Origin of the sequence: Clostridium sp. 1001271B_151109_B4 (assembly GCF_015670405.1) — a bacterium.
In the GTDB taxonomy this organism is placed as follows: domain Bacteria; phylum Bacillota; class Clostridia; order Clostridiales; family Clostridiaceae; genus Clostridium.
Genome location: NZ_JADPBQ010000003.1, coordinates 133118 through 190788, shown reverse-complemented (window position 1 = coordinate 190788; position 57671 = coordinate 133118). Strand labels below are relative to the sequence as shown.

At 27.7% G+C, this 57671-nt stretch carries 53 protein-coding genes, 1 pseudogene and 1 riboswitch (2 of these 55 running past the window's edge); of the genes and pseudogenes, 47 read left to right on the top strand and 7 right to left on the bottom strand.

Going from position 1 to position 57671, the window contains the following annotated elements; translation table 11 throughout:
- Positions 1–125: the beginning of a glycosyltransferase gene (locus tag I4V63_RS03635; protein ID WP_195999937.1), read on the bottom strand. 994 nt of this gene lie to the left of the window's left edge; the window shows 125 of its 1119 coding nt (coding positions 1–125); the start codon lies at positions 123–125; its stop codon lies off the left edge, out of view.
- Between the two features lie 140 nt (positions 126–265).
- Between I4V63_RS03635 and I4V63_RS03630 the strand changes: the two genes are divergently transcribed.
- The 26 genes from I4V63_RS03630 (at position 266) to I4V63_RS03505 (ending at position 29470) form a co-directional block, all read left to right on the top strand.
- Entirely contained in the window at positions 266–937 is a 672-nt protein-coding gene (locus tag I4V63_RS03630) for a response regulator transcription factor (RefSeq protein ID WP_195999936.1), read from the top strand.
- A complete protein-coding gene (locus I4V63_RS03625; protein WP_195999935.1) occupies positions 934–1944 on the top strand; it encodes a sensor histidine kinase in 1011 nt (336 codons plus the stop codon). The genes I4V63_RS03630 and I4V63_RS03625 overlap by 4 nt, the downstream gene beginning before the upstream one ends.
- A 22-nt stretch (positions 1945–1966) precedes the next feature.
- Complete coding sequence (locus I4V63_RS03620) at positions 1967–2521, top strand: GNAT family N-acetyltransferase (protein WP_195999934.1); 555 nt, start codon at positions 1967–1969, stop codon at positions 2519–2521.
- A 155-nt stretch (positions 2522–2676) separates the two neighbouring features.
- Positions 2677–3597, top strand: a complete 921-nt coding sequence (locus I4V63_RS03615) for an ABC transporter ATP-binding protein (RefSeq protein ID WP_195999933.1) — start codon at positions 2677–2679, stop codon at positions 3595–3597.
- Complete coding sequence (locus tag I4V63_RS03610; RefSeq protein ID WP_195999932.1) at positions 3597–4820, top strand: ABC transporter permease subunit; 1224 nt, start codon at positions 3597–3599, stop codon at positions 4818–4820. Before I4V63_RS03615 ends, I4V63_RS03610 begins: the two co-directional genes overlap by 1 nt.
- 243 nt (positions 4821–5063) lie before the next feature.
- Positions 5064–5834 carry an ABC transporter ATP-binding protein gene (locus I4V63_RS03605; protein WP_195999931.1) on the top strand — a complete coding sequence of 257 codons (771 nt, stop codon included), beginning with the start codon at positions 5064–5066 and terminating at the stop codon, positions 5832–5834.
- Positions 5824–7797 (top strand): FtsX-like permease family protein, encoded by a 1974-nt coding sequence (locus I4V63_RS03600; RefSeq protein ID WP_195999930.1) that lies wholly within the window; start codon positions 5824–5826, stop codon positions 7795–7797. Before I4V63_RS03605 ends, I4V63_RS03600 begins: the two co-directional genes overlap by 11 nt.
- 213 nt (positions 7798–8010) lie before the next feature.
- The gene (locus I4V63_RS03595; RefSeq protein ID WP_195999929.1) at positions 8011–8946 is read left to right on the top strand and encodes a sugar ABC transporter permease; all 936 of its coding nucleotides are present in this window, start codon (positions 8011–8013) and stop codon (positions 8944–8946) included.
- On the top strand, positions 8946–9770 hold the full coding sequence (locus I4V63_RS03590; protein WP_195999928.1) for a carbohydrate ABC transporter permease: 825 nt from the start codon (positions 8946–8948) through the stop codon (positions 9768–9770). Before I4V63_RS03595 ends, I4V63_RS03590 begins: the two co-directional genes overlap by 1 nt.
- 38 nt (positions 9771–9808) lie before the next feature.
- Positions 9809–11149, top strand: coding sequence for an ABC transporter substrate-binding protein (locus I4V63_RS03585; RefSeq protein WP_195999927.1), 1341 nt, complete (start codon positions 9809–9811; stop codon positions 11147–11149).
- A gap of 37 nt (positions 11150–11186) precedes the next feature.
- Positions 11187–11972: an HAD family hydrolase gene (locus I4V63_RS03580; RefSeq protein WP_195999926.1), complete on the top strand. Its 786-nt coding sequence runs from the start codon at positions 11187–11189 to the stop codon at positions 11970–11972.
- Between the two features lie 20 nt (positions 11973–11992).
- Entirely contained in the window at positions 11993–12715 is a 723-nt protein-coding gene (locus tag I4V63_RS03575) for a glycerophosphodiester phosphodiesterase (protein WP_195999925.1), read from the top strand.
- A gap of 214 nt (positions 12716–12929) precedes the next feature.
- The gene (locus tag I4V63_RS03570) at positions 12930–15011 is read left to right on the top strand and encodes a beta-galactosidase (RefSeq protein ID WP_195999924.1); all 2082 of its coding nucleotides are present in this window, start codon (positions 12930–12932) and stop codon (positions 15009–15011) included.
- Positions 15012–15223: 212 nt separating this feature from the next.
- Positions 15224–17797, top strand: coding sequence for an immunoglobulin-like domain-containing protein (locus tag I4V63_RS03565; RefSeq protein ID WP_195999923.1), 2574 nt, complete (start codon positions 15224–15226; stop codon positions 17795–17797).
- 306 nt (positions 17798–18103) lie between these two features.
- Positions 18104–18310: riboswitch (cobalamin riboswitch) on the top strand.
- Positions 18311–18704: 394 nt separating this feature from the next.
- Positions 18705–19547 (top strand): sirohydrochlorin cobaltochelatase, encoded by an 843-nt coding sequence (locus I4V63_RS03560; RefSeq protein ID WP_195999922.1) that lies wholly within the window; start codon positions 18705–18707, stop codon positions 19545–19547.
- A 13-nt stretch (positions 19548–19560) separates the two neighbouring features.
- Positions 19561–20844 (top strand): cobyrinate a,c-diamide synthase, encoded by a 1284-nt coding sequence (locus I4V63_RS03555; RefSeq protein ID WP_195999921.1) that lies wholly within the window; start codon positions 19561–19563, stop codon positions 20842–20844.
- Between the two features lie 27 nt (positions 20845–20871).
- Positions 20872–21495, top strand: a complete 624-nt coding sequence (locus I4V63_RS03550) for a precorrin-8X methylmutase (RefSeq protein WP_195999920.1) — start codon at positions 20872–20874, stop codon at positions 21493–21495.
- A gap of 9 nt (positions 21496–21504) precedes the next feature.
- Positions 21505–22611, top strand: a complete 1107-nt coding sequence (cbiD, locus tag I4V63_RS03545; protein ID WP_195999919.1) for a cobalt-precorrin-5B (C(1))-methyltransferase CbiD — start codon at positions 21505–21507, stop codon at positions 22609–22611.
- Between the two features lie 256 nt (positions 22612–22867).
- Complete coding sequence (gene cbiE, locus I4V63_RS03540; protein ID WP_195999918.1) at positions 22868–23497, top strand: precorrin-6y C5,15-methyltransferase (decarboxylating) subunit CbiE; 630 nt, start codon at positions 22868–22870, stop codon at positions 23495–23497.
- 14 nt (positions 23498–23511) lie between these two features.
- Positions 23512–24090 carry a precorrin-6Y C5,15-methyltransferase (decarboxylating) subunit CbiT gene (gene cbiT / locus I4V63_RS03535; protein ID WP_195999917.1) on the top strand — a complete coding sequence of 193 codons (579 nt, stop codon included), beginning with the start codon at positions 23512–23514 and terminating at the stop codon, positions 24088–24090.
- Between the two features lies 1 nt (position 24091).
- On the top strand, positions 24092–24760 hold the full coding sequence (locus I4V63_RS03530; protein WP_195999916.1) for a cobalt-factor II C(20)-methyltransferase: 669 nt from the start codon (positions 24092–24094) through the stop codon (positions 24758–24760).
- A gap of 6 nt (positions 24761–24766) precedes the next feature.
- On the top strand, positions 24767–25513 hold the full coding sequence (gene cobM / locus I4V63_RS03525; RefSeq protein ID WP_195999915.1) for a precorrin-4 C(11)-methyltransferase: 747 nt from the start codon (positions 24767–24769) through the stop codon (positions 25511–25513).
- Positions 25514–25515: 2 nt separating this feature from the next.
- Positions 25516–26568: a cobalt-precorrin 5A hydrolase gene (locus I4V63_RS03520; protein WP_195999914.1), complete on the top strand. Its 1053-nt coding sequence runs from the start codon at positions 25516–25518 to the stop codon at positions 26566–26568.
- Between the two features lie 10 nt (positions 26569–26578).
- On the top strand, positions 26579–27298 hold the full coding sequence (gene cobJ / locus I4V63_RS03515) for a precorrin-3B C(17)-methyltransferase (protein ID WP_195999913.1): 720 nt from the start codon (positions 26579–26581) through the stop codon (positions 27296–27298).
- 139 nt (positions 27299–27437) lie between these two features.
- The gene (locus tag I4V63_RS03510; protein WP_195999912.1) at positions 27438–28232 is read left to right on the top strand and encodes a cobalt-precorrin-6A reductase; all 795 of its coding nucleotides are present in this window, start codon (positions 27438–27440) and stop codon (positions 28230–28232) included.
- A 275-nt stretch (positions 28233–28507) separates the two neighbouring features.
- A complete protein-coding gene (locus I4V63_RS03505; RefSeq protein ID WP_243280438.1) occupies positions 28508–29470 on the top strand; it encodes an aromatic acid exporter family protein in 963 nt (320 codons plus the stop codon).
- A 99-nt stretch (positions 29471–29569) separates the two neighbouring features.
- Here the strand turns inward: I4V63_RS03505 and I4V63_RS03500 are convergent, their stop codons facing one another.
- Positions 29570–30331: a GerMN domain-containing protein gene (locus tag I4V63_RS03500; RefSeq protein WP_195999911.1), complete on the bottom strand. Its 762-nt coding sequence runs from the start codon at positions 30329–30331 to the stop codon at positions 29570–29572.
- Between the two features lie 127 nt (positions 30332–30458).
- Here I4V63_RS03500 and I4V63_RS03495 point away from each other — a divergent pair, with 127 nt between their 5' ends.
- Positions 30459–31649, top strand: a complete 1191-nt coding sequence (locus I4V63_RS03495) for an amidohydrolase (protein WP_195999910.1) — start codon at positions 30459–30461, stop codon at positions 31647–31649.
- A 14-nt stretch (positions 31650–31663) separates the two neighbouring features.
- Positions 31664–32494 carry a phosphatase PAP2 family protein gene (locus I4V63_RS03490; RefSeq protein WP_195999909.1) on the top strand — a complete coding sequence of 277 codons (831 nt, stop codon included), beginning with the start codon at positions 31664–31666 and terminating at the stop codon, positions 32492–32494.
- 46 nt (positions 32495–32540) lie between these two features.
- Here I4V63_RS03490 and I4V63_RS03485 read toward each other — a convergent pair whose 3' ends face one another.
- Together I4V63_RS03485 and I4V63_RS03480 are read right to left on the bottom strand one after the other, a co-directional pair.
- Complete coding sequence (locus tag I4V63_RS03485) at positions 32541–33260, bottom strand: hypothetical protein (RefSeq protein WP_195999908.1); 720 nt, start codon at positions 33258–33260, stop codon at positions 32541–32543.
- A gap of 130 nt (positions 33261–33390) precedes the next feature.
- Positions 33391–33549: a DUF1540 domain-containing protein gene (locus I4V63_RS03480; protein WP_195999907.1), complete on the bottom strand. Its 159-nt coding sequence runs from the start codon at positions 33547–33549 to the stop codon at positions 33391–33393.
- 350 nt (positions 33550–33899) lie between these two features.
- Between I4V63_RS03480 and I4V63_RS03475 the strand changes: the two genes are divergently transcribed.
- From I4V63_RS03475 to I4V63_RS03460, 4 genes are all read left to right on the top strand, one after another.
- Positions 33900–34340, top strand: a complete 441-nt coding sequence (locus tag I4V63_RS03475; RefSeq protein WP_195999906.1) for a MarR family transcriptional regulator — start codon at positions 33900–33902, stop codon at positions 34338–34340.
- Positions 34333–36063 carry an ABC transporter ATP-binding protein gene (locus I4V63_RS03470; protein ID WP_195999905.1) on the top strand — a complete coding sequence of 577 codons (1731 nt, stop codon included), beginning with the start codon at positions 34333–34335 and terminating at the stop codon, positions 36061–36063. The genes I4V63_RS03475 and I4V63_RS03470 overlap by 8 nt, the downstream gene beginning before the upstream one ends.
- Positions 36056–37876, top strand: coding sequence for an ABC transporter ATP-binding protein (locus I4V63_RS03465; RefSeq protein WP_195999904.1), 1821 nt, complete (start codon positions 36056–36058; stop codon positions 37874–37876). The genes I4V63_RS03470 and I4V63_RS03465 overlap by 8 nt, the downstream gene beginning before the upstream one ends.
- A gap of 240 nt (positions 37877–38116) precedes the next feature.
- Positions 38117–38326, top strand: a complete 210-nt coding sequence (locus I4V63_RS03460) for a DUF1450 domain-containing protein (RefSeq protein ID WP_195999903.1) — start codon at positions 38117–38119, stop codon at positions 38324–38326.
- A gap of 242 nt (positions 38327–38568) precedes the next feature.
- Here the strand turns inward: I4V63_RS03460 and I4V63_RS03455 are convergent, their stop codons facing one another.
- Complete coding sequence (locus tag I4V63_RS03455) at positions 38569–39537, bottom strand: alpha/beta hydrolase (protein WP_195999902.1); 969 nt, start codon at positions 39535–39537, stop codon at positions 38569–38571.
- Positions 39538–39658: 121 nt separating this feature from the next.
- Here I4V63_RS03455 and I4V63_RS03450 point away from each other — a divergent pair, with 121 nt between their 5' ends.
- Positions 39659–40327 carry a YARHG domain-containing protein gene (locus tag I4V63_RS03450; protein ID WP_195999901.1) on the top strand — a complete coding sequence of 223 codons (669 nt, stop codon included), beginning with the start codon at positions 39659–39661 and terminating at the stop codon, positions 40325–40327.
- 67 nt (positions 40328–40394) lie between these two features.
- Here the strand turns inward: I4V63_RS03450 and asnB are convergent, their stop codons facing one another.
- Complete coding sequence (asnB, locus tag I4V63_RS03445) at positions 40395–41981, bottom strand: asparagine synthase B (RefSeq protein WP_195999900.1); 1587 nt, start codon at positions 41979–41981, stop codon at positions 40395–40397.
- Between the two features lie 476 nt (positions 41982–42457).
- Between asnB and I4V63_RS03440 the strand changes: the two genes are divergently transcribed.
- The 11 genes and pseudogenes from I4V63_RS03440 (at position 42458) to I4V63_RS03395 (ending at position 53270) form a co-directional block, all read left to right on the top strand.
- Positions 42458–43933, top strand: a complete 1476-nt coding sequence (locus tag I4V63_RS03440) for a UDP-N-acetylmuramoyl-L-alanyl-D-glutamate--2,6-diaminopimelate ligase (protein WP_195999899.1) — start codon at positions 42458–42460, stop codon at positions 43931–43933.
- Positions 43934–44216: 283 nt separating this feature from the next.
- Positions 44217–46478, top strand: coding sequence for a glycogen/starch/alpha-glucan phosphorylase (locus I4V63_RS03435; RefSeq protein ID WP_195999898.1), 2262 nt, complete (start codon positions 44217–44219; stop codon positions 46476–46478).
- 207 nt (positions 46479–46685) lie between these two features.
- Positions 46686–47396 carry an MgtC/SapB family protein gene (locus I4V63_RS03430; protein ID WP_195999897.1) on the top strand — a complete coding sequence of 237 codons (711 nt, stop codon included), beginning with the start codon at positions 46686–46688 and terminating at the stop codon, positions 47394–47396.
- Positions 47397–47524: 128 nt separating this feature from the next.
- A pseudogene (locus tag I4V63_RS15910) lies at positions 47525–47611 on the top strand (IS200/IS605 family transposase); the annotation flags it as partial.
- Between the two features lie 105 nt (positions 47612–47716).
- The gene (locus tag I4V63_RS03425; protein WP_195999896.1) at positions 47717–47998 is read left to right on the top strand and encodes a hypothetical protein; all 282 of its coding nucleotides are present in this window, start codon (positions 47717–47719) and stop codon (positions 47996–47998) included.
- 39 nt (positions 47999–48037) lie between these two features.
- Complete coding sequence (locus I4V63_RS03420) at positions 48038–48748, top strand: protein kinase family protein (protein WP_195999895.1); 711 nt, start codon at positions 48038–48040, stop codon at positions 48746–48748.
- A gap of 82 nt (positions 48749–48830) precedes the next feature.
- The gene (locus tag I4V63_RS03415) at positions 48831–49394 is read left to right on the top strand and encodes a hypothetical protein (RefSeq protein ID WP_195999894.1); all 564 of its coding nucleotides are present in this window, start codon (positions 48831–48833) and stop codon (positions 49392–49394) included.
- Between the two features lie 205 nt (positions 49395–49599).
- A complete protein-coding gene (locus tag I4V63_RS03410; protein WP_195999893.1) occupies positions 49600–50514 on the top strand; it encodes a patatin-like phospholipase family protein in 915 nt (304 codons plus the stop codon).
- A 255-nt stretch (positions 50515–50769) separates the two neighbouring features.
- A complete protein-coding gene (locus I4V63_RS03405; RefSeq protein ID WP_243280437.1) occupies positions 50770–51225 on the top strand; it encodes a GatB/YqeY domain-containing protein in 456 nt (151 codons plus the stop codon).
- A gap of 123 nt (positions 51226–51348) precedes the next feature.
- The gene (locus I4V63_RS03400) at positions 51349–52470 is read left to right on the top strand and encodes a YibE/F family protein (protein ID WP_195999892.1); all 1122 of its coding nucleotides are present in this window, start codon (positions 51349–51351) and stop codon (positions 52468–52470) included.
- Complete coding sequence (locus I4V63_RS03395) at positions 52467–53270, top strand: YibE/F family protein (RefSeq protein ID WP_195999891.1); 804 nt, start codon at positions 52467–52469, stop codon at positions 53268–53270. The genes I4V63_RS03400 and I4V63_RS03395 overlap by 4 nt, the downstream gene beginning before the upstream one ends.
- A 204-nt stretch (positions 53271–53474) precedes the next feature.
- On the opposite strand, the gene I4V63_RS03390 is transcribed toward I4V63_RS03395, so the two are convergent.
- A complete protein-coding gene (locus tag I4V63_RS03390; protein WP_195999890.1) occupies positions 53475–53693 on the bottom strand; it encodes a hypothetical protein in 219 nt (72 codons plus the stop codon).
- Between the two features lie 392 nt (positions 53694–54085).
- On the opposite strand from I4V63_RS03390, the gene I4V63_RS03385 reads away from it, so the two are divergent.
- The 3 genes from I4V63_RS03385 to I4V63_RS03375 all read left to right on the top strand — a co-directional run.
- On the top strand, positions 54086–55849 hold the full coding sequence (locus I4V63_RS03385; RefSeq protein WP_195999973.1) for an aminopeptidase P family protein: 1764 nt from the start codon (positions 54086–54088) through the stop codon (positions 55847–55849).
- 425 nt (positions 55850–56274) lie between these two features.
- Positions 56275–57105 (top strand): ABC transporter permease, encoded by an 831-nt coding sequence (locus I4V63_RS03380; RefSeq protein ID WP_195999889.1) that lies wholly within the window; start codon positions 56275–56277, stop codon positions 57103–57105.
- Position 57106: 1 nt separating this feature from the next.
- Positions 57107–57671: the 5' portion of an ABC transporter permease gene (locus I4V63_RS03375; RefSeq protein ID WP_195999888.1), read on the top strand. 218 nt of this gene lie beyond the right edge of the window; the window shows 565 of its 783 coding nt (coding positions 1–565); it begins with the start codon at positions 57107–57109; the stop codon falls past the right edge of the window.

Sequence of the window (57671 nt, the reverse complement as noted above, 5' to 3'; positions counted from 1 at the left end):
CCTGCAAAGCTTAAGGTATCTATTTCTACAGTCTTAATATTTAAGTTATCAAGTGCATTACAAATTGCTTTTCCAGCAGAAGCATGTCCGGCACCTGTGTTTGTATACAAAATAAGTGCTTTCATAATAATTTCACCTCATCTTTAAATTAATATAAAACAAAAAAGTATAATAAATATTTTAACATATAAATTAATTTATAAGTATAATAATTGTGCTTTACAAGAAGTTATGGATATAATTATGAAAAGAGGTGGTTTTATCAATGAATAATAAAATTTTCATTATAGAAGATGAAGAAAAAATAAGGTTAGAGTTAAGTACATTTTTAAATAGATATGGTTATGAAACCAGTTATTCAACAGATTTTGAAAATATAGTTGATATTTCATTAAAGGAGGAGCCACATATAATATTGTTAGATATTAATTTACCCTATTATGATGGTTATTATATATGCAGAGAAATAAGAAGGAAATCTAATGTTCCAATAATAGTAGTTACAAGTAGAAATAGTGAAGTAGATGAGCTTATGAGTATGAATTTAGGAGCAGATGATTTTATAACTAAGCCATATAATACTCAAATTTTACTTGCTAGGATTTCATCAATTATTCGAAGAACATATCAAAATTTAGATAGTGAAGTTTTTGAATTTAACGGTTTAAAGTATAATATGTCTACTAGTGAAATGACATTTAATAATAAAAAGTGTGAACTAACAAAGAATGAAAGTAAAATTCTTTTTGCATTAATAAAAAATAAAGAAAAGATTGTTTCGAGAAATGAGTTAATGAAAGCTTTATGGCAGGATGATGAATTTGTTGATGATAATACTTTGACTGTTAATATTAATAGGTTAAGAAAAAAGTTAGAAGAAATAGGTGCTGTTGATTATCTTCAAACAAAGAGGGGACAGGGGTATATTTTAATATGAACTTTATAGAATATTTTAAAGATAAGATTATATTTATAATAATTAATATAATTGTTTTAATTATTACATCATATTTATTGTTTGGATTAAATGTATCCTACTATGCAATTCTTTTAATATGTACTTTGAATTTTTTAGCCAATATAGTATTTTTTATTTATGATTATATTAGAAAAAGCAAGTATTATGGAAGTTTATTAAAGAGATTAGATGAATTAGATAAGAAGTATTTTATTAGCGATATTACTAGTGAAGAAGATTTTTTAGAAGGTAAAATTTTATTTGAAATTATAGAGCAGGCAACAAAAGCAATGAAGGATGATATAAGTGAAGCTATTAGAAATAGCAAGGATTATAAAGAATATATAGAGCTTTGGGTACATGAAATAAAAACTCCTATATCAACTTGTAAATTACTTATTGAAAATAATGATAATGAAGTTACTGAAAGTATAGGAGAAGAAGTAACAAAGGTTGAGGATTATATAGAACAGGTCTTATTTTATGCAAGAAGCAATGCAGTAGAAAAAGATTATCTAATTAAGGAAATTAATTTAAAGGAATCTATTAATGCTGTAATTAGAAAAAATGCTAATACTTTAATTGCAAAACACGTTAAAATTGATATTAGTAATGTTGATAAAAAAGTATCATGTGATAGTAAATGGATAGAATTTATTTTAGGTCAAATAGTAAGTAATAGTATTAAATATATGGATAAGAAAGAAAGTATTTTAAAAATATATAGTGAAAATATAGAGAATGATGTTCTTTTAAAAATATGTGATAATGGAATTGGAATGGATGAAAAGTCTGTAATTAAAGCTTTTGAAAAAGGGTATACAGGTGAAAATGGTAGAAGATTTGGAAAATCTACTGGTATGGGATTGTATTTGTGCAAAAAGCTTTGTGAAAAGTTAGGACTAGGTATAAATATTAAATCAAAGGAAAATGAAGGAACAGAGGTAACTATATTATTTCCTATAAATGATATGATGAAATTTTAGTGTTAAAAGGGAGAGTAAGTTTATGAAGAGTATTGAAACAGAAAGATTAATATTAAGAAAATGGTGCAAAGATGATTATTTAGATATGTATGACTATGGTAGTGATGACAGAGTGGGGCCTAATGCAGGGTGGCCTGTACATAAAACTATAGAAGATAGTAAAGAAATAGTTGATATGTTTATAGATGGTGATGAAGAATACGCAGTGGTTTTAAAAAGTGAAAATAAAGTTATCGGTGGAGTAGGGTTACATTATAAAAAGATTGATAAAAATATGCAAGGTGGAAATGTACGTGAAATAGGATATGTTTTAAATCCTAAATATTGGGGAAATGAATATATTCCTGAAGCTGTTAAAGCGTTAATAAAATATGGATTTGAAGAATTAAATTTAGATTTAATTTGGTGTGGTCATTTTGATTATAATTTTAAATCTAAAAGAGTAATTGAAAAATGTGGATTTAATTTTAAGTTTGAAAAGATAAGGCAACTACCGTTATTAGATAATAAAGTAGTTAATGAATTATATTATAATATTTTAAAAGAAGAGTATTTTGATAAAATAAAATTAATGTAGAAAAAATGTTTTTATATCTATGCCTCAGGGGAAATTATGTGTATTTTACCTGAGGTATATTTTATTTAAGGAATTATTAAGAAAATTTAAACTATATAGTAAGATTTTATAGATATAATACAAGAAGTGATGAAAATAGTGTAGGAGGAAGATACATGAATGTTTTAGAGGTAAATGATTTAAGAAAGTCATTAGGAAAAAGAGAAATTATAAAAGGTGTAAGCTTTAATATAAAGGCTGGAGAAATATTTGGATTTTTAGGACCTAATGGTGCAGGTAAAACTACTACTATAAGAATGTTAGTTGGATTAATTAAGCCAACATCAGGGGAAATAAAGATTTGTGGGCATGATTTAAGAAAGGATACAAGCAATGCTTTAAGTGAAGTTGGAGCAGTGGTTGAAAATCCAGAGTTATACAAGTATTTATCAGGTAGAGAAAATCTTATGCAAATTGCAAGAATAAGAAAGGTATCTAAAGAAGATGTAGAAGAAACTATAAAACTTGTTGGCCTTGAGGGAAGAATTGATGATAAAGTAAGAAAATACTCTTTAGGAATGAAGCAAAGATTAGGACTAGCAGCGTCTCTGTTATCAAAACCAAAGCTATTAATTTTAGATGAGCCTACCAATGGTTTGGATCCATCTGGAATATTAGATTTTAGAGAAGTTGTACAAAAGGCAGCTAAGGAAAGAGGAATGGCTGTATTTGTATCATCTCACATACTATCAGAAGTTCAAAATCTTTGTGATAAAGTTGCATTTATTAATGATGGAGTAATTAAGGCGGTTGAAGAAATAAATTCAGATACACACTCTATGGATACTGAAAAAGATATAGTTTGCCTTGTTTCTAATGATGATAAGAAAGTAATTGAAAGTGAAATTAAAAAATTAACTTATGTTTCATCATGTAAAATTAATGATAAGGGATTACAAATAATATTAGAATATAACTCAACACCTAAGCTAGTTAAGCACTTAGCATGTAATAATTTTAATATTGAAGAAATCTATAAGGAAAGAAAAGGCTTAGAGCAAAGATATATGGAATTAGTTGAGGGAGGAATAAGATAATGTTATTTACTTTAATAAAAAATGAATTAATAAAGCTTATGAAAAGGTCTAAGACTTGGATAGTATTTGCGCTTTTTGCAGCTTTCATAGCAGTAACTATATTTGCTCAATATAGAAGCGATAAGAATATGAGAGTATGGAGTTCGCCAGAGAAACAACTAGAAATGGCTCAAGAGAATTTAAACTATTATAAAGAAGAACTTGAGCTGAATAAGGACTCTGATGTTAATCCAGAATATATAACATACTTACAAGAATCTATAGAAAATTCAAAGGCTCAAATAGAAACTTATAAAGATATAATAAAAAATGGATTAGATGAAAAGGCATGGAAGCTTCAATTAGATCAAATGATTGAGGATAGTAAGCAAGTTATAGAAAGTTATAAAAAGTACGATGATGAGTGGTCAAAAAGATATTTAATGGAAGAGCAAGATAATTTAGAAATGTATAATTATCTTAGGGATAATAATATTGAGCCACTTTATGGATGGGAATATGAGGCTTATAACTATATGACTTTACTTATGCAATTTTTAGGAATGGCACTTTTACTTTGTGGTATAGCTGTATTTATGAGTGATATAGTTTCAGGAGAATGTACTCCAGCTACATTAAAATTCTTGCTTGTACAACCGGTAACAAGAGGGAAGGTGCTTTTATCTAAATTTATATCAGTAACAATAACAGTTCTCGCTATGATTTTAGGGGGAGAACTTATAGGATTTGCTTTTGTAAATTTAACTAGTAAATTAGGTGGAGCTAGCTATCCAGTTAATTTAGGAGCTCAATATAATAAGGTTATAAATTCTGAAGGTATAGCTCAATTAGTTAAAGTTGTAGGATCAGGGCACATGGGAACTAATGGAGAATTGTTTGTTAAAGCTATGCTATTCCAAGGATTATTTATTATAGCAGCTTGTTCAGTAGTATTTTTAATTTCAACTTTAATTAAGAGTAGTATGATAACTATGGCATTATCAGTAGTTGTTACGGTATTTTTAAGTATAGGAAGTCAAGGAATAGATTCACTTAAAGATATTGCTCATTTAATATTTGTAAACTATGGTGATGGAATTAGTGTACTAACTGGAAATAGTGCATTGGCATTTAATAATCCTAATATGACAGTTCAAAATGGAATAATAGTTATGATTGCAACTATTATAATTTCATATACAATTGCACATATTAACTTTAAAAGAAAAGATATTTTAATTTAATAAAAATAATTATCTTATATTGTATAAGTTGATTAATAATAAATTGTATCAGGAGAAAATATGTATATTTTCATCTGCGATAATTACAAAATACGCACACCAAAGTGGTGTGCGATTTTCGTTATATAACAAAAATGTAAGGTTTCTGTTATATAGTTCTATGGATAGATTATCATATTAATTATAAAATTGAATCATAGTCAAGGTAAGGCCTTGAAAAATATGGATTCAGTGGAGGAAAGTATGAAAAGGGAAGTTTTAAAGGTAAGTAATATAGAAAAATATTATGGAAATAAGAGTAATATAACTAAAGCAATTAATAATATTAGTTTTACAGTAGAAGAAGGAGAGTTTGTTGGAGTAATGGGTGCTTCCGGAAGTGGTAAAACTACATTGTTAAATTGTATCTCAACAATAGATAAGGTAAGCAGTGGACACATTTTTATAAATAATAATGATATTACAAAGTTAAATTCTAAAAAAATTGCAAAATTCAGAAGAGAAGAACTTGGATTTATATTTCAAGATTTTAATTTATTAGATACATTAACTTGTTATGAAAATATAGCATTAGCACTAACTATTTCAAGGATAAATCATAAAGAAATTGATAGTAGAGTTAAAGAAGTAGCAAGCAAGCTTGGAATTATAGAAATATTAAATAAATATCCTTATGAAGTATCAGGTGGACAAAAACAAAGAGTTGCATGTGCAAGAGCAATAATAACTAATCCATCATTAGTTTTAGCTGATGAACCAACAGGAGCTTTAGATTCAAAATCAGCAAAAATGCTTCTTGAAAGTTTAGAACATTTAAATACAGAGTTAAATGCAACTATTATGATGGTAACTCATGATGCTTTTACAGCAAGCTATGCAAGTAGAATTTTATTTATTAAAGATGGAAAGATTTTCAATGAGTTAGTTAGAGGAAATGATAGTAGAAAAGATTTCTTTAATAAGATAATTGAAGTTGTTACCTTACTTGGAGGTGACCAAAGAGATGTATTTTAAATTAGCTATAAGAAATTTAAAAAAGAGTATAAGGGATTATGCAATATATTTTTTAACATTAGTATTTGGAGTGTGTATATTTTATACTTTTAATTCTATTGAGTCTCAAAAAGTAATGATGGATTTAACTGATATGCAGGCATCAGCATTTCAATTAACAGATACAGTTATGGGAGTTGCTTCAGTGTTTATTTCTTTTGTTTTAGGGTTCTTAATAGTATATGCTAATAATTTTCTAATAAAAAGAAGAAAAAAAGAATTTGGAATTTATATGACATTAGGTATGGAAAATAAACAACTTTCTAGATTAATATTTATAGAAACAATGTTAATTGGGTTTGTTTCTTTAGTTGTGGGCGTAGCTTTAGGAGTTTTACTTTCTCAAGGATTATCAATATTTACGGCTAAATTATTTAAAGTCAGTTTAGTTAACTTTATTTTTGTATTTTCTAAAATGGCATTTATTAAGACAATAGTTTGCTTTGGATTAATTTATTTAGTAGTTTTAATTTTTAATTCATTTACCATAAGAAAGGTGAAATTAATAGATTTATTAACTTCAGCAAAGAAGAACGAAAAATTAAGAATGAAAAATATTTGGATATCTGTAATAGTATTTATAATTAGTGTTATAATGATAGGTTCAGCTTATTTTATAGTATTAAAAAATGGAGTTGCTATAGTAAGTCCAACAACTATAGGTATACCTGTATTGCTAGGAGCTATAGGAACATTTTTACTTTTCTTTTCGTTATCAGGTTTTTTATTAAAAGTTATGCAAAGAAATAAAAAGTTTTATTTAAAAGATTTAAACATGTTCGTTTTAAGACAAATTAACAGTAAAATTAATACTACTTTTGTATCTATGAGTTTTATATGTTTGATGTTATTTATTGCCATATGTACATTTTCTAGTGGGCTAGGAATTAGTAGAGGACTTAATAAAGATATTAAAGATTTAACACAATTTGATGGTACTGTGTGGAATTTAAATGGAGATAGAGTTGAAAATCTATTGGGAAAAGATAATTTAGAAAGTATATATGATTATGCAGAGTATACAAATTATAATAGTGGGGTGCAATATAGTAAATTCTTAACTAAAGAAGGAATAGAAAAAGGTAGTAGTTATTATCCAATATTTACAGATGCCGATATTACTGTAATTAAGTTATCAGATTTCAATGATTTATTAAATTTATTAGGAAAAGAAAAAGTAACACTAAGAGAAAATGAATATTTAGCTTTTTGTGATATAAGTGAGGTAGAAAAGTCAATACAAGAATCAATAGATAATAATACTAAAATTAATATAAATGGAAAAGAATTAACGCCAGCAGATATAGAAGTGGTTAATATAACATCTTATAATTCAACTATGAAAAATAACCTTTGTACATTTGTAGCAAATGATGATGTAGTAAGTGGGTTAATTCCTATTAGTAGCTATTTGAATATGAATTATAAAGGTAATAAGGAAGAGTCAGATCAAAAGATTACTAAAATGATAGATTTAAACAATAATACAGATGATAGTATAGTTTATTATATTAGTAAAGATGAAGTGGAATCAACTACAGCGGGGTTTGGAGCAATGATTTCGTATTTAGCAATTTATATGGGATTCATTTTCTTAATAACAAGCGCGGCAGTTTTAGCACTTCAACAATTATGTGAATCTGCAGATAATGTTTATAGATATGAATTGCTTAAAAAAGTTGGAGTAGACGAAAGGGTAATTAATAAGTCATTATTTACTCAAATAGGAATATATTTTATGATTCCTTTAGCCATTGCAATGATTCATTCTATAGTAGGATTAAAGTTTGCACAAGGTATAGTGGCTATAGTTGGAGATGGAAGTATGATGAAATATATATTAATTACATTAGTAATTTTAATTGTAGTGTATGGCGGATATTTTATTGCAACATATAATGGGGCAAGGAAAATGATTAAGTAAAGTATTTATTTAGGTTGTTCGAAAAGAACAACCTTTTTTTGTGTGTAAATAAAGATATTTATATTTTAAGGTGTACTTAAAATTAATTTAGAGATAGTTAAGTTAATTTAACAAAAAGGAATGAATTGTTAAATTAACTTAACTGTTTTCTAATACTTACTTAATGTTGCTTAAGTATTCTAATTAAGGAAATAAAAGTTAAGGAGGAAAAACATGGCGGAGCAATATCTAAAGTTAAAGGATATAAAGGGAAATAATATTAGTAAAAGAGTATCATTAAAAAATAAAAGAGTATTAAAAGGTAAAATGGAACCTTATTTTTATTTAATACCTGCATTTATTATATTTGGATTATTTGTATTTTATCCATTTATAAAAACAATAATAATGAGTATGTCTACTACAAATATAAGAGGGGAAATTAAGGAATTCGTTGGATTAGAAAACTTTAAAGAAATTTTAACTTCACCGGAATTCTATAACTCAATAGTTGTAACATTTAAATTTGTTTTACTGGTGGCAGCTCCATCTGTAATTATTGGATTTTTACTAGCTTTATTAGCAAATAATAAATTAAGAGGTAATAGAATTTTTGAGCTTATGTTTTCATTACCAATGGCAATAGCATCTGCACCAGCAGCTGTAATTTGGACAATGATTTTTCATCCCACAAATGGAATACTTAATCATGTTTTAGGTACACAAATTGGATGGTTAACAGATTCAAAGTTTGCTCTGATTTCAGTTGCAATAGTAACTGTTTGGTTAAATATAGGATTAAACTTTATATTTTTATTAACAGGGTTAAGAAATATACCAACTGAACTTATGGAAAGTGCATCTATAGATGGAGCAAGTTATTTAACAAAAGTTAAGAAGATAATAATACCTATGGTATCTCCACAAATGTTTTTAGTTATATTTATGAATTTAATAAATGCATTCCAAGCTTTTGGACAAATAAAGTTACTAACACAAGGTGGACCTGGAGATTCAACTAATGTGCTTGTGCATTCTATTTATAGAGAAGCATTTTTCAATGGAAGATTTGAAATGGCATGTGCTCAGGCGCTTATATTATTTGTAATAATGATGATAGTTACATTATTACAATTTAAGTTTGAAAAGAAAGGGGTACATTATCAATAATGAGTAAACTAAAAAGAAATAAAATTATATTAACTATATTAAGTATAGTTGTTGGACTATTAATTATTTTTCCACTTTTATATGCATTAAGTTTAAGCTTTATGAGTCAAACTGAAATGACACAATATCCTCATAAAATTATTCCAAGTGAATTAACTTTAGATAATTTTAAAGCTGCATTAAACACAGTACCTCTTTTAAAATTTATAACTAATAGTTTTATTGTTTCTGTATGCGTAACAGTAGGACAAGTTATAACTGCAAGTTTAGCATCATATGCATTTGCATTTTATGATTTTAAAGGAAAGAATTTGTTATTTTTAATGGTTTTATCAACAATGATGATACCAGCAGAAACTACAGTTATATCAAATTTCTTAACTGTAAGTTCATGGGGGTGGAATGATAGTTTACAAGTTCTTATAGTGCCATTTTTAACATCAGCTATGGGGATTTTCTTGATGAGACAATTTTATTTAACATTACCAAAAGAAATAAGAGAAGCAGCTAAAATTGATGGATGTGGAAATTTAAAATTCTTATTTAAGATTTTAATACCAGTATCTAAGCCAGCAATAGCATCATTATCAATATATGTATTCATTAATACATGGAATCAATATTTATGGCCGCTATTAACAATAAATAATGGAAATAACAGAACAGTTCAAATAGGAATAAGTATGCTTCAATATTCAGAAGGAAGTAGCTATGGGGTAGTACTAGCAGGGGCAATATTAATTTTAATACCTTCAGTATTCATATTTATATTAGGTCAAAAGCAACTAGTAAAAGGTATGACTGCAGGAGCAGTTAAAGGATAAAAAGTAAATTAAAAATTTAAAAAAGTGAGGAAAAGGGAATGAAAAGAAGATTATTAGCAATAACGTTAAGTGCAATTTTAGGGGTTACGGCATTAGCAGGATGTTCAAATAATTTATTAGGAAGTAATAAAACAGGGGAAAATACTGAAATAACTTTTTGGCATTCTATGGGAGGAAAAGGTGGAGAAGCTATAAATTCATTAGTTGAAGAATTTAATAATTCACAGGATGAAATTACAGTAGTAGCAGAATATCAAGGAAGTTATGATGATTCTATAAATAAACTTAAAAGTTCAGCATTAAGTAATTCAGGACCAGATATTATGCAATTATATGATATCGGAACTAAGTGGATGATAGATAGTGAGTACGCTATACCAATGCAAGATATGATAGATAAAAATGATTATGATATATCATCATTAGAAGAAAATATATTAGATTACTACACTATAGATGGTAAGTTATATTCAATGCCATTTAATAGTTCAACTCCTATTTTATTTTATAACAAGACGGCATTTACTGAGGTTGGTTTAACAGAGGATGATATTCCAACGAATTTTAATGAAATAATAGATGTTGCTAATAAATTAGCAATTAAAGATGGAAATCAAATTTCAAGATATGGATATGCAATGCAAATATATGGATGGTTCTTTGAGCAATTCTTAATAAAGCAAGAATTAGATTATGCTAATGAGGGAAATGGAAGAGAAGGAGATGCAACAAAGGTTGTATTTGATAGCAATGAGGGAGGATTAAATATAGTAGAGGGATGGAAGTCACTTGTTGACTCTGGTGTTGTTGGAAACTTTGGTAGAGATGGTCAAAATACATTAGATGCATTTTCATCAGGAAGCGCTGCAATGATAGTTGCTTCAACTGCTAGTTTAGGTGATTTAAAGAGCAAGATAGGTGATAGCTTTGAATTAGGAACAGCATATTTCCCCGCTGTTTTAGATGGTGATGAAGGTGGAGTATCAGTTGGAGGAGCATCTTTATGGATAATGGATAAGGGGGATGATGAAAAGGAAAATGCTGCTTTTGAATTTATAAAGTTTATGGTATCAGCTGAATCACAAGTTAAATGGGCGCAAGCAACAGGATATTTCTCTGTTTCAACAGCTGCTTATGAATTACCAGAAATGGTTGAATATTTAGAAGCAAATCCAGAATTTAAAACAGCAATAGAGCAATTAAGAGAAAATAATAATAAATCAGGCGCTGTTTTAGGAGTATTCCCAGAAGCAAGAGCAGCTATAGAAGAAAATATAGAAAAAGTACTAAATAATGAAATAACATCGCAAAATGCAGTAGATAATATGGCAAAAACAATTAATAGTGCATTAGAAAAGTATAATAAGTCAAATAATTAAAAAAATATAATGAAGCAAATCATCAAGGGAGACAAAGATGAAAAAAACTATTTTTTTTGATGTAGATAATACATTAGTTTGTAGAGAAAAAAATATTATAAGTGCTAATACTATTAAAGCAATAAACATGTGTAAAAATAATGGAGTTAATGTAGCTATAGCAACTGGTAGATCTTTAGCTATGGTAAAGCAGGAAAATTTCTATAAAATGTTTAACACTATAGTAAGCGCTAATGGATCATTAATTACTGTAAAGGATAAGGTTATCTATAAAAAGTATATGAATCAAGATATAGTACAAGATATAGTACAATATTTTGAAGAAAATGATATACCATATTGTCTACACATGTTAGATAAAAGTGTTGGAAAAACAGAATATCAGTGGGTTAAGGAATTTTCAATGAAGTATAATATGAAAATAGAAAAATTAGAAGATGTAGTATTAAAAAATATAAAGAAATACGAGGTCTTTCAAATAAATGCAAATATAAAAAGTAAAGATATTTCTAAAATTATGAAAAAATATAGCGGATTTAAGTTTGTTGAATTAGTAGATATAAAAGGGGGTTATGATATATTTAATGGAGAGTGCAGTAAGGGAAGTGCAATTAAATATATTAGAAATAGAAGTAACGATAAAAATATTAAGTATTATGCTTTTGGAGACGGTTTTAATGATTTAGAAATGTTTGAAGAAGTGGATTATTCAGTTGCAATGGGGAATGGATGCGATGAATTAAAAAAGAAGGCAAATTTAGTAACTGATAATATTAATGATCATGGTGTTTATAATGCATTAAAAGCATTAAAAATAATATAAAGATTTTGAGGTGGAATTTTATGATAAATTTTGCACATAGAGGGGCAAGTAAATATTATCCTGAAAACACTATATTATCAATAAAGGAAGGTATAAAAACAGGAGCCACTGGTTTAGAAATTGATGTTCATAAAAGTAAAGACAATAAACTTGTTGTAATACATGATGAAGATATTGAAAGAACATTTATAGGAAAAGGGTTAGTAAAAGATTATACACTTCAAGAGCTAAAAGCTTTTAAGTGTAGAAATAAGAATTTTGAAGATAACTTAGAATGTAGAATTCCTGCTTTAGAAGAGGTTTTAGAGTTAGTTAAAGATTCTAATGTAATATTGAATATAGAACTTAAAACTGATGAAATACATTATGAAGGAATAGAAAAAGATGTAATAGATTTAGTTAACAAGTATGAATTAAAGAATAGGGTAATATTATCTAGCTTCAATCATGAGTCTATAAAAATTTCTAGGGAAATTGATAGTGAGCTTAAAACAGGATTATTATATTGTCAGCCTATAAAGGATGTAGTTAATTATGCTAAGGATTTTGGTGCAAATGCAATTCATCCAGATATTAGATTAGTATCAGAAGAGCTTATTAAAAAAGCTAAAGAAAATAATATAGATGTAAATATTTATACTGTGAATAGTCCGAGCCTAATGAGAAAATTAATTTCGGCAGGAGTAAGTGGAGTATTTACCGATTATCCTGATCTACTACAGGAAATAATAAATAATGGATAAATAAAAGATAAAAGTAATAGTTAATGAAGAAAACTATTACTTTTTATTTATTCAGTATAAAGTTTGTTGAAGATGCTACATTTAATAAAGTGATACAAGTAAGCATAAAAATGGTAAAATTAAGTATATAGAAAAATAGTATTTATAGATAATAAGATTAATTTTAAAATAATAAAAGATTATGGTTAAAGAAAGAGTATTGGAGGAAGAAAAAATGATTAAAAAATTTAAACCTATTAATGAAAAGATTAAGGGATTTTTACATGGAGGAGATTATAATCCAGATCAATGGTTAGATTATCCTGAAATATTAAAAGAAGATGTAAGATTATTGAAATTAGCACATTGTAATTGTGTATCTATAAATATTTTTGGTTGGAGTGCAATAGAACCAGAAGAAGGTAAGTATACTTTTGAATGGCTTGATAAAGTTATGGATGATATGGCAGCGGCAGGAGTTCATGTAATTTTATCTACACCAAGTGGAGCAAGACCAGCTTGGATGTCTGAGAAGTATCCAGAGGTATTACGTGTTTGGTCAGATAGAAAGAGAATACTTCATGGACAAAGACATAATCACTGTTTTACTTCACCAATATATAGGGAAAAAACTTCAGAAATTAATAGAATATTAGCAGAAAGATATAAAGATCATCCTGCACTTATAATGTGGCATGTATCTAATGAATACGGTGGAGAGTGTCATTGCGATCTTTGCCAAGAAGCTTTTAGAGAGTGGTTAAAAGTTAAATATGAAAATGATTTAGAAAAATTAAATAAGGCATGGTGGACAGGATTTTGGAGTCATAAATTTACTAGTTGGTCACAAATTGAAAGTCCAGCACATCATGGTGAAGAGTTTGTTCATGGACATAATCTTGATTGGAAGAGATTTGCTACAGAGCAAACCATAGACTTTTATAAGAATGAAATAGCACCAATTAGAGAAATAACACCTAATGTACCTGTTACAACTAACTTCATGGGTGATTATCCAAGAATGACATTGTTTAATGGGTTGGATTATTGGAAGTTTGCTAAGGAAGTTGATGTAGTATCTTGGGATAACTATCCAGCGTGGCATAATGATTTTGAAAATTTACATGATACAGCTGCTTATACTTCATTTGTACATGATGTATATAGAACATTAAAAGGTGGACAACCATTTTTAATAATGGAAAGTACTCCAAGCTTAGTTAATTGGCATAAGGTAAACAAAACTAAGAGACCAGGAATGCATTTATTATCATCACTTCAAGGGGTGGCACATGGAGCAGATTCAGTTCAATACTTCCAATGGAGAAAGGGGAGAGGAGCATCTGAAAAGTTCCATGGAGCAGTAGTAGATCATTGTGGACATGAAAATACTAGAGTATTTAGAGAAGTTACAGAGGTAGGAGAAACATTAGAAAAATTAACTGACATACTTGGAACTAGTGTAGAACCAGAAGTAGCTATAATTTATGATTGGGAAAATAGATGGGCAATAGATGATTGTCAAGCTCTTAAAAATGATAATAAGGGATACTTTGAAGCTGTTGAGGATTATTATAAGGTGTTTTGGAGAAAGGGAATTTCTGTAGATGTAGTTAATATGGATTGCGATTTTTCTAAGTATAAATTGCTTGTAGCACCAATGTTATATATGATAAGGCCAGGTGTTGCTGAAAGAATAACAGAGTTTGTTAAAAGTGGTGGTACTTTAGTTACAACTTATTTTAGCGGCTTAGTTGATGAAAATGACTTATGCTTCTTAGGGGGATTCCCAGGCCCATTAAGAGAAGTAACAGGAATTTGGGCTGAAGAAATTGATACATTATATGATTCACAGGTAAATTACTTAGAGTTTAAAGATAATAATCAGTTAGGTGCTAAAGGAAGTTATAAATTAAGAGATTATTGTGATGTAATTCATGCCGAAACTGCAGAAGTATTAGCAACCTATAAAAATGATTATTATGCTGGAATGCCTGCATTAACAGTTAATAATTATGGAGATGGGAAGGCTTATTATGTAGCAGCAAGAACTAATAATGATTTTGATACTGAGTTCTTTACTAAAATAATAAATGATTTAGAAATTAAGCCTATAATCGATACGGATCTACCTCTTGGAGTAACAGTTCAAATGAGGACTGATGGGGAAAATGATTATGTATTTGTTATGAATTTTAGTGAACAAAATAATACTGTTACTTTGGATGATAATAAGTATGTTGATATGCTTACTGGTGAAGAGGTAAGTGGGGAATTGGAATTAAATAAATATAATGTAAGAGTATTAAAAAGGTAATTTTAAATTAAGAATAAAAGAATAAAAGATAAAAATAGACTTCCATATTTAATGCAAGTCTATTTTTATTGTAACATTTTATATGTTTAAATCAAATTATTGTACTTAACTTAATTTTAGTAGAATTTAAATAGAGAACTCAAATAAGGTGTCATAAAATCAAACTTTATCATAGCATGTAGTATATTACTTCTAATATAATGGGGGAATGTATGAAGAAGAAGCTATTATCAATATTGTTAAGCGGAGTAATAATAATAACATTATTATTTCCAAGTTTTTACGTTAGAGCAGAAGGTAATGATGATGCTGAAGTTATCAGTGAGTCAGAAGAGACTATTGATATGGACGAAGAGGATACTAATAGTGAAGATGTACAATTAAATGAAGGTGAGGCAGAACAAGGTGAGGAAAATGAAAATATTAATATTGAAAATAATTTAAATTTTAGTGATTATGATTCTAACTTATTTAAAATAGTACTTTATACTTTAGGTAAAAGTTCAGATGAATCTATAACTAAGGATGATTTAGAAACAATAACTAAGATAGATATAGATGAGTTGAAAGAAGAGCATAGGGATTTAGAAAATGCAGAAATAAAGTCATTTTCTTTATTAAAGGAAACTAGTAACTTAAAAGAAATAAATTTAGGAAATGTAGGATATGAGAATATAGAAGAGTTAAAAGAAATTCCTACATTAGAAATAGTAAAGATAAATGGAACTGTTATAGCAAAAGATTTATTGGGAAATGCTCCAAAAGAAAATTATCAAAAGGTCACAGAACCTATTATGGATAGTAATGAAGTGATAGATAAAGAATCAGAGCAAGGTAATGAAGTTGTAGATAATAATGAAAGTGAAAACAAGGATGATGGAAATAAAGATGAGACAAGTGATGGGGAAGTTATACTAGATGATGAATCTGATACTGAAAATGCTCCTATAATAAATGCTATTGATAAAATAATAAATGTTGGTGATAAGTTTGATCCATTAGAGGGAGTAACTGCTAAATCAAGTAGTGGAGAAGACTTAACAGAGAAAATTGAAATAAGAGAAAATGCAGTAAATCCAAATGAGCCAGGAAAATATACAATAACTTATTATGTAAAAGATTCTGATAATAAACAAACAACTAAAACAATATCAATAACAGTTCAAAAAGGTGAAGAAGTAGTAAATACATTACCAGTAATAAATGCAGAAAATAAGGTAATAGATTTAGGAAGTAAATTTAATGAATTAGATGGTATAACAGCAACAGATGAAGAGGATGGAGATATAACTAATGATATTATTGTTATATCAAGTAATGTTGATGTTAATAAAGAAGGAGTATATGTTGTAATTTATGAAGTAAAGGATAAAGATGGAGGTAAGACAAGGAAAGGCATTGAAGTTACTGTTGTTAAACCTTTAGAAAAGGAAAATGAGGCTCCATATATAAATGCAAGTGATAGAACTATCAAACAAGGTCAAAGCTTTAATCCATTAAGTGGAGTAAATGCATATGATACCGAAGATGGAGATTTAACTTCAAAATTAAAGGTTATAGAAAATATGGTTGATATAAATACAGTAGGAAAATATTCAGTTACTTTTGAAGTAAGTGATAGTGAGGGAAAAACTACAACTAAGAGTATTAATGTAACTGTTGATAAAATTGAGGTTCCGATCAATAGTGCTCCTGTAATTTATGCAACTGATAAGGTAATAAAATTAGATAATGAGTTTGATGTTTATTCAAATGTTACGGCTTCTGATAAGGAAGATGGAGATATTTCAGATAAAGTAAAAGTAATATATAATGATTTAGATATAAATAAAACTGGACTTTATAGGATTATATATGAAGTTACAGACAGTGCAGGATATAGAGTTACTAAAGAAATATATGTTAATGTTGTGCCCAAAAATAATACAAGACCAATTATATACGCTGAAGATATAACAGTAGCTTTAGGGGAAAAATACAATCCATATGCAATGGTAAGTGCTTCAGATAAAGAAGATGGAGATATCACAGGAAAGGTTATAGTAGTATATAATTATGTTAATGTGTATAAAGAGGGAATATATAAAGTTGGATATAAGGTTACTGATAGCATGGGAACTTCAGCTTCTTGTGTAATTAAAGTAAAAGTTAAAAACTTTAATAATGGAAGTAAAGTAACCAAAGCAGGAGAGGCACCAATTATATACTGCAATGATATTTCTATAGCATTAGATTCAAAATTTAATCCATTAGAGTGGGTAGCAGCAACTGATAAGGAAGATGGAGATATAACTAATAAGGTAATGGCTATATACAATAATGTTAATACAAGTGTCGAAGGAAACTACCATGTAACCTATGAAATAGTTGATAGTAATGGAAATAAGGTAAATAAAGCAATGATGGTTGTTGTTAAATCGCAAGAAAATATGAATGAAGAAAATAATCCACCTATTATTAATGCTAATGATATTACATTAGAAAAAGGTAGATATTTTAATCCATTAGATGGTGTTACAGCATTAGATAATGAAGATGGAAATTTAACAAATAAGATCGTTGTTAAAGAAAATAAAGTTAATGTAAGTAAAGATGGAGATTATAAGGTAACTTATGAGGTAACAGATAGTAAAGGTTTAACAACTACAAAGAGTATTAATGTTACAATTGAAAGTGGAAGTATTTTTAGTAATTCAATTATAGTTAAAGTTATTATAGGAGTATTAGTCGTTATATCAATATCAGGGGTGGTTACTGCAGTTATTCTTAATAAGAAAAAGAAGTAGTTAAGATGTTAAAGAAGAGATTTTGTATTTATTACAAGATCTCTTTTTGAATATTTAAGATTAATCGAGAGCAAAATAAATTAACTTTGATCATTTACATCCAACATATGCACAAGCAAGATTGATAGATAAAAATGGAGTATAAAAAAATACCAAAGTATTAATTATGAAGATTAAAGTTACGCAAGCATTAAAAATTTCATATAGATAAAATATGTATATTTTCACTAGAGGTAATTCAAAAATAGCTTGATTTAATTTTAATTTTAGTATTTAATTGAAAGTATATAATTGAATGTATATAATTGAATATAAAGGAATTTAGGTTTTAAAATTATGCTTTTTATTATGATTTTAAATTAAAAGGGAAAGTGGTTAAATGCCACTGCAGCCCCCGCTACTGTAATAACAGACAAATCTCAAATTAAATCCACTGGTTGTTAGAAAACTGGGAAGGTATGAGAAGAGGATGAAGTTTAAGCCAGGAGACCTGCCTAGATTTTAATCTATACTTCGGTGGGAAGGTAAGGATGATATGATAGAGAGTTAAGTAATAAGTTTCAAGTTAAGTAGTAAATTTAGCTTAGGATGAATTTATAAAAGTATGTTTTAAGAAATTCCTAACGAAATTTCAACATTAACTTGTCATTTGTTACTTGTCAATAACTAAGTTGAAAAACAATTTAGTTATATTGTGTTGTCTTTTAAGCACCCTAATTGAAGGGTGCTTTTATTTTTTTATTTATCTAATGGCTAGTACTTGTAACATTCCCACCTCTTTAGCTTAAAATTCAGTTTGCAAAGTAATTTATAAACATAATTAAGTTTTTTAGTTAATAAATAAAAAATGGATAAATAAATTTAAAGAGAAAAATAATTTGAAATAAATTTTAGGAGATTTTAATCAATGAAAAAAGCAATATTAGCAGTTAGTTTTGGGTCAAGCTATTTAGATACTTTAGAGAAGACAATAGAAAAGGCAGAAAGTCAAATAAGAGATCATTTTAGTGAATATGATATTTATAGAGCATTTACTTCACATAAAATAATAGAAAAGCTAAAAGAAAAATATGAAATGTTTATTGATACACCAGAAGAAATGATGAAGAAGTTATATGAAGAAGGTTATGATGAAGTAATTATGCAGCCATTACATATGATACCTGGAGAAGAGTTTATATATGTAAATAAAATAGCTGAATCTTTCAAGGATAACTTTAAAATTTTAAAAGTTGGAAGACCTATTTTTTATTATCAAGGAATAGATGAATTACCACAAGATTATTCACTATTTATTGAAGCAACAAAAGAATTATATGAGGAAAATAATGCCGTAGTGTATGTTGGACATGGAACTGCACATCCATCAAATGCTGTATATGGATGTCTACAAGCTGTATTAGAAGATGAGGGATATGAAAATGTATTTGTTGGGACAGTTGAGGGCTATCCTAATTTCGAAACAGTACTTAGAAAATTAAAAAGAAATAATGTAAATGAAGTAACTTTAGCTCCATTAATGGTTGTTGCAGGTGATCATGCTAGAAATGATATGGCTTCAGATGATGAAGATTCTTGGAAGTCAAAGCTAGAAGAAGAAGGTATTAAAGTGAATTTACATATGAAGGGACTTGGAGAAAACGAAAAATTTAATGAGCTATATATAAATAGAATAGAAGATCTTATTAACAATAGATATATCGGTGTTGGACAAACTAAAAAGGGTCATAAGGTAAAAGTAAAAAGTTAAGGAGACATAAATTATGAGAACAATGATAATTTCATCTAATTGTAGTGGTGGAGGTAAAACTACAGTTACTCTTGGATTAATGAAAGCATTAAAAAATAGAGGTTATGATATACAAGGATATAAGGTAGGTCCGGATTATATTGACCCAGGATTTCATACTGAAATAACAGGTAATGTATCTAGAAATTTAGATTTACATTTAATGGGGGAAGAGGGTGTGAAAGCAAGCTTTTCAAGAGGAGTCGGTGACTTAGCTGTAATTGAGGGTGTTATGGGACTTTATGATGGGAAAGGCTTAACAGAAGAATGTTCAACATACAGTATTTCAAAAGTATTAGATGATGTTCCAATTATATTAGTAATTACTCCAAAGGCACAAAGTATAACCTTATGTGCAGAGCTTAATGGAATTAAAGAGTTCAAGAAGGCTAATATTGCTGGAGTAATTATAAATTGTATTAGTGAAGGCTATTATAATTTATTAAAACCAGCAATTGAAATGCACTGTAATTTAAAGGTGTTTGGATATATTCTTAAGGATGAAAATCTTAAGTTAGAAAGTAGACACTTAGGATTAGTACAAAGTGTAGAAGTTAGTAATTTACATGCTAAGATAGATTATTTGGCTAAGCTTATTGAGGAAAATGTAAATTTAACTGAAATAATTGAAAGATTTAAGGATATAAGTAAGTATAGTGATAATTATCATTTAGAAAATAAAAATAAGAAAATTGCAATAGCTTATGATGAAGCTTTTAGATTTTATTATAAAGAAAATATAGAGCTGTTAGAAGATGCTGGAGAGATTATTTACTTTAGTCCACTTAAGGATTCAAAGCTACCAGAAAATATTGACCTCTTATATTTAGGTGGGGGTTATCCAGAGGTATTTAAAGAAGAGTTAAGTAAAAATACAAGTATGCTTAAAAGTATAAAAGAAGCATTAGATGGTGGATTAAATTGTTATGCTGAATGTGGTGGATTAATGTATTTAACGGAAAATATAGATGGTGCTGATATGGTTGGGTTTTTAAAAGGAAAGAGTGAAATGACTAAAAGGCTAAATAGATTTGGTTATGCAACAGTATCAGTAGAGGATATAAGAATTAATTGTCATGAATTCCATAAGTCAAAGGTAAATTTAAGTGAAGAGCCAATATATGATGTAATTAAAAATTCATATACTGGTGAAGAAATTAAGTGGAAATGCGGATATAAAAAGAATAATACATTAGCTGGCTATCCACATGTACATTTCTTTGGAAATTTAGAGTTTATTAATAAGTTATTAAAATAAGAAAATATAAAATTGGAGTGAATAAAAATGGACTATATTAAAAATCCAATGGAAATAGAAAATACAAGTATGAAAATTATAGAAAGTGAAATGGGCGAGCATAATTTCACTAAGGAAGAATTGTCTATAATAAAGAGAACTATTCATACAACAGCAGATTTTGAATATAAGGATTTAGTAGAGATAAGCAAGGGAGCAATAGAGGCATCTAAAGACGTTTTTAAGGAGCCATTTGTTATTTATACAGATACTAATATGGCATTATCAGGAATAAATAAAAGGGCTTTAGCAAAATTAGAAGGAAAGGCTATTTGTTATGTAAATTTAGAAGAAGTACATAAAGAGGCTAAAGAAAAGCAAATAACACGTTCAATGGCAGCTGTAGAAAAAGCTTGTAATGATAATGTTGATATTTTTGTATTTGGAAATGCACCAACAGCATTATTTAAGTTAAAAGAGCTTATAAGAGAAGGAAGAGCTAATCCAAAGTTAATAATTGCAGTTCCTGTAGGCTTTGTTGGAGCCGCCGAAAGTAAGGAAAATTTAGATGAGCTTAATGTTCCTTACATTAGAGTTAAAGGAAGAAAAGGTGGAAGCACAGTTGCAGCAGCAATAGTAAATGCTCTTATGTATAACGTTGTTGAAAGGTAGTTGACTAAGATGTTAGATCTTTATGTAATGAGTGGTGGTAAGAAATTAAGATGTGGATATACCACTGGATCATGTGCAACAGCAGCTGCAAAGGCAGCTACAATAATGCTTTTTAGTGATATAGTTTTAAATAGTGTTGACATAATAGTGCCTAAGGGAATTGAAATGAAGATACCTATAAATTCTATAGAAAAAGGTGAAAACTACTGCTTAGTTTCTGTTATTAAAGATGGGGGAGATGATCCTGATATAACTGATGGCATTGAAATCTATGCAAGAGTAGAAAAGCAAGATAGTGGATTTACTTTAGTTGGTGGAGAAGGGGTTGGAGTAGTTACGAAAGAAGGATTATTTATAGAAAAAGGACTTCATGCAATTAATCCAACACCAAGAAGAACTATTCAAGAAGTTGTAATGGACAACATTCCTGTTGGAATTAAAGATGGAATTAAGGTAACTATTAGTGTTCCTGAAGGTAAAGAGATTGCTAAAAAGACCTTTAACCCTAGGCTTGGTATAGTTGGAGGGATTTCTATTTTAGGAACATCAGGAATAGTTAAACCAATGTCAGAAGATGCATTAAAGGAATCTATACGAATTGAAATTAATCAAAAGGGAAGAGATAAGAAGAGGTTAGTTCTTACTTTTGGGAATATAGGAGAAAAGTGTGCAAAGGATAATGGGTTTTCAGAAGATGAAGTAGTTATAATATCTAATTTTGTAGGCTTTGCATTAGAATGTTGTGCTGAAATTAAAATAAGGGAAGTTGTTCTTATAGGTCATATAGGAAAAGTAAGTAAAGTTGCCTATGGATGTTTTAATACTCATAGTCGAGTAAATGATGTGCGTCTTGAAGTTATAGCTTTAGAACTTGCTCTTTTAGGATATGATACAGAAGCCATTAAAAAGGTTTTAGAAGAAAAAACAAGTGAAGGTGCAGTGAAGCTCCTAGGTGAAGGATATGAAGAGCTTTATAAAAATATAGGAGATAAGATTGTTGAAAGAATGAAATTTTATACTTATGGGGAAATGAAGTGTGATGCAATAATGTATTATGGATTTTCAGATTATAAGATTTTATATAATTCTCTTTCAAAACTAGGGCGATCTTACTAGTTAGCAGTTAATAAGTGATAGAAAATAGTAAGTTTCAAGTAACAAGGGTTAGGAAGTTTTGAGTGACAAGTATTAGGAAGTGATATGTTACAAGTATCAAGTTGCGGAGTAAAGTCAGCTTAGGTTGAATTTAGAGAAAATATATATTGAAGAAATCCCCTAAGGAATTTCTTCAATAATTTGCCACTGAATAAACTTCTTATCACTGAACAAAGATGTAATATGGGAGTTCATTAGTATAGGAGGTTGAAAAATTGTGCTTTACATAGTTGGAATGGGACCAGGAAATAGGGATTATATATTAAAGAAGGCAATAGATGTATTAAATGAATGTGATGTTATTATTGGCTTTGAAAGATTGATTAATGATTTAGAGTTTATCAATAAAGAAAAAATAGTGATGAATTCATTAAAGGAAACATTAGAATACATTAACAACAATGGGCAAGATAAGGGGAATTTAAAGGAGAAAACTATTGCTTTAGTAGCTTCAGGGGATCCTACATTTTTTGGAATAAGTGAATATATAAAAAAGAATTACCCAGGAAATATTGTCGTAATACCAGGATTAAGCTCGTTTCAATATTTAACAACCAAGTTAAATAAAAGCTGGTCTTATGCATTTACAGGAAGTGTGCATGCAAGAAATGAAGGTTTTATAGAGAAAGTTAAACAAAATAAATTATCAATCTGGCTAACTGATAATAAAAACAATGCTACATATTTATGTAAGCTTTTAATTGAACATAATATAAATTGCAATGTGATTATTGGTGAGCATTTATCTTATGAGAATGAGCTGATTTTAGAAGGTAAGCCTGAAAAATTTATAAATGTGGATTTTAGCGATATGTCTATATTAGTTGTAGAAAATCAAGAAAATTAAATTAGGAGAAATATATGATTTTAATTAAGGATGACGAGTTTATAAGAGGCAATTGTCCTATGACAAAGGAAGATATTCGTGCATTAAGTATTTGGAAGATGAATTTAAAAGAAGATTCTACAGTACTAGACGTAGGATCAGGAACAGGAACAATAACAGTACAAGCTTCTAAAATTTCAAGTAGTGGAGTTGTACATTCTATTGAAAGAAATGAAGATGCAATATCTGCAACTAAAATTAACTTAGATAAGTTTAAGTGTACTAATGTGATATTAGATGAGGGAGATGCTATAGAAATATTAGAAAAATACATAAAAGAAGATAAAAGATTTGATTCAATATTTATTGGAGGATCAGGCGGAAGTTTAGAAAAGATTATTGAAATGTGTAGTGAATTATTAATTCAAGAAGGTACTATTGTTATGAATTTTATAACTTTAGACAATGCATATAAAGCAATTGAAGTAATGAAAAAGTTAAACTACATAGTAGATATTTCGCAAGTAAATATTAGTAAAAATAGAGGACAAAGCTATATGATGATTGCTAATAATCCAATATATATTGTTCAATGCATAAGGAGTGTAAATTAATATGAAATCAATGTTATATGGAATAGGTGTAGGACCTGGAGATAAGGAATTATTAACTGTAAAGGCAGTAAGAGCAATAGAAAATAGTGGTGTTGTAGTTGCTCCAAGTGCAATGGATGGTGGAGAAAGTATAGCTTTAGAAACAGCTAGAGAATATATAAAAGAAGGAACTGAAGTTGTTATAAAACATTTTCCAATGGGAAAGAAAAATAGAATTGAAAAATCTAAGGAAGCTTATGATTTTATAGAAGAAAAATTAAAAGAAGGTAAAAATGTATCATTCTTAACTATTGGAGATCCTTACGTTTATAGTACGTATATTCATATGTTAAAACATATGGAAGAAAGAGGATTCCATGTTGAAACAGTACCAGGAATAACTTCATTTTGTGCAGCTGCAAGTTTAGTAGATAGAACTTTAGTTGTAGGGGATAATCCACTTATGATATTACCAGCGACAAGAATTAAAGATATTAAAGATGAAAAATATGTTGTAATAATGAAAGTTTATAAACATGAAGAAACTGTAGTAGATTTCCTAGAAGAAAAAGGATTTGATTATGTTTATGTAAGTAGAGCAGGAAGAGATGGTCAACTTATATTAACTGATAAAGAAGAAATAAAACAAGCTAGAGATTATATGTCATTAATACTAGCAAGCAGGGAGTAGAGAATTATGGTTTATTTTATAGGGGCAGGTCCTGGAGATGTTGATTTAATAACAGTTAAAGGTAGAGACATATTAACAAAAGCTGATGTAGTCATATATGCAGGTTCTTTAGTGGCTAAGGAGCATATGGATTACTGTAAAGAAGGAGCATTAATATACAATTCAGCAAAGATGACTTTAGAAGAAGTTATTGAAGTTATGAATGAAAATAAGGATAAGACTATCGTAAGACTTCATACTGGAGATCCATCAATATATGGAGCTATAAAGGAGCAAATGGATGAACTTGATAAGCTAAATATAGAATATGAGGTAGTGCCAGGAGTTAGTTCTTTTGTTGCAGCAGCCTCTGCAATAAAAAAAGAATTTACACTTCCATCAGTAACTCAAACAGTAATATTAACTAGAGTTGAAGGAAGAACTCCAGTACCGGAAACAGAGGATTTAGAAAAATTAGCACAAATAGGAGCTTCAATGGCTATATTTTTATCAATTTCAATGATTGATAAAGTAGTGGATAAGCTTAGAGCTGGATATGGAAGAAATGTTCCTATAGCAGTTATTGAAAGAGCAACTTGGGATAATGAAAGAAGTATAATTGGAACTTTAGATGATATTGTAGGCAAGGTTAAGGAAGCTAAGATTACTAAATGTGCTCAAATATTAGTTGGAGATTTTATTGATTGTGATTATGAAAAAAGTCTTTTATATGATAAGACATTTACTCATATGTTTAGAGAGGCTAAAGAGTAATTATGATTTGTATTATAAGTGTTACTGAAAAAGGTGATATTTTAGGAGAAAAAATAAAATCACAAATTGGTGGGGATTTATACTTTAAATCTAAAAGAGATAATTTTAAGTTAAGTGATATAACTAAAGAGTGTTTTGAAAAATATGATTTTATAGTATTTATAAGTTCAACAGGAATTGCAGTAAGAGCCATATCAAAATATTTAAAAAGCAAAGATAAAGATCCAGCTGTAGTTGTAGTTGATGTTTGCAATAAATTTTCAATAAGCTTAGTTTCAGGGCATTTAGGTGGAGCAAATGATTTAGCTTTAAAAATATCTAAAATATTAAATAATACACCAGTTATAACAACGGCAACTGATAATATGAATATTTTGGCTCCTGATGTTATAGCAAAGAATAATAATCTTGTTATTGATAACTTAAAAATAGCAAAAGTAATTGCTAGTAGGCTTGTTAATAATGAAGAGGTTTATTTTAAAGATGATAAGAAAAAGATAAAGACTCCTAAAGGATATACACAGGTTAATGAAATAAAAAGCAATATGTTGTGGATAACTAATAAAGTTAACAACATGGATAGTTCAGAAAAGAATGATAGTAACATGCACAACAGAGAAAATAATGACATAGGAAATAAAAAAGCAGAATTGTATGATGAAGGCACAATTTTAAAGCTTATTAGAAAAGATATAGTATTAGGAATTGGCTGTAGAAGAAACACTGAAAGTAAAAAGATGTACGAGTTTATTGCTGAGACATTAAAGGAAAAAAATATTGACTTAAGGGCAGTTAAGTTAATTGCTTCTGTAGATGTTAAAAGTGATGAAGAAGCTATATTAAGTTTAAAACAAAATTTAAATTGTGAGATTAAATTTTTCACTAGGGATGAAGTAACTACTATTGAAGATAAATATGAAGGTAGTGAATTTGTAAAAAAATCAATTGGAGTTTCAGCTGTAAGTGAGCCAGTTATTGAATTAGCAGGTGGAAATATAATTTTTAAAAAGATAAAAAGAGATGGAATGACATTAGCTATTGGAGAGCTAAATTAAGGAGAGTAAAATGGGTAAATTATATGTTATAGGAATAGGGCCTGGTGGATTAGAGCATATGACTTTAAGAGCTAAGGAAGCTATAGAAGAAAGTAATATTATTGTTGGATATAACAAATATATTGATATGATAAAGCCACTTATAGAAGATAAAGAATTATTTTCTACTGGAATGAGAGGCGAAGAGGCAAGATGCAAAAAAGCTTTGGAGCTATCTAAAGAAGATAATACTGTAGCTTTAATAAGTACTGGCGATTCTGGAATTTATGGAATGGCTGGACTTATTCTTCAAATGCAAAAGGATGAAAATGTTGAAATTATACCAGGAGTTACAGCTTCAAGTGCAGCTGGTTCAGTAGTTGGTGCTCCATTAATGCATGATAATTGTAATATAAGTTTAAGTGATCTAATGACTCCTTATGACTTAATTAAAAAGAGAGTGAGAAATGCGGCTGATGCAGATATGATTATTTCTTTATACAATCCAAGAAGTAAAGGAAGACCACATTACTTAAAAGAAGCTATTGAGATAATTAAAGAATATAGGGATTTAAATACCCCAGTTGCGGTAGTTAGACATGCTTTAAGAGATGGACAAGAGTATAAATTATTTAATTTAGAAAACTTTGATGAAGAGGTCGTAGATATGTTTTCCATAGTTATTATAGGAAATTCTCAAAGTTTTGTTAAAGAAGAAAAATTTATTACACCGAGAGGATACGATATTTAGTTAAGAGTTTGGAGTTAAGATAGTGACGCGTGGTAAGTTAAGGAATAAATTCAGCTTAGGATTAATTTAAGGAAAGATTTCAATAAGATTCCTAAGGAGTTTCTACTACAACTTGTCACTGATTAAAGGTGGTGATTTTGTGATTGGATTTGTTCTTGGAACTGGAGAGGGTAGAGAAATTTTATCTTTCATAAATAAATATACTGATGAAATAGTTGTTTCTACAGCTACTGAATATGGATATGAAATTTATAAGGAATTTAAGGCAAAACATTTTAATTATAAGCCTTTAAATGAAGAAGAGTTTAAAGAATTAATAAAGAAATTTGGAATTACAGTTTTTGTAGATGCTACTCATCCTTATGCTAGTGAGGTAAGTAAGACCTTAATTAATGTTTGTAAAGAGATGAAGATTGATTATATAAGATATGAAAGAAAAAGCTTTTTTGATAATTTAAGTAGAAATAATATTGAAAAAGAGGGTAGTAAAGAAGATGTTATTTTTGTAGAGGCATACGAAGAGTTACAGGAAGTATTTAATAAAATAGAAGGAAATATTTTAAATACAACTGGAAGTAATAATGCTTTAAAAATTGAGAGTTTAAAAGGTGAAAATAATAGAATTATTCATAGGATACTACCATCGCCAAAGGTAATAAGCAAACTTTTAGATAATGGTATATCAATGGAGGATATTATAGCAATTAAAGGGCCATTTGGCTTTGAAATTAATAATGGGATTATTAAGGAATATAATATAAAAGCATTAATAACAAAAGATAGCGGAGAAGAAGGAGGGATGAAAGAAAAAATTGATAGTGCATTATTAAATAATGTAAAAATAATAGTTATAAAAAGACCTAAGATGGCTTACGGAATAGAATTTAATGATATAAAAGAAATGCTTAATTTTATAGTTCTAAATAATATATAAAACGTACTAAAGATGATCAGTAAATAGGGTGAAAGTTTAGAAAAAAGTTTAAATTTATGGGGGATAAAAATGAAAAAATATTTGAAATAAATAGATAGCTCCTTTAAATTAAAAAATTACATCCTATTTTGATGTAAAAAATATTTTTCAGTTACAGCAGATGTTTTTTTAGGGATTTTATGTGTACTTGATAAATAGCAGTGGCAAGCTATGCTTGTCACTATTTTTGTTTTTATTATATAATATGGCTATATAAACAGAGGAGATGAAGTAATTTGAAATACATATATAATTTAGCTTTTAAAATGGCAATATCGGCAACAATAGCATTAATTATAGGAAATATACTAGGATTACAATATGCAACAGTAGGTGCAGTCATTTCTATATTAAGTATACAAGATACTAGAAAAAAAGCATTAATTATAGGCTATAAAAGAATTATTGCTTGTAGTTTAGGAATATTACTATCAGTAATTTTATATAGTATATTAGGAAATGGAGCATTAGATTTTGGCTTGTTTTTAATAATTTTGATACCACTTACTTCAAGGTTAAAAGTACAAGAGGGGATGGTTCCATCTGTAGTATTATCAACACATTTTTTAGTTGCAGATAAAATAACAGCTTCATTAATAGTTAATGAACTCTTATTAATGATAATTGGAATAGGGATTGCAGCTATTGCCAATGTTTTTATGCCTTCGCTTGAAGATGAATTTAAAGAAGACAAAGAGTGGATTGAAGAGCATTATAGGATTATAATAAATAAAATGTCAAAGTCATTAGTGACTCATACAGTTGATATTGATGAGCAAAAGATTATAAATGAAGTTGAAAAAAGATTATATGAAAGTAAGGAAACTGCTTATAAAATTGTAAATAACCACTTTTTTAAAAGCTCATCTTATTATACAGATTATATAAATATGAGGATTAATCAATTTGATACTATCAAAAGAATGAGACTGCATTTTGAAAGGTTCAATATACCAGTTGAACAAATGAATGTTATGTCTGATTTTACATTATGTGTTTCAGAAAATATAAGAGAAATAAATGATTGTGAAGAGTTATTAAATGATTTAGAAATTTTAAGAAGTGAATTTAAAAGAATGCAATTACCCAAATCTAGAGAGGAATTTGAAAGTAGAGCACAATTACTTCAATTTTTAAATGATATGGAAGATTTTTTGGTTATAAAACGAAATTTCTTTAAAACAACTAATAACCATTAATATTAAATATGAAAATTATAAATAGTAGAGAAAAAGCAGCAGATATTACACAGTTTATATTATGTAAACTATGTAATATCTGCTGCTAAAATATTTTTATTAATCAAGTTTTAATGTATTAGTATAATCTACAGTACTATAGCCAGCCTCGGCAGTTCCATCTAAACCAGTATATAAATCATTGCCAAAATAAACAGCTACTTTGTTTACTTGATAATTATATCCATAAGTGTTGACTATTGCAGACATTAATCCTTTAGAAGCAGTATCATCAAGTTTCATTTCATCAAGAAAATTAGAATTGAAAACAACAGTTAATACATTAGTTGAATAATCTAACGTAGCTGATTTAACTCCATAATCTTTAGAAAGTGTTATAAAATTATTATTGTTATTTGGTGCTTCATATAATTTGTCAGTTAATGCAGTAACAAAGGCATTATCAGTAACTGATGCTTTTGTATCTGTACAGTAAGTTTTTGAATCAACTTTATTATAGTAGAAAATTCTACAATCTCTACTGCGTGTTGAAGAATTAGCAGAGTTAGTAGTTGTTACTAAACTACTTGTAGAAGCATTATTTGAAGAATCTGTTGAAGTAGAATTTGAATTATCAACAAAATCATTATTAGCGAGAACAGAATCAGTGGAAGATTCAGAATTTGTATCTGTAGACTCATCATTTGTTATGTCTCCTTCACTCTCAGAAGTTTGTTCATTATTTTCTGTTGCAGTTAAAGAATCATCAGTAGTAGTGGTATCAGGGGAATTAGTACCTGTAATAGCGCTTTTTAATCCACATGATATTAGCGATAAACATAGTGCAGTAGTGCAACATAAAGTTAATAATTTTCTTTTCATAATTTCACCTCTATAAATTAATTACTAAATAGATATTACCATATTTTTACAGAAAGTTAAATGGAATTTATAAAATAATATACATTTTTTTTCGTAAAAATATATAATTTTATATTGGAGGTGTATTATGGATATTTTAAAAGAAACTAAGCTTATAGGAAATTATTTAATTGGATTAAGAAAGGATTTTCACAAATATCCTGAATTGAGTATGCAAGAGCATAGAACTGCAAGAAGAATAAAGGAGGAATTAGATAAAATAAACGTAAAATATGAAGAGGGTGTAAGAACAGAAGTTGTGGCAACAATAGGGCATGGAGATGGGAAAGTAATTGCTTTACGTGCAGATATGGATGCTTTAAGAATTAAAGAAAATACTGGGGTAAGGTATCAATCAGAGAATGAGGGAATAATGCATGCTTGTGGACATGATGCACATATGGCATCATTACTTGGAGCTGCTATGATTTTAAAGAAATATGAAGAGGATATTCCAGGAAAAGTTATTTTGATTTTTCAGCCAGGTGAAGAGTGCTCAAGTGGTGCAAGACTTATATCTGAGCATGGATATATAAATGATGTAGAAGAAATCTTTGGATTGCATGTATTTGGAGATATTGAATGTGGTAAAATATCTATTGAAGAAGGTCCTAGAATGGCTGCATCTAATAAATTTACTATTAAAATTTCAGGCAGATCTGGACATGCAGGAAAACCTCAACAATGTATAGATGCAACTGTTGTTTGTGCAGCTATTGTAATGAATTTACAATCAATTATTAGTAGAGAAATAGATCCACTAAATTCAGCAGTAGTTACTATTGGTCATATTAAGTCAGGAGAGACACATAATATTATTTCAGGTGAGGCTTTTATTGAAGGAACTATTAGATGTTTTAATGCAACTACAACAAAACATATACAAACATCTATAAAAAGAATTGCATATAGTACAGCTATAGCATATGGAGCAACGGCAAGTGTTGAGTATGATATATCTCATCATCCAGCAGTAATTAATGATCCACAAGTTACTAAAACGGCCTTAGATGCTGCAAAAAAAATATTTGATGAAAAAGATATTATTAGTGTTCCAAGAATGATGTTAGGAGAGGATTTTTCTGTTTATCAAAAAAGGATTCCAGGAGTATTTGTATTTGTAGGAGCAGGTAATGAAGAAATAGGACGGGACTATCCTAATCATAATGATAAATTTAATATAGATGAAAAAGCGGTATTGATAAGTACGCAATTATATGTAGCTTTTGCTTTAGAAGCTTTAGGAAGAGAAGAGAAAATACAACTTTCAAATCAATAACTTAAGGAGGAAATATGGAGTTAGAAATTTTAAGGCATATACAAAGTATTTCAAACCCATTCTTTGATTTCTTATTTCAATTAATTACCATATGTGGAGAACAAATAGTTTTAATTGCAATAATATCAATAATTTATTGGGCGGTAGATAAAAATTTTGGAGAGTATATTGCATATTCAGTATTAACAAGTGTGTTGGTAAACAATGCTATTAAAGATATTTTTAAATTAAAGAGACCCATAGGAGAAGAGGGAATTAGAACGTTGAGAGAAAAAACTGCAACAGGGTATTCATTTCCAAGTGGTCATACACAAGGAGCTGCTTCATTTTATGGATCAATGGCTATTTATATGAAAAAGAAGGTCATGTATATAATAGCAACTATAATGATAGTGTTGATTGGTTTTTCAAGGCTGTATTTAGGTGTACATTATCCTAAAGATGTAATTGTAGGAGCAATTTTAGGTGTATTAACAGCATGGATATGCTATAAGTTGTATATAAGAGTTGAAAATAAAATGATGTTATATTTAATTACATTTATATTATTTTTACCAGCGTTAACATTTGCACAATCAGCAGATTTCATCAAAGGTCTAGGAACATATTTTGGATTTTTAATAGGAATCTTTATAGAAAAGAAGTATGTTAATTTTTCAATAGAAGGAACTAAAGTGAACAAGATGATTAGAGTTTTACTTGGAGTATTAGTACTTTTAATTTTACAAACAGGTTTGAAAGCTATATTACCTAGTGGGCAAATATTTGCATTTATTAGATATGCAGTAATAAGCTTTGTTGGAATAGGAATTTATCCAATGATATTTAAAAAATTTAAAATATAAAAATAAGGATGTAATATTGTATATTAATCAATATTACATTCTTATTTTATTTAAGTGATTGTTCTAATGTTTTTAATCTAGACATATACTCTTCGGTATTAGTTATAGTAACCTTAGTAATTTCTTTTACTAATTCACTTTTAGCACAGTTGTTATCTAATAGAGCAATATCATGAGAAGCTTGTAATAGGGCATTAATTTGTTTGATATATGTTAATTCATTACTTTCATTAGCAGGTATTTTTGAAATTTCTTTTGATAATTTATCAGCAATTACTTTAAAGTTCTTATGATATTCAGTATCTTCTTTGAGATCTTTAGTATTTTTAGCATTTTCAATTAACTTATTTAGTTCTTCTCTCATTTCTTTTAATTCGCCAGTATAATTATCAATAATATCATCTATAATATCAATTAATTCAGGATTTGAAGTATATCCTTGAATATTATGACTTGTAAATAAAATAGCTCTGTGTAATAAAATTTCTTCAGCTAAATAATCTATACAAACACTACCTGAGGCAGGAAGTTTAGTTAATTTATCTATGATTCCATTTAAATAATCTGTAGTAATATTATAATATGGATCATCAATAAAGCTAGAGTAAGGATTTTCAGCTAATTCATTAGTTTCTAGTGAGTTATCTGAGCTTGAAGTTTCAGTAATATCAATATTATTTGGTTCGTATGCATAGGTAGGGATACTACTAGTAACAAGAGTTGATAGTGTTAATGCAGCTAAAAATAAACTTAAATTTTTTTTCATTTGTTACACTCCTTATAATTTGTTAATAATGCTTAGTATGTTTAAAATGATGAATTTTATAAATAAATATAACAGAAATAATGAAAAAGTAAGTAGCTAATAATAGATTAAACACAATTTATATTAAGGATTATTTTCTAGAAAAGCTACCACAATCAGTACATTCTTTACTTGACGCACATTTTGTATGACTTACTACTTGAATTTTATTTAATGTACAGTAATTATCTTCATTACAGTGAAATTTACATTCAGTAACAGTACAACTGATGCTTTCATTATGTTTCATGACTACACCTCCTATAAAAATTATCAAGGTATCTCATGTCTAGCAGTTTGTAACACTCCTACATCTTTAGATACACATAGATAGCTAATTCTTAGCTTAAGGTGGAGTTAAAAGCCCAGCTTAAACTAATAAATAAGTTTATATTACTTATTTATTTTGTCACTAAAAAGATAAAGTATTCATTTTAAGGATTAAATTAGGAATATGAATAATAAAAAATTAAAAATAATTATTAAATTTTTTATTGACCTAAATGTAATATAAATTTAAAATAATAGTTAGATATCTAATAATTAGATATCTAACTATTGTGTAATTTTATAATAATTTATTTTTAGGAGGCAAAGAATATGAATGATGGAGAGTTAATTAAAGTATTTATGAAACTAAAAAGGGTTCATCGTAAGAGATGCCATGATGAGTTTAGAAAGTGTGATATATCAAAGGGGCAACCTAAAATATTAAATTATTTAGCAGAAAATGATGGAAGTATACAAAAGGATATAGCTAAAAATTGTAATATTGAACCTGCAACGGTTACGAGTATTTTATCAACTATGGAGAAAGCTGGTTTTATTGAAAGAAGGCTTAATACAAATGATAGAAGAATTATTAATGTATATTTAACTGAAAAGGGGAAAATAACTCAGAAAAACTCTCAAAGAGCTATTTATGAAATTGAAAAAGAATGCTTTAGGGATTTTACTGAAGAGGAAAAGGAGCAAGCAAAAAGCTTTTTTGAAAGAATGTGTAATAATTTAGGTAAGGGAGAGGAAGAAAAAAATGACTAAACTACTTAAATACATTAAAGGAAGTGCAATTATTTATACTATTTTAGCGCCTTTAATGATGTTTATTGAAGTTATAATGGATTTGAATCAACCTAAACTTATGTCAGATATTATAGATATAGGTGTTGCAAATGGTGATATTACCTATGTATTAAATGTTGGGTTCAAAATGATAGTAGTTGCTTTTATAGGTATACTAGGTGGAATGCTTTGTGGGTTTTTTTCTACTTTAGCTTCAATGAATATGGGAAAAAATATGAGACAAGGTTTATTTAATAAAATACAAAGTTTATCATTTTCGGAGATAGACCAATTTAAAACATCATCACTTATTACTAGATTAACCAATGATGTAACACAAGTTCAAAATATGGTGATGATGGCACTAAGGGGAATGGTTAGATCTCCACTAATTTGTTTAGGTGGAATTATAATGTCACTAAGTATTAGTGTTAAGCTATCAATGATATTTTTAGTTGTAATTCCCTTAATAATATTAAGTGTAATTGTAATAACAGCTAAATCAACTCCATTTTTTACTGCAATGCAAAAGAAAATAGATAATGTAAATTTAGTTATGAGAGAAAATTTATTAGGAGTTAGGGTTATTAAGGCATTTGCTATAGAAGATAAGGTAAAAGAAAGATTTAGTTATGCAAATGATGATTTGATGAGTACTAGTATTAAGGCTCAAAGCGTAACTATACTTTTATGGCCATTAGTTACATTGATAATGAATTTAAGTGTTGTTGCTATACTTTGGTTTGGTGGAAATTATGTTAATGAGGGTTCATTAGAAATAGGAAAGATAATGGCATTTATAAACTATTTAATTCAAATAATGAGTTCTTTAAATATGTTGGTAATGACTATCATTAACTTTTCTAGAGCAAATGTATCTGCAAGCAGAATCAATGAAGTTTTAGATGTGGAATCATCAATAACGGACAAAGAAGATGCAAAGAAGATAAATAAGTTTAATATAGAGTTTAAAGATGTTTACTTCAAATATAATAAAGATGGAGATTATGTATTAAAAGGAATATCTTTTAAGGCTGAAGAGGGAGAAAAGATTGGAATTATAGGTGCTACAGGAAGTGGGAAAAGTACATTAATATCACTTATTCCAAGATTATATGATACAAGTAGTGGAACTGTAATGATTGGAAATGAAGATGTTAGAAATTTAAAAATAAATGAATTAAGATCATTAATTGGTGTTGTACTTCAGGATACAACTCTTTTTTCGGGAAGTATTGAAGATAACTTAAAGTTTGGAAAAGAAGATGCAACTGAAGAAATGATGATAAGTTCAGTAAAAGATGCTCAAGCTTTTGAATTTATAAATGCAAATAATGAAGGATTCAATAGGGAAGTTGGACAAAGAGGTAAAAATTTATCTGGGGGGCAAAAGCAAAGAGTTTCTATTGCAAGAACATTAATTAAAAATCCTAAGATATTAATTTTAGATGATTCAAGTAGTGCATTAGATATGGCAACTGAAGCAAAACTTCAAAAGTCAATTAAAAATAGAATGAAAAATTCTACTGTATTTCTTATAGCTCAAAGAATTTCAGCTGTGAAGGATTCAGACAAAATAATAGTTTTGGATAATGGTGAAATTGTAGCAATTGGAAATCATGAGGAACTAATTAAAGAGTGTGAGATATATAGAAGTATTGCCATATCACAACTAGGGGAGGAGGTTGTTTCAAATGTCTAGTAGAGCAGCAATACAAATGAGACCAGGAGCAGGTCCACATAATCTTCATAAAAAAGAGGCAGAAAAAATTAAGGATTTTAAAGGAACTGTAAAAAGGTTAGTTGGATACCTAATTGAAAAGAAAGCAAGTATTTTAATAGTATTTATTTTATGTTTTGTTACTACATTAATTAGTATATTTGGAACTAGATTAAATGGATATACAATAGATAATTTTATTGAAACGGGAGATATGAAAGGTTTAGCTTTTATATGCACAATATTAGTTTTAATGTATCTAGTAAATATTTTTTCAACATACTATCAAAATATAGTAATGCTAAAAATAGCGCAAAGAGTTTCAGCAAGAATAAGAAAAGATTTATTTATTAATCTTCAAAAACTTCCACTTAGGTATTTTGATAATAATTCAAGTGGAGATTTAATGAGTAGGCTTACAAATGATGTTGATAATATAAATACAACATTATCTCAAAGTGTAACACAGCTTTTTTCAGGAATAATTAATGTTGTAGGAATGTTTATCGCAATGGTTATATTAAGTCCATTATTAACATTAATAGGAATGATAACAGTACCTTTAACTTTTATAACCACAAAAATATTAGCAAAGAAAACTCAAAAATTTTTCGTAAAGCAACAACAAGAACTAGGAAACTTAAATGGGTATATTGAAGAAATGGTGTCAGGACAAAAGGTTGTTTTATTATTTTCAGAAGAAGAGAATGTTAAAGGAGAGTTTTCTGAGATAAATGAAAGACTAACTAAAAGCGCAATAATAGCACAAGGTGTATCTTCTTTTATGGGACCTATAAATAACTTTATAAATAATATTTCATATTTAATAATTTCTGTAGTAGGTGGATATTTAATATTAAAAGGATCTGCAATTACAGTTGGTGTAGTATTTTCATTTTTATTATATATGAGGAATTTTACTCGTCCTATAAATGAAATAATGAACTTGTTTAATACTATTCAAAGTGCACTAGCAGGTGCTGAAAGAGTATTTGAGGTTATAGATGAAGAAAAAGAAAAGGATAAAGAAGGGGCAAAGTCTATAACTAATATTGATGGTCATGTTGAACTTAAAAATGTAACTTTTTCTTATGAAAAGGGAAAAGAAATATTAAAGAATGTTTCAATAGAAGCCAAAAAAGGTGAGGTTATAGCAATAGTAGGGCCTACAGGAGCAGGAAAAACTACTATAGTTAACTTACTTACTAAGTTTTATAAAATTGATAGTGGTGAAATTTTAATTGATGGTAAGAATATTGATGATATAACAAGAGAAAGTTTAAGAAAATCAGTAGCAATGGTACTTCAGGATACTTATTTATTTTCAGAAAGTGTTAGCGAAAATATAAGATATGGTAGGTTAGAGGCTACAGAGGAAGAAATAATAGAAGCAGCTAAAATGGCAGATGCACATCATTTTATAAAACAACTGCCAGAGGGATATAATACAATTCTAGCTGATAATGGTTGTAATTTATCACAAGGACAAAGACAGTTATTAGCTATTGCAAGAGCAATATTATCAAAAGCATCAATATTAATATTAGATGAGGCAACATCTTCAATAGATACAAGAACAGAAGTGTTAATACAAAATGCAATGCTTAAATTAATGAAAGGAAAAACAACATTTGTTATAGCACATAGATTAAGCACAATAAGAAATGCAGATAAAATTCTAGCATTAAAAGATGGAGAAATAATTGAAAGTGGAACACATAATGAACTATTAGAGAAAGATGGGTTTTATGCTAGTTTATATAATAGTCAATTTAAAAATGGAAGTGAAATTTAAATTAATTTTAGGGTCACTTTTTGAAGAAATTATTTATTTAAGTAATTGAAGAAGGAGCAAATCATTCAGATGATTCTTGGAGGAGAATATTTCCAGAGTTTTTAGAATGGGTTTTAAAAGGGTAAGAATGATTTAACTAAATAAATTACCAAAATGTTGATAAAGAATTTAATTAGCTTAGAATAAAAGGTGTTTATAATATGGCACCTTTTTAGTTTATAAGAACAAAGGAGAAAAGATATGATAGTAATGTGTCCAGGATGTTCTGGTATAGATCCAGAATTAGTGAAAAAAGAATTCAAAGATGAAAAAATAGTTTTTGGCTGTATTGGAGAATGCGGTGGAAGAATGGATGAAAGTATAGTAGCTATGATAAATGGAGAATTCGTTGAAGCAAATAGTGAAGTTGAATTTATTAATAAAGTTAAAAATATCTTATCAGTCAAGTAATATTTTTAATTAATAAATTAAGTTGTTGAAAAGAGATTGTTTTGTTAAAAGTTAAGGAAATACTTTTTCTAAACGTAGAAGGTATAATTTCAATTAACTAAATTATCAAAAAGTTAAAATTTAGAGTAAAATAACGAAAAGAAATTAGAGTTATGGTAATAATTGTAAATGAGTAATAAAAAATAGTGACAATTTAGATAAGTAATTTAAGTGTCACTATTTTTTGTATAAATGTTATATTATTATTTAATATATTTTTTTAGAAAAGTTTCGATTGTCGTCCAATATAGCTGAGGATTAACGTAACTTGCTTTTGCATGCGCAGCACCAGTGATAACTAATTTTTCCTTTTCACCTGGAAAGGCATTATATAGTTCATCAAGCATGAAAAATGGAACAAAATCATCCTTATCACCATGAATAAATAAAGTTGGAGTTATAGATTTTTTTATTTGTTTAATTGGAGAGACCCTACTTATAAAGAAGCCAGCTTTAATTTTACAAATAAGGCTTGCGACCTCAAGCATTGGGAATGAATGCAACTTAAATAATGATTTTAATTGATATGCAAATTGACTCCAAGCTGATGTATAACCACAATCTTCTATTATAGCTTTAACATTACTAGGAAGTTTTTCGCCAGAAGTAGTCATTACAGTAGCAGCTCCCATTGAAACCCCAAACAATGCGATTTCAGCATTAGCGTAGTTGTTAATAATGTATTTAGTTAAATCAACAATATCTAATCGTTCATCCCAACCCATTCCTATGTAATTTCCTTCACTTTGACCATGACCACGTAAATCAGGCATTATAATATTGTACCCCATTTTGTAAAAGTTTTGAGCATAAGAAGCCATTAGCTTACCTTGTGATGTATATCCATGTACTACTATTGCCCATTTATTTGAAGTAACTTTATTTTTTATAAGGTAGTTATGTAATTTCAAATTATCTTTTGAGGTAATGAACAAATCTTCATAGTTGCTATATTCAAATAACCATTTCTCACTATCTATGCTTTTAACGCCACTTGTCTCATCTTGATTAGTTTTAGTGGATTTATTATTTGAATCATTATTTTTAAATACTAAATCTTTTGGGAATTTTGGATTTAGTCCTAAGTTGTACAAGTAATTACCACCATAAAATATTAATGCAATTACAGCAATAATTATTAAGCATAAAATAATTAGTCCTAGTCCTTTCATACGTACACCTCTAATATTTAATTATAATACTATTATAACATGAAATAATAAAGAAAGTGTGTAAATAAATGTTAAAAAGAAGCATAGGATGAGTAGTATAAAAAGTCTTTCGGGGGATGCAATGAATAAAAAAGTAGTAATTATTATTAGTGGTTTGATAATTACAAGTGGTATATTAAGCACTAACAATATCAATTTTCAAAACAAAAGTAATAAAGAGATAAATATAGTAACTGCAGTTTCAGTTAAAGATAATTATTTTATTATTCCAGATAGTAGTACAAGATATTTAACTGAAGATGATTTAAGAGGATTAAGTGATGAGCAATTAGAAATAGCAAGAAATGAGATATATGCAAGGCATGGATATCAATTCAAGCAAAAGAAAATGAAAAACTATTTTAATAATCAAAAGTGGTATATTAGAAGTAATTATGAAATTACAACTGATGATTTAAGTGATATAGAATATGAAAATGTCATGTTAATAAAGAAGGTTGAAGAAGAGGGATTTTCAAATAGCAACGATTGTTATTATGGAGATTTTATAATTCCTGATAGTAACACTAGAAAGGTTAGTGCAGATGAATTAAAATATTTATCGACTTATGAGTTAGCTATTGCAAGAAATGAAATATATGCAAGGCATGGATACATTTTTGTAAGTGATGAATGGAAGGATTTTTTTGTTAATGAAGATTGGTATACTCCAACATCATATTCTGTAAAGCTTAACAGTATTGAAGAATATAACGTAGCTATGATAATAAAAGAAGAAGCAAGAAGATAGAATTAATATAAAACATGAGCTCCTATATAGTTTGAAATAGGAGCTCTTTATAAATAATATAAATATTTTATTTTCCACTATCACCATAATTAGATAAAACTCTAGCACTTGGATCATTAACATTACAGCCTTCCCAAGATTTATTTGGCATCCAAAAATCCTTAATCCATTTAGCATTTCCAGCATAATATTTTTCAAAAGTATCTCTATATAAAAGAGATTCTTTTGTGAAAGGTGTACAGTAGGTATATTTTTCTTTAGCAGCTTCTAAATCTTCAGAAGTATATTTTTCTTCAGCATATTCTTTTAGATAATCAACTAAAGAGTGCCCAACAGCATCACTAAATGCTGCTTTTTCGCGATATAGTAAAGAATGTGGTAAATAGTATTGTCCATCAAATGCTTTTCTTAATAAATATTTTCCTTTATTGTAACTGTTGATTTTCTTAGCAGGATTAATACTCATTACATAGTTTACAAAATCTATATCAGCAAAAGGTACACGACCTTCTAAGGCGTGTGCTGAAATACAACGGTCAGCTCTTAGCACATCATACATATAAAGTTCTCTAATTCTTTTTTGAGATTCCTTTTGAAATTCACTTGCTGATGGTGCAAAATCTGTATATTTATAACCAAATAATTCATCACTAACTTCACCAGTTAAGATAACTTTTAAATCAGTATTTTCATGAATATATTTACATAATAGGTACATTCCAATGCTTGCTCTAATTGTTGTTATATCAAAAGTTTCTAGATGATAAATTACTTCATCTAATGCACCTAAAACATCTTCTTTATTTATTATTACTTCAGTATGATCTGTGCCTAAATAGTCAGCTGCTTGTTTTGCGTACTTTAAGTCAATTGGGTCAGTATCCATACCTATAGCAAATGTTTTGATAGGTTTTTTTATTATTCTTTGAGCGATAGAACATACTAGAGATGAATCTAGACCTCCACTTAATAAATAACCAATTGGAGCATCAGCATGAAGCCTCTTTTCAACAGCAGCAATTAGTTTAGTTCTTATATTAATGAATATTGTATCTAAATCATCATTGTTTATGAATTTCGTTTCTGATAAATCATTATAGCAAACAAATTCGCCATCTTTATAATAATGTCCTGGAGGGAATGGCATAATTTCTTCACAATAATCAATTAAAGCTTTTGCTTCACTTGCAAATGAAATTTTATGATCTTCTTTTGTGTAACCATAAAACATTGGTCTTATTCCTAGTGGATCTCTTGCAGCCATTACTGAATCATTTTTTACATCATATAAAACTAAAGCAAATTCTGCATCAAGCATTTTACACATTATCTCTATACCATATTTTAAATACATTGGTATTAATACTTCACAATCACTATTTGAATGAAATTTATATTCTGGTAATAGTAATTCTTTTAAATTATTGTAATTATATATTTCTCCATTGCATACAACTTCACAAGAAGAGTATTTAAATGGTTGATTACCATTAGATGATAAATCCATTATTGATAAACGGTTAAAGCCCCAAGATAAACCACTTTCAATAGAAGAATAAGTATTGTCTGGACCTCTATGAACTACGTTTTTTAAAGCTTTATTAAAATCTGATAAAGGTAATTTGTCTGATGAAAATACAACAAAACTACACATTTCATTGCCCCCTTTTAATAAAAATAAAAAGGCCCGCTTTTAGCGAGCCTTGTACAAATTCAAGTTATTTGGTAATTAAAGGCTCAGATATATTAACTAAAAAGTTATAGTTAAGAAAACAATGTAATTAACTATAAGATTGTCAGCTTATATGAATCATCGCCTTTGATGATATTAAATTTAAAAAAGTCTATTTGTTAAATTATATTATAAACATAGCAAAAATGCAACTAAAAATTATAAGTTATGGAATAAATAGTTAAATATGTTTAAAATTGAGGTGGGGAATGATAGAAATAGGCCAATATATACTAATAAAATATAAGCTTAAAATAAGGTTTAAAAGTATAAAAGAGGGAAAGGATTATGAGATAAAGATGAATACAGTATATAGATAAATAGTAATAAATGATGTACAATATTATGGAATAATAAAATCTTTGAATAAGAAAAAATTCAAAACAAGGAGATTAACAATGTTATTAAGTGAATTAGTATGTAACTCAAAATTAAAGTATAGTTGCACAAATGAAATAGATTATACAAAAATAGAAATTAAGGATATAACAAGAGATACGAGACAAGTTATTGATGGGAGCATGTTTATAGCTGTTATAGGAGTAAAAGTTGATGGACATGATTTAATAAATGAAGCTATAGAAAAAGGGGCAAAAGCTATTATTCATAGTAAAGAGATAAATGACATTAAGAAGGGAGTTGCATATATAAAAGTAGAAGACACTAGAGAATGTATGGCTATAATAGCAAAGACTTTCTTTAATATACAAGATAGTGATTTAATATTCTTAGGGGTAACAGGTACTAATGGAAAGACTACCTCAACATACATGATGAAGCACATATTAGAACATGCAGGAAATAAAGTTGGACTTATAGGTACAATTGCTAACTATATTGGAGAAAAAATGATTCCAACAAACATGACAACTCCAGAAGCTATAGAGTTATTTAGACTTATTAAAGATATGAGAGAAGCCGGATGCACATATTGCTTAATGGAAGTATCATCTCATGCATCTGCAATGGGAAGAGTAGAAGGATTAAATTTTAGCAGAGGGATGTTTACAAATTTAACTCAAGACCATATGGACTATCATAAGACATTTGAAAATTATTATAATGCAAAATTTAAGTTTATAAAGGGCGCTGAAAGTACTGTTATAAACTGTGATGATCAATATGGAAAGAGAATGTTAAGTACGTTGAATGAAACAAGTACTGATAATAAGGTAGTTACTTCATATGGAGTAAATGATGGATATGTTAGAGCTAAGAATTTAGATTTACAAGCAAATGGATCAACATTTGATTTATATATTGGAGATGAATTTAAAGGCAATGTAAAACTTCATATACCAGGACTTTATAATATTTATAATGCATTAGGTGTTATAGGTATGTTAGTAGTTAGTGGATATGTTACTGCATTAGATGTTATAGAAGCCTTTGATACAATGAAAGCTGTGGCAGGAAGATGTGAAAGAGTATATCATGATAAAATGAAATGTACAGTAGTTGTAGATTATGCTCATACTCCAGATGGACTTGAAAATATTTTAGAAACAATGAAAGAAGTTGTTAAAGGTAAATTAATAACTGTATTTGGTTGTGGTGGAGATAGAGATAAAACTAAGAGACCTTTAATGGGAGCAATTGCCGAGAAATATAGTGATGTTACAATAGTAACTTCAGATAACCCAAGAACAGAGGACCCGCATAGTATAATAGAAGATATATTAGTAGGAATTAAGGATAGTCATACTGTTATTGAGGATAGAAAAGAAGCTATAGAATATGCGTGTAGAATTGCAGGGAAAGATGATATAGTTGTTATAGCAGGAAAAGGTCATGAAGACTATCAAATAATTGGAACAATAAAACATCATTTTAGTGATAAAGAAGTTGTAATTAATTATTTCAATGAAATTTAAAATTTGGGAAAAGTAAAAAAATAGGGATGCCGAATATTGGTATCTCTATTTTTTTAGAAAAATATTTTAAAAGAAATGTTGAAAAAGTTTACAAAAAAGGAGCGAAAAAATAAAAAAAATTTTATTTTTTAAAACTAGCATAATAAATGTACAAAATATCATAAAAATATACAAGGGGGAATTAAAAAAATTGTTATTATATAAGTGTAAATGATTTAATCATAAAAGTACATTTTTAAATATATATTATAAAAATAATGAATTTAAGGTGGGATAATTTATTATGGTAAAAAATAATTTAACTGAAATCTTAAATGAAAGATTTCAAACAACAATTGAAAAAGCAACAAACGAACAAGTATATTTAGCATTATTAGAAATGACAAAAGGATGCATTAAAAATAAAGGCACAAATAAGGGATCAAAAAAATTATATTATATTTCAGCAGAATTCTTAATTGGAAAATTACTTTCAAACAATTTAATTAATTTAGGGTTATATGATGAAGTTAAAGAGGTTTTATCTGCTAACGGAAAAGAGTTAACTGAGATAGAAGAAATAGAATTAGAACCTTCATTAGGAAATGGTGGACTTGGAAGATTAGCAGCATGTTTCTTAGATTCAATAGCTACTTTAGGTTTAAATGGTGATGGTGTTGGTTTAAATTACCACTATGGATTATTTAAACAAGTATTTAAGGATCACAAACAAACAGCAGAAAAGAATCCTTGGATAACATCAGAAGGTTGGTTAAATAAATCAAACATTAAATTTGATGTATTATTTGGTGGATTCAAAGTAACTTCAACATTATATGATATAGATGTTACAGGATATAATCAAGGTTCAAATAAGTTAAGATTATTTGATATAGATACAATTGATGAAACGTTAGTTAAAGATGGAATTAATTTTGATAAAGAAGACATTAAAGAAAATTTAACTTTATTCTTATATCCAGATGATAGTGATGAAGCAGGACACTTATTAAGAATATATCAACAATATTTCATGGTAAGTAATGCAGCTCAATTAATTATTTTAGAAGCTGAAGAAAATGGATATGATTTACACAAATTAGATGAGCATGCAGTTGTTCAAATTAATGATACACATCCTTCAATGGTAATACCAGAATTAATAAGATTATTAGGCGAAAAGGGTATAGAAATGCAAGAAGCTATCGGTATCGTTACCAGAATGTGTGCATATACAAACCATACAATATTAGCCGAAGCATTAGAAAAATGGCCAATTGATTACTTAGAAAAAGTAGTTCCACAATTAATGCCAATAATTAGAGAATTAGATAACTTAGTAAGAGCAAAATATGATAATGAAGAATTATATATAATAGATAGAGATGATAGAGTTCATATGGCTCGTATGGATATGCATTATGGATTTAGTGTAAACGGAGTTGCTGCACTTCACACTGAAATACTAGAAAAGGAAGAATTAAAGCCATTCTATGATATATATCCTGAAAAATTCAATAATAAGACAAATGGTATAACTTTCAGAAGATGGTTAATGCACTGTAATAATGAATTAACAAATTACATTACTAGTCTTATTGGAGAAGATTTTAAAATAGATGCAACTAAGTTAGAAAACTTAGGTAAATTCATTGATAATAAAGAAGTTTTATCTAAGCTTGAGGAAATTAAAAAGCACAATAAAATTGCTTTAAAGAAATACTTAAAAGATACACAAGATATTGAAATAGATGAAAACTCTGTTTTTGATATTCAAATAAAGAGACTTCATGAATATAAGAGACAACAAATGAATGTTTTATATATCATTCATAAATATTTAGATATAAAAGCAGGAAATATTCCAACAACTCCAATAACAATGATTTTTGGAGCAAAGGCAGCACCAGCATATATAATTGCACAAGATATAATCCATACAATACTTTGTTTACAAGATATCATAAATAATGATCCAGAAGTAAATAAATACTTAAAGGTTGTTATGGTAGAAAACTACAATGTAACTAAGGCTTCTAAATTAATACCAGCTTGTGATGTTTCAGAACAAATTTCTTTAGCATCTAAAGAAGCTTCAGGAACTGGTAACATGAAATTCATGTTAAATGGTGCTTTAACATTAGGAACAGAAGATGGTGCTAATGTTGAAATTCATGAATTAGTTGGAGATGATAATATCTATATCTTTGGTGAGTCAAGTGAACAAGTAATTGAACACTATAAGAAAGGTGATTATATTTCAAAGAAATACTATGAAAAAGAAAATATAAAAGAATTAGTAGACTTTATCGTTAGCGATGAAATGTTAAAAGTTGGGGATGAAGTTAACTTAAATAGATTATATAATGAATTAATTAACAAAGACTGGTTCATGACATTACTTGATATAGAAGATTATATTAAGACGAAGGATAAAGTATTTGAAGATTATTCAGATAGAGAAACTTGGAATAGAAAAGTATTAATTAACATTAGTAAAGCAGGATTCTTCTCATCAGATAGAACTATTGAACAATACAATAATGATATCTGGAAATTAAAATAATACCTGGTAGGGGAGTGCAGTATTGCGCTCCTTTTTTTTATAAATAAATAAAAAATATACTGAACATACTATTATAAAAGTAATATATATAGATAAAGTTTAATTTATAGTAGTTTATAATATTCTTTTGCAATATTAACAACGATATATTAACATAAAAATACAATGATAGGATAAAAAGTTATGTAGGTATGGAGGAGATGTTGGTTGATACAAGAAATATTTAAAAATATAGATATAAAAATAATTATAGAAATAATATTTAAAACAGTTTTATGTGTATTGTTGGTTGGGATTATTGGATATAATAGAGAGAAAAAGGGTATGGTTGTAGGTATTAGAACTCATGTTGTAGTTGGTTTAGCTGGATTACTTATTCAATTAACATCATTAGAATATTATAGATTAAATGGAGGGAATAATGATGTTTTTAGATTAGCAGGACAATATATTTCAGGTATTGGTTTTTTAGGAGCAGGTACAATCCTTAAAGATAAAAGAAGTGTTAAAGGATTAACTACAGCTGCGTCTATTTGTTTAGTTGCCATTATTGGTTTATCAGTTGGATCTGGAACATATATTAGCTCAATAGTAATTACTTTTGTTGCCTATCTTTTTTTAAATGATGTATTTAAATTTAAAAAGATAATAACAATAAAAAGGAATTCTAATGCCCATATTGAAGTTGAAATAAGTGGATATATAATGACTACTGTTGAGGCTATAAAGGATATGTTTAGAAATTTGGGGGCAGATATCATATCGATAGAAGTTAGCAAGCAATCAACAGAAAAAACTAGAGTGAGGTTTAAGGTGAATTTGGATGATGAAATAGATATTAATGAAATCTTAGCAGAAATAATTGTATTTGATGAAGTTAATAAAGCTGAGTTAATAGAACATAAAAGTACTAGATAACGGTAGATAATCTATTTGTTTTAGGAATTATAATTAAAGAAGGAAATGGTTATTATAAGTAAATTAAAGTTTTTATTTATTATCTATTTAATATAAAAAAGTGGCGAAAGCCATTTTTTTTTTTGCACTATATAAACAATCAAATTCAAGAAGATTTAGCTTATGAACAAATGAGTCTAAAAGAATACATAGAGCCATTTGACGGGTGGTCATGATTTATACATAACAAGGGTTAAAGTAACACTATTAAAATAAAAAACATAATATATAGTAAATGTAATTAGTTAGTTAATTATGATAAAAATATAGAGGTGTTATGTATGGATAATTATGAGGAAAGATCACGTAGAGGTAACAAATATTATTCAGTTAATATAAATAGTAGGTTACGAGAAAATGAGTTTAAATACCTAAAAAAAATAGGCGTAAATAAGGGGTTAAATATATTAGTAGATAGTTCAAGCAACCCATTAATGGATATAGAGTCAGTAGAAAATTCCTTAAGTCCATTATATAGTGATTTTAATAGGATAACCGTATATTCTTATAGTCTTGAAGAGGAGAAAGCACTTTTAAATTTATATTATGGCTATTTGAAATAGTAGTAATATAAAGAAAGTGTAACAAGAGATAAAAACGATATGGACAAGTATTTTAAACCAAATGATATGGTAAATGGATATAGGGTTATTAAAATTATAGGACAAGGAAGATATGGAATTGCATATTTGGCTAAAAACAATCAAGGGGAAAAATGTGTTGTTAAACAACTAAAGAATAAAATGTTAAATGTTACAAGGGATAAGTTGTTTTATGAAGAAGAGATTTTGAAAAGTTTAGATAGTCCAAGATTTCCTAGGTTTATTTCAAGGTTTAATGATGGAGTTAGACAGGGATATTTATTAGAGTATATTGATGGTCAAGTATATTATGATTTGATTACTAAATATGAATATGAATTTAGTAGAAAAGAAATATATAATGCAGCAAGTCAACTTTTAGATTTGATAGAAATTTTGCATAGTAATGGTATAGTACATCGTGATATTAGATTGCCTAATGTTATCATTATGAAAAATAGCAAGTTAGCATTAATTGATTTTGGATTAGCTCGATATATTGATGGGAATTATAAAGAAAAGATGGATTATTGGTATATAGGAGATTTTTTAATACACTTATATTATTCATCTTATGAGCCAGCATATGCAGAAGAGAGACCGTGGTATATGGAATTAAATTTGACTTCTCAAGAAAGAAGCTTCTTAAAAAGATTAATGGGGTTAGATAGAAGATTTAGGAGCATTGATGAAATACGTGAACAATTGTATAGAATTAAGAGTAGGTATTAGAGGGGGCACCATGTAGTGTTAAATTCTAGTATAATACTACGTGGTGTATTGTTAAGCTAATAAAATAGGAGAGTGGGCTGTAATGGAAGCTATAAGGATAGTAGAAATATATCCAGAAAGTTTTAGAGCAAATATTTATACAGACGATCCATTTAGAATGATTGGAGTAATAGATGTGGATATTGAATACACTTATGGAATTGAAAGAGTAACACTAGCATTTTATAGATCATCAGGAACAAATAGTGGGAAGATACAGGGATTATGGTATCCTATAGTTGGAATAAAAATCAAGAATGGGAAATTTACTGAGTTTTCAAGTGATATAAATATAATTATGAAAAATTCTACCAAGCAAGGAAAAGGTAAAAAAGGATGGCTCGCAAAATCAATATTTTTTTCTAAAAGAATTGATGTAAAGTACCAAAAAAGAGGATTTTCATATGGAAGGCATTATGAAAAATTATTAGGTATCGGGGAACTGTTAGAGCAGTTATATGATAAGAGAAAATATATATATGATAATTCGTTAAGTGCAAAGGAATATAACAAAATACTATATTCTGAGAAAATAAAGCAAGGAAATAAATTAAGTCAAAAAGCAAATTTTGATAACTTTATAAAGGATATATTTGAAGAAAGATAATTAAATTAAGACATGTATTATTAAGAATTTAGTAATACATGTCTTTTAAAATTAATAATCATAAATTAGTTAAAATTTTAGAAAATATATGTTAATAAAAATAATAATATTTTATGAAATATTTTGAAAAGTTTATATTTATAGTATAATTGTGTAAATAGAAGTAATTAGTATTTAGTTTAAGTAAAGTATAGAAAGGAAGAGTATGAAAATAGGATTAGTATTAGCAGGTGGTGGCGGAAAGGGAGCCTATGAGCTTGGTGTATGGAAAGCCTTAAAAGAATTAAATTTAGCACAATATATATCAGTTTTTTCAGGAACATCTATAGGTGCATTTAATTCAGTATTATTTGCGATGGATGATATGAAAAAAGCAGATGAACTTTGGGAAGAGGTAACTATGGATAAATTAGTTCCCATTAGCAAGGGGGAATTAATAAAAAGAGGGATAGGTTTATACATTGGAGGTAAAAATCTTCAATTAGCTAAAAAGTTTTTAACTGATAAGCTTGAACATGGGGCTATAGGTAATAATGGGGCTGTTGAAGTATTAGAAAAATATTTAGATTTTAATAAGATTAAAGAAAATAAAAAAATATGTTATGCTGCATGTACGAAGTTACCAGATTTGAATGCAAAATATTTTAGAATCAATGATTATGATGAAGAAATAGGTAAGAAAATAGTATTAGCTTCAGCTTCTCTGCCATTAATATATGAAAGTACAGAAGTATTAGGGGAAAAGTATCTTGATGGAGGTATTGCTGATAATGTTCCTATTAAACCTGTATATGGTGAAAAATGTGACATTATAATTGTGGTTTTACTATCTAAAGAAGCGCAAATAGATAGATCATTATATCCGAATTCAAAACTTATTATAATAGCTCCAGAAAATTTAGTTGAAAACACGCTGACAGGAACTTTAAATTTAGATACAGATGCTAAAAGAGTAAGAATAAGTGAAGGATATAATGATACAATCAATAAACTTGAACCAATTGTAGAATTAATAAATTATATAAATAGGAAAGAAGAAGAAAAGAATAATCCTGTTTTATTTAAATTATACGGTTATTTAAAAGATGTAAAAAAAACCAGTGATAAGAAAGCAAAATGATAAATGTAGATGGGTGAATGAGAGATGAGAAAAATGGTTTTAATCATTTATAGAGAAATTGAAATAGATGGGAATTTAGCTGGTAAATTATATAAATCAAAAGAAAAGTGGGTAAAATAAAAATAGAATTTATTAAATTTAATATTTTGGTATAATTATAGGAAAAGGTAAAATATTTGATTTTGAATACAAAACTGGTATAATTTACTTAAATAAAAATTAAAAATGAAAGTGAGGTAGGTTAGTTTAAATTTTATGACTAACCAAATAAATATGTTAAAAGAGACATTAAAAAAAGATGAAATAGCTGCTATGAAGGCAAGAGATAAAGCAAGAGTTAGTGTTTTAAGATTAGTTAACTCTGAAATTAAGGCATATGAAGTTAACAATAGAGAAGAAATTTCAGATGAAAATGTAATAAAAATAGTAGAAAAGAGCATTAAGCAAAATAAAGAAGCTTTAGAATATGCAAAGCAAGCTAATAATGAAGAAAAAATAGCTGAAGGAAATTTTGCAATTGAAGTATTAACTCCATACTTACCAAAACAATTAACTGAAGAAGAAGTTAGTGCCATGTTAAAAGAAATAATTACAAATGGTAATTATACTGCAAGGGATATGGGTAAGATCATGAAAGAAATTATGCCAAAGGTTAATGGGAAATTTGATAGATCTAAAATTAATCCTATGGTAAAAGAGATTTTAGGATAATAATATATTATAATGGGCATGTATCATAATTATTAAGATATGGCCCATTTTTTATTTGGAGTGAATTATATTTATAGATACATATAATTAAACTTAACTTATGAGATAAAGAAAGGAGTAAGTATGGAAATAATAAAAACTTATATTAAAAATAATAAAGGGAGGTTTTTTACTGTTCTTGTATCTTTGATAGTTTTTTTAGTTTTATTTATTTGGACTAATAATAATTATAATATTTATAAATCTACAATAGCAAAAGTAATAAGTGTAGAAAATACATATGATAAAACTGAAAAAGGTCCAGAAGATATAGAAGAGAAATATTATATTCAAACAATGGTTGTGAAAGTGAAAAATGGACAATATAAGGGTCAAGAAATTACTTTGAAAAATTCATATTCATCATCAATGTTGATGAATGAGAAATATAAAAAGGGTGATGATTTATTTATAAGTATTAATGAGAATAGTAATGGATTATCAGGAAGTATCAGTGGATTAAAAAGAGATAAGTTTATAGTTTTACTTATTGGATTTTTTGTTATTGCTTTGGTTGCTATAGCTGGAAAGTTTGGAATATATACATTATGTACTTTAGTTGCTAATATAGTGGCGTTTATATACTTTATTAAACTTTATGTTTCTGGTAAAGATTTTATGGTAATTAATATTTTAATGATTGTTTTCTTTAGTGTAATTACCTTATTGATACTAGGAGGATTTTCTAGAAAGAATATTGGAGCAATTTTATCTACGCTAATTACTACTTTTTTAATATTTGTGCTATATAAAGTTGCACTGGCTTATACTGGGGATTTGCATTATGAATTAATGGATTATATTGCAGGACCTAATGATTTGGAAAATATATTTTTATCTGGTGTTTTAGTTGGATGCTTAGGAGCTGTTATGGATGTAAGTATTACCGTGAATTCTGCAGTTAATGAATTAGTAAATGCAGCTAAATCTATTACGTTAAAGCAGTTAATTAAATCTATTAGAGAAATAGGATATGATATTATGGGAACAATGATTAATGTTTTAATGTTTTCTTACATTGGAGGAAGCTTATCTATTGTAATTTTAAAAATAGTAAATGGATATAACTTTCAAAGATTAATTCAATTTGATCTTTCTTTTGAAATAATAAGATTTTTAGTAGGATCTATAGGTATAGTTTCGGCTGTTCCTATATCAGCTTGTATAGCTCTATTATTTTTTAGAAAGGGGATGAGTAAAGAATGATAGTGTTATTAACAATATTATTGCTTATATTAATGATTTTAGTGGGTGGAGATAGAGGATCAAAGTCATTTATTGCTCTTGCATTTAATGTGATTCTATTAGGACTAGCTGTATTTACTATTAGTCATGGGATAAATCCAATACTTGTTACAATCGTTGGAACTGTAATCTTTTGTCAGATAACATTAATTTATCAAAATGGACATAATTTAAAGACTTATGCTGCAGTAATGTCAGTAGTATGTGTTGTTTTATTGTTAAGTTTATTAGTTTCAATATTAGGAACAAAATCAAATTTAGGTGGATATAGTGAGTTAGATTTAAGTTCTGAATTAAGTGTATACTTGTCTCCAAATATTAATATAAACATGAATCAATTAATGATATGTATGATTATTATAAGTTTATTAGGAGCAGTAATGGATACTGCTATGGCTATTACATCTTCACTATACGAATTTAATGAAGTAAATAGTGAACTAACATTTTCTGAATTAGTAAAGTTAGGTTTTAATGTTGGGCGAGATATTTTAGGGACAACTGTTAATACAATATTTTTTGCTACTATAGGTGAAACTATGATGATAGGAATATTATTTATAAAAAATAAATATACTTTTGAGAGTGTTATTAATTCAAAGGAGTTTTATAAGAATTTATTTGATTTAGTTATTTCTAATATTGGATGTCTATTAATAATTCCAATAAGTATTTTGATTTGCACTTATATGCTTAAGAGTGATAATAGTTTTATTAAATCAGTAAAGGGTTATTGCGAAAAGCTGAATAATGAAAATTAAATTTTAATTTTATATAAAAATGCTACATAATATTGAAATGAGTGTAGCATTTTTCATTTTGTAAATTTATTAGGTGAATAATAGTTTTAGGTATAATATAAAAAAGTTAGGATGGAGATGATATCCTAACTTTTTATTTTAAAAAGTACCAGTTTTGTTGGTATTATTATAAAACATATTGAAAAAAGTTTTGGCTAAGTGTACTTAGAAGCAAAGGAATAATAAAGGTAATATTAACCAAGCGTTACCAGCTCCACAATTACCAAATCCACAATTATTATTACAATTACCAAATCCGCAATTACCAAATCCACAATTATTATTACAATTACCAAAATTTCTATTGTTCATACAAGTGTTGTTATTTCTACAACAATTTCTTCTACAATTATTTCTTCTACAATTATTACAATTGTTTCTCATGTTTACTCCTCCTATAAATAGTAAAGCTAATCTTTAAAGCTTTCCTATTTTGTGCTTATACTATAATATACTCGAGAGTAATAATTTGGTGCACATAATAATAAGAATTGTAAATAAAAATTTGTTTTACTTCATTAAATACTTTAATAATTTCTTCAGTTGGACTTTTATCTAGTAAGCTTATAATTATTATTGTTAACATTTATAAAAAATGAAAATAATAAATGAAAAGTAAAGAATGAGAATAAATATAAAAAATAATTAATAAGAGAAAAGCTAACAAGTTAATGAGAATTGAGATAGATAGGATAATATGGACAATGTATTTAATTATTTTAATAAATAATGTAAAATAATAGTAAACATAAGGGGAAATGAAAAGGAAAGAGGGCATAAAAATGAGTAGACTTTTAAAATTAAGAGAATCAATGAAAAAATATAATATAAATTATTATATAATTCCAAGTTCAGATCCACATCAAAGTGAATATGTAGCAGAGCATTATACTGGTAGAGCTGCAGTATCAGGATTTACTGGATCAGCAGGAACATTATTAGTTGGAGAAAATGAGGCTAAATTATGGACTGATGGAAGATACTTTATTCAAGCTACAGAACAGCTAAATGGAACTGGGATAGATTTAATGAAAATGGCTACGCCTGGTTATGATACTATAAATGAATGGATAGAGAAAAATGTACATGAAGGAGAAACTATAGGATTTGATGGAAATTGCTATAGTGTTAATCAATATAAAGAATTATTAAATATAAATAAAAAGAATAAGTTTAATATTAAAATGGATAAAGATTTGTTAGAAGAGGTTTGGGAAGAACGTCCTATTTTACCTAAGTGTGAAGTTTTTATTCATGATGTAAAGTATTGTGGAAAAACTGCCAGTGAAAAATTAAAAGATGTAAGAAAAGTTATGAAAGAAAATAATGTTGAAAGTTATTTATTAACTTCTTTAGATGATATTGCTTGGTTATTTAACATAAGAGGAAATGATATTTTGTTTAATCCAGTAGTATTAAGTTATGCAATAATTACAGATACGGAAGCTAAATTATTTATTGATAAAAGCAAGGTTAACAAAGATGTAGAGGATGAATTGAATTCACAATCAATTGAAGTATTTGAATACCTACAAATTGAAGAAGAAGTAAAGAAGCTTAATGGTAAAGTATTAATAGATCCTGCAAAAGTTAATGCAAGATTATATTCTTTATTAGAATGTGAAGTAAAAGAAGCGGTGAACTTAACAACAAATTTAAAAGCAATAAAAAATAATGTTGAAATAGAGAGCTTAAAAAATTGCCATATTAAAGATGGAGTTGCAATGGTTAAGTTCATTAAATATTTAAAAGATAATTTAGGAAAAGAAAATATTACAGAATTATCAGCTAGTAAGGTATTAAGTGAACTAAGAAGTAAAGAAGACCTGGCAATGGGGGATAGCTTTGGGACTATAGCAGGATATAAGGAGCATGCAGCAATGATGCATTATAGTGCTACAGAAGAAAGTAATTATGAGCTTAAGGAAGAAGGATTATTCTTAGTGGATTCAGGTGGACAATATTTAGATGGAACAACAGATATAACAAGAACTTTTATTTTAGGAAATATTACAGAAGAGGAAAAAAGAGATTTTACGTTAGTATTAAAGGGCCATATTAATTTAGCTAATGCAAAATTTTTAAAAGGAGCTACTGGAGGTAACTTAGATATATTAGCAAGGGGACCTTTATGGCAATATGGACTAGACTACAAGTGCGGAACAGGTCATGGTGTTGGATTTTTCTTAAATGTTCATGAGGGGCCACAAGGAATAAGACCATATGGAAATAATGTAGTTTTAGAACCAGGAATGATATTAACTAATGAACCAGGTGTTTATAAAGAAGGTAAATTTGGAATAAGAACTGAAAATGTTATGGTTGTAGTTAAAGATGAAACTAATGATAATGGTGAGTTTTATAAATTTGATACAATATCATACTGCCCTATAGATTTAAATGGAATTAAAGTTGAACTACTAAATTCTGAAGAAAAAGAATGGCTAAATAATTATCATAAAAATGTATATGAAAAACTTTCTCCTTATTTAAATGAAGAGGAAAAAGAATTATTAAAGATGGAGACAAGGGAAATATAAGTAAAGAAAAAGTTAGGATTAAAGATGGAATCCTAACTTTTTCTTTTGGTATTTTGTAGATATAAGAAATATTCCTATGATATAAAAGTTGTTTGTTATGATATATTTAATTAATATATATTATTAAGATTAACGTAATGGTATGATGTGTTTTGAATATTGGCACTTATTGTAAAAATGATATTGAAGTAAAAAGAAATTATAATGAATAGGTTAAATTAAATATATATAATGAAATGAAGGAACAAGTACAATAAATGTATTTGTTCTATTATTTTTCGTATATTTTTAATAAACACCTTTAAAATACGAAAAATAAAAATAAAATCATTGACAATGTTCGTAACTGTAGGTAGAATTATAGTATAAAGTAGAGAAAAATATTTAAAAAGGTCGAATATATATTGTTTAAGATGGAGGAAAGTATGAAAAGAAAAGGTCGTTATTTACTATTTATTCCGTGTATAGTATTGGTAGCTTATTTTATGATAGTTCCATTATTAGAGATAATAATTCCTACTTTTACTAACAATGAAGATGGAATGTTTAGTGTATATAAAGAATTTTTTACAGATTCATATATGATGTCGATATTTTTAAGAACAATTAAAATATCATTAATATCATCATTGATTTGTATGGTTATAGGGGTGCCGGTATCTTACTATATATCTAGAGTATCTAAGAAGGTAAGGGGATTATTTATAGCATTAACAGTATTCCCTATATTAACAAATTCAGTTGTGCGTTCATTTGCATGGATGAGCATATTAGGGAAGAATGGAATAATAAATAGTTTACTTATGAAATTAAATATAATAAATGAACCATTATCACTTTTATATACAGAAGGCGCAATTATAGTTGGTACTGTATATATCTTTTTACCATTAATGATTATTTCATTAGTCGGGGTTATGGAAAACATAGATAATGATTTATTAGAAGCAGCAGAAAGCTTAGGAGCAAATAAAGTAAAATCATTCTTTAAAGTGGTATTTCCTTTAAGCTTACCTGGATTAATAGTTGGAACTGTTTTAGTATTTACAGGTTCTTTAACGGCATATACAACTCCACAACTATTAGGGGGAAATAAAAATACAGTTTTAGCGACATTAATATATCAAAAGACTATGACATTAGGAGATTGGCAAGGTGCTGCAGCAGTAGCAACTATAATGATTGTAGTGACTTTAATAGTGATAAAGGGAATCAACTTCCTGGCATCAAGATTAGATAAGAGAGGTGTTTCATAAGATGAAAAAAAATAGATTTTTAACAGTGTTTGTTATATTGACATATATATTCTTATTTGCACCATTAGTTATTATTGCGATGACAAGTATAGGGACAGAAAATTATATAGCATTTCCACCAAAAGGATTTTCTTTGAAGTGGTTTATTACAGTTTTTGAATCACAATCATTTATAAAGAGTATGGGTACAAGCTTTGTAATATCAGGAGTAGCAACATTGGCAGCTTTAATAATAGGTATGCCAGCAGCTTATGGATTAAGTAGATTTAATTTTAAGGGAAAAGGTATTATTAAAAGTTTTTTCTTTTCACCATTGATTGTGCCAGGAATAGTAGTAGGATTTTCATTATTCCAATTCTTATTGGTAAAATTAAATCTTTCAGTATATATGAGTTTATTTATTGGACATACATTAGTAATTATTCCTTACATTATAAGGGTTGTAGGATCTAGTTTAGAAGGATTCGATTATTCTATAGAGGAAGCGGCTATGAGTTTGGGCTGTAAAAAGTCATTAACATTCTTTAAGGTAGTATTACCTAACATAACATCAGGAGTAATGGCAG

Bases quoted from the DNA above. Each gene is read 5' to 3' on its own strand.
- I4V63_RS03630 (WP_195999936.1), top strand. From the start codon at position 266: ATGAATAATAAAATTTTCATTATAGAAGATGAAGAAAAAATAAGGTTA.
- I4V63_RS03625 (WP_195999935.1), top strand. From the start codon at position 934: ATGAACTTTATAGAATATTTTAAAGATAAGATTATATTTATAATAATT.
- I4V63_RS03620 (WP_195999934.1), top strand. From the start codon at position 1,967: ATGAAGAGTATTGAAACAGAAAGATTAATATTAAGAAAATGGTGCAAA.
- I4V63_RS03615 (WP_195999933.1), top strand. From the start codon at position 2,677: ATGAATGTTTTAGAGGTAAATGATTTAAGAAAGTCATTAGGAAAAAGA.
- I4V63_RS03610 (WP_195999932.1), top strand. From the start codon at position 3,597: ATGTTATTTACTTTAATAAAAAATGAATTAATAAAGCTTATGAAAAGG.
- I4V63_RS03605 (WP_195999931.1), top strand. From the start codon at position 5,064: ATGAAAAGGGAAGTTTTAAAGGTAAGTAATATAGAAAAATATTATGGA.
- I4V63_RS03600 (WP_195999930.1), top strand. From the start codon at position 5,824: ATGTATTTTAAATTAGCTATAAGAAATTTAAAAAAGAGTATAAGGGAT.
- I4V63_RS03595 (WP_195999929.1), top strand. From the start codon at position 8,011: ATGGCGGAGCAATATCTAAAGTTAAAGGATATAAAGGGAAATAATATT.
- I4V63_RS03590 (WP_195999928.1), top strand. From the start codon at position 8,946: ATGAGTAAACTAAAAAGAAATAAAATTATATTAACTATATTAAGTATA.
- I4V63_RS03585 (WP_195999927.1), top strand. From the start codon at position 9,809: ATGAAAAGAAGATTATTAGCAATAACGTTAAGTGCAATTTTAGGGGTT.
- I4V63_RS03580 (WP_195999926.1), top strand. From the start codon at position 11,187: ATGAAAAAAACTATTTTTTTTGATGTAGATAATACATTAGTTTGTAGA.
- I4V63_RS03575 (WP_195999925.1), top strand. From the start codon at position 11,993: ATGATAAATTTTGCACATAGAGGGGCAAGTAAATATTATCCTGAAAAC.
- I4V63_RS03570 (WP_195999924.1), top strand. From the start codon at position 12,930: ATGATTAAAAAATTTAAACCTATTAATGAAAAGATTAAGGGATTTTTA.
- I4V63_RS03565 (WP_195999923.1), top strand. From the start codon at position 15,224: ATGAAGAAGAAGCTATTATCAATATTGTTAAGCGGAGTAATAATAATA.
- I4V63_RS03560 (WP_195999922.1), top strand. From the start codon at position 18,705: ATGAAAAAAGCAATATTAGCAGTTAGTTTTGGGTCAAGCTATTTAGAT.
- I4V63_RS03555 (WP_195999921.1), top strand. From the start codon at position 19,561: ATGAGAACAATGATAATTTCATCTAATTGTAGTGGTGGAGGTAAAACT.
- I4V63_RS03550 (WP_195999920.1), top strand. From the start codon at position 20,872: ATGGACTATATTAAAAATCCAATGGAAATAGAAAATACAAGTATGAAA.
- cbiD (WP_195999919.1), top strand. From the start codon at position 21,505: ATGTTAGATCTTTATGTAATGAGTGGTGGTAAGAAATTAAGATGTGGA.
- cbiT (WP_195999917.1), top strand. From the start codon at position 23,512: ATGATTTTAATTAAGGATGACGAGTTTATAAGAGGCAATTGTCCTATG.
- I4V63_RS03530 (WP_195999916.1), top strand. From the start codon at position 24,092: ATGAAATCAATGTTATATGGAATAGGTGTAGGACCTGGAGATAAGGAA.
- cobM (WP_195999915.1), top strand. From the start codon at position 24,767: ATGGTTTATTTTATAGGGGCAGGTCCTGGAGATGTTGATTTAATAACA.
- I4V63_RS03520 (WP_195999914.1), top strand. From the start codon at position 25,516: ATGATTTGTATTATAAGTGTTACTGAAAAAGGTGATATTTTAGGAGAA.
- cobJ (WP_195999913.1), top strand. From the start codon at position 26,579: ATGGGTAAATTATATGTTATAGGAATAGGGCCTGGTGGATTAGAGCAT.
- I4V63_RS03500 (WP_195999911.1), bottom strand. From the start codon at position 30,331: ATGAAAAGAAAATTATTAACTTTATGTTGCACTACTGCACTATGTTTA.
- I4V63_RS03495 (WP_195999910.1), top strand. From the start codon at position 30,459: ATGGATATTTTAAAAGAAACTAAGCTTATAGGAAATTATTTAATTGGA.
- I4V63_RS03490 (WP_195999909.1), top strand. From the start codon at position 31,664: ATGGAGTTAGAAATTTTAAGGCATATACAAAGTATTTCAAACCCATTC.
- I4V63_RS03485 (WP_195999908.1), bottom strand. From the start codon at position 33,260: ATGAAAAAAAATTTAAGTTTATTTTTAGCTGCATTAACACTATCAACT.
- I4V63_RS03480 (WP_195999907.1), bottom strand. From the start codon at position 33,549: ATGAAACATAATGAAAGCATCAGTTGTACTGTTACTGAATGTAAATTT.
- I4V63_RS03475 (WP_195999906.1), top strand. From the start codon at position 33,900: ATGAATGATGGAGAGTTAATTAAAGTATTTATGAAACTAAAAAGGGTT.
- I4V63_RS03470 (WP_195999905.1), top strand. From the start codon at position 34,333: ATGACTAAACTACTTAAATACATTAAAGGAAGTGCAATTATTTATACT.
- I4V63_RS03465 (WP_195999904.1), top strand. From the start codon at position 36,056: ATGTCTAGTAGAGCAGCAATACAAATGAGACCAGGAGCAGGTCCACAT.
- I4V63_RS03460 (WP_195999903.1), top strand. From the start codon at position 38,117: ATGATAGTAATGTGTCCAGGATGTTCTGGTATAGATCCAGAATTAGTG.
- I4V63_RS03455 (WP_195999902.1), bottom strand. From the start codon at position 39,537: ATGAAAGGACTAGGACTAATTATTTTATGCTTAATAATTATTGCTGTA.
- I4V63_RS03450 (WP_195999901.1), top strand. From the start codon at position 39,659: ATGAATAAAAAAGTAGTAATTATTATTAGTGGTTTGATAATTACAAGT.
- asnB (WP_195999900.1), bottom strand. From the start codon at position 41,981: ATGTGTAGTTTTGTTGTATTTTCATCAGACAAATTACCTTTATCAGAT.
- I4V63_RS03440 (WP_195999899.1), top strand. From the start codon at position 42,458: ATGTTATTAAGTGAATTAGTATGTAACTCAAAATTAAAGTATAGTTGC.
- I4V63_RS03435 (WP_195999898.1), top strand. From the start codon at position 44,217: ATGGTAAAAAATAATTTAACTGAAATCTTAAATGAAAGATTTCAAACA.
- I4V63_RS03425 (WP_195999896.1), top strand. From the start codon at position 47,717: ATGGATAATTATGAGGAAAGATCACGTAGAGGTAACAAATATTATTCA.
- I4V63_RS03420 (WP_195999895.1), top strand. From the start codon at position 48,038: ATGGACAAGTATTTTAAACCAAATGATATGGTAAATGGATATAGGGTT.
- I4V63_RS03415 (WP_195999894.1), top strand. From the start codon at position 48,831: ATGGAAGCTATAAGGATAGTAGAAATATATCCAGAAAGTTTTAGAGCA.
- I4V63_RS03410 (WP_195999893.1), top strand. From the start codon at position 49,600: ATGAAAATAGGATTAGTATTAGCAGGTGGTGGCGGAAAGGGAGCCTAT.
- I4V63_RS03405 (WP_243280437.1), top strand. From the start codon at position 50,770: ATGACTAACCAAATAAATATGTTAAAAGAGACATTAAAAAAAGATGAA.
- I4V63_RS03400 (WP_195999892.1), top strand. From the start codon at position 51,349: ATGGAAATAATAAAAACTTATATTAAAAATAATAAAGGGAGGTTTTTT.
- I4V63_RS03395 (WP_195999891.1), top strand. From the start codon at position 52,467: ATGATAGTGTTATTAACAATATTATTGCTTATATTAATGATTTTAGTG.
- I4V63_RS03390 (WP_195999890.1), bottom strand. From the start codon at position 53,693: ATGAGAAACAATTGTAATAATTGTAGAAGAAATAATTGTAGAAGAAAT.
- I4V63_RS03380 (WP_195999889.1), top strand. From the start codon at position 56,275: ATGAAAAGAAAAGGTCGTTATTTACTATTTATTCCGTGTATAGTATTG.